The sequence below is a fragment of the Bacillus sp. FG16 genome, assembly GCF_057809515.1.
In genome coordinates this window covers 1-43,492 of sequence record NZ_JBMDKC010000046.1, presented here as the reverse complement: position 1 = coordinate 43,492, position 43,492 = coordinate 1, and the positions used below count along the sequence as shown (strand labels likewise).

Below are 43,492 nucleotides of genomic sequence, written 5' to 3'. Positions count from 1 at the left end.
TTCAAAGGTTAGGAACTGAACAATTGTTAAAATATTAAACGTAACTTATATAGCTTCTCCACTTACTTCTGGTAACCTCCCATTCCATTTCTGTACAAAATTCAAATTTCATTTAAACTTATTCGTAATCGTTGTTTGTGTATGAGACACTTTTCCCTTTACCCAATATAAGACTTGCTGTCCGTAACCGCTCTTTGGGGGTTCTTCAAAGTTGATTTTCCCATCCACCACAATATAGATGCCATTTGTTTTCATGTCTATTTCTCTTTTCATCTATGTTTGTTCTCCTTTGCATAGGCTTGTCCATTTTAGGAAATTCCTGCGCTCTCTTGATAAAAATACCCTTAGTCCAACTCCATAATTTCTTTCAATGTTCGATTAGACACATATACTTGAATGATTTGAATTCTCCCGTATGTTTCTTCTGCTTTTTCTTTTGCTTCAGCCTCTGCATTCACTTCAAACCAACGTAACTTCTGTTTTTCATCTCGGTCAAAAAATTCTACTGCGTAAGTTGGTGTAACCAAATGATTGGAAAGGAATTGTTCAGACGTACTGCATGCGGCATACTCCATGGCTCCTACAACATCTTCAAAGGTTAGCTGTTTCATGCCCCTAACCCCAACGCCCTTTTTCCAATCGCACCTTTTCTTGCTAAATCCATAATCAGTAGCGCAACTTCATCTGGATCACGTTGCATTTTTTCGCCAATTGCGAACACACTTTCATTGTTGTTCCATGCTTCTTTCACTTGCACTACTTCATCTTCATCCCACAGCATGTCTAGTTCTTCTAAAGCAATGTACAAGTTACGTCGCTCATTCTTCATGTACTTTCGTTGCTGAGCTAAAATTGTATAGTTTTCTAACTGTAAATCCGTCATAAGCCTACACTCCTCTTCTATTGGCATATATTAAGAACTCTCTCCAAAACGCTGTAATCTTTGTTTAGCAATCTCTCTTCGATAGCTTGTTGCTTTATTTTCAATTGTCAAACTCGTTTCCACCATACGATCATAAGATCGCTTCCCCACTTGTTGTAACATTTCTTTCGGCTTTAAATTACTTGTATACAAAGTAGGCATCTCTTTTCGATAACGTCCATCAATGATATTAAAAATCTTTTCTTCCACCCATTCCGTCGCTTTCTCAGCTCCGATATCATCAAGAATAAGTAAATCGCATTCTAATAGTGCTCTCATAATTTGCGCTTCATTCTCCTTGTTTTCACTGTTAAACGTACTACGGATACGTTGAAGCAATTCTGGGACACTTTGAAATACGACGATGTATCCTTGCTCTGTCAATGTTTTTGTAATGGCGGCTGCTAAATGTGTTTTCCCATTGCCAGGTTCTCCCCATAACCAAAGTGATTCTCCTTGCCATCCTGGAAAAACTTGCACATATTGTGTCGCTAACTGGCACGCCGTCTCTGAACCATTTCGCTCCAGAAATGCTGAGAATGTACTTTTATCAAAACGATTTCCCACGTTATGAATGCTAAATAGCTTTTCAATTTCCCTTTTCTTCGAGAAATTTTGATACTCTCTTATTTTCGCTTCTGCACGCTCTACTACACATTCGCACGTGGGAAATACTTTATTTTTTATTCGTAATGCTGGTACTTCTACTACGATTGCTTTAATAAAAGCGCTACAGTGTTCACAAGTATAACCTTCGTCGCCCTCTTTACAAGCCGATGTATTCAAAATCCTCGTCATCGCTCTTCCTACCGCTTCCATGATTTTTTGCCCCTTTTCTAGCATTCATTTGGATTGTTAGTTGATCAAACTTTTCACGTAGCTTTTTAGGAGATAAGATGTTTCCTTGCCAAAAAAAATCTACTTGGCACCAATCAATCACATCTTTTATCTCTTGTAATTCACGTTGATCCTTTTCACGCATTAATCTAAAATCATTAGACCAAGAATCAAAATTAGGTTCTTTTTGCTTCGGATTATTACTTTTAATTTTTTCAAACAAATATTTTGCTGCATTGACGTCGCAAGTTTCAAACTTGTGACAATACTTCTTTTTATTTGTAGTAATCTCTGTAGTATTCTTTGTATTTGTCCCACGTTTCAATGTGGGAGCCTCCTCCGTTTTAATGCGGGAGCCTCTCTTGTTATAATGTGGGAGGGTGTCACTTTCTGATGTGATAGGGTCTTGATATAAAATAGATATTTTTTCAATACTCTCCACGATTGGTTCTACATACATCACGTTGTTATGCCTCATTCCGTTAACTATGATCGTACGAAATTCAATTGCGATTAATTCTCTTTTCACTAAGTATTTGCACGCCTCTAATACTTGTCTTTTGGTAAAACCAAATGAATCAGCTAATTGTTGATAACTTTTTTGAAGTTTATCTGCTTTAAATTTTTGTTTATACTGGATTTCATTCGTTCTTTCATCCTTTATTTCAGTTGGTTTATACCAATAAAAAATCTCGCTAAGTATTGTAATTGCAACCATATAGGGCTTACCGTTTTCTAAAGTGATATACTTAAACCACCCCTGATCTAAGGTGTTACCTTGGAGGTTTATTCTTGCGACTTTCAGCACATTGATATTCATCCCCGTCACCCTTCTCTAACCAACAATTTTTCTAGATATTTTTACTCTCTAGTTATTTCATATTTCTCGACCAGATAGATTGAATATTCTTTCTTTTTAATCTTTTATTTTTTATTTCTTTCTGTTACAATCATGATTAAATCGTATTCTTTCACGAATTACCCTTTCTCTTGATCTGTGAAAACAGGTCTTTTTTGCATCTCTTATGCAACATGTGTTATGATGAACAACACATATGTTTTTATTAGATTACCAGCCCCAACTGGTGGTTTCTCTTTATCATCCTTTTCCCTGAAAAAAAGGATTTTTGTTTCATTGGCTTATAATTTGGATTCATTTTTAAAAATGCACGTGTCTTTTTCGTATGAACAGTAGATTTTTTCATCTCTAATTTCACAGCAATCTCCTGTTCGGTAAAACCATATCCAACATGCATCATAATTGTTTTTTCCTCTTCTTCCAATATACTTGTGACTTCCTGAATTCCTACTGATACCATTACTTCTTTTTCCACATTAATTGGTGATACGGCATAAAATCCATTTTCTGCTTCCTCCTCTCGATGCAAATCAATCGAATGAATATTCATTTTATTCCTGTCCTCATAACTCACTCGTCTGCTGATTTTAAAAGGCGTTCCTTTCAAGTGAATTTCATCACTCATTGCCCATTTCATGCCTTTCATCACGTATGCATTGAATGTATCTACTCTCTCTGGATCAGACTTCACACAATTCTCCCATAAATACATATGGCCAACTTGCATTAAATCATCCAACTCCATATTATTCATTTTTGCAATCTGCCTAGCTCTTGCGATACTTCTAAATTGTTGCTTTATTGCTGCAATTACTACATGTTGTTTTTCTTCAAATAATTCTTGTGCCGTCATTTCCTTTTACCATCCTTTCTTGTTTTTAGTTATCATAGTTTGCTATACTATAAGAGCATTCCGGTTACTTAACTCACTCCTGTTAGGTATACTGTTCTAGACTGATATTGCCGATGAGAAGACCTAATTCTAGGTCTTTTCGTCATTCTGGAAGCATTTACATGAAGATAATTCAGAATATATCTGATATACTAACTGTGATGAAGGTCAATGCAATTCAAGTAGTATGACTTATGTACAGAAAGAGTCCTATTTTATAGGACTTTTTCACATGTAACTGATTTCCTACAAAGCGTACTAAAATGTGTTCTCTCCACAACTGAAGCATCAATCCCTCTACTTCTTAAATGTGCTACAATCCCTTTTATATGCGTACGTTCCTCATCATACTTTTCTTTTGCACGATAGAGTGCCGCCAATTCCCTTCGAGCTAATCGAGCTTCTTTGATCCAGATGCAAAACTGATAGGGATTATTCTTTTTTAGCGCTTCGACTTGCTTCTTTTCACAGTGCTGTAAGAATTCATCGAGTATTTGTTTCTTTTGTAAGTCTTTTGTTAGAACTGGTTTAGTCATGATGGTTTCTCCTCTTCTTTACATACAATAGCACACATTAATTGGACACTTTTACCAGTTTCTTTTTAAAAGAATTCATGATAATTTAAAAATAAATAGAATACTTTGACACTCATTTAACTTGTATTCTATTGCATAGATACCATATTCTCATTAACCGCCCATTAGATGGTATCGGAAAGCCCTTTATAGGGCTTTTTCTTATGATTCATGCATAATTGCATATTATTTATCTATGTAGGTTTAGAAAAGTTATGCTATAATACATTCGTGTAGAATACTCACATTCCATGTTGACGGCTCTAGCATTCCGCTAGAGTCCTTTTTCTTTTTCACAAACCCTACGCACTTGGAATAACTCGTCTTGAGTTCGTATGACGATGCACCAAATGTAGTCGTCCATCTGCTTTCTTATAGATCAACCAATTTTCTGGATTTAACTTATACGAGTTAATATGTATCTTCTCTCGCTTCGTTGGTCGTTTACCGTTTTTCACTTGTTTCCTCTCCCTCTATTTCTCAAACAGCTCATCCACTGTTGTTTTGAAGTATTTTGCTAGTTTTTGAGCCTCTTTTAGGGTGAAATCACTTTTACCGTGTTCTTTAGCAAAATAGGTTCTCGGTGCAATGTGAATCAAATTCGCTGCTTTTTCTTGTGTCATGCGTTGTTCTTTTCTAGCGATGTATAGGTTTTTATGCATGGGGATCGCTCCTTTTAAAAATAATTTCTAGATTCTACAGTTTAGGTTACCTCTGTTAACTATAAAATTAAAAAAAATCAATAAACAACTCATCTATAGAAACCTTAAAGATACTTGAAATCCCCAATAACTTCGCAGTTGTGGGTTGCAATTTACCATTTTCCATCAGGTTAACTAAAGAATGACTGCAATCTAATAACTCTCCTAATTCTCTCTGTGAAAAACCTTTATTTTTCCTTAATAAATAAAGCTTCTTACCATTAAATTTTTTCATCTTCATCCCCCTAAGTTACTTCTGTTAACATCATATGACAAAATACTTTCTTCTGCAAACCTTTTTTATGTACTTTAATGATTTTACTAAAAAAGCATTGCTTCATTTACTTATTTTAGTTATTATAATCATAGAAATGTTTAATTCAGTTAACCGGAGGGTGTTAGTAATGGTAACATTAGGAGACCGTATCAAAGCGATTCGTACTAAAAAAAATATCTCACAACAAGAGTTAGCAGACGCTTTACATGTTAATCGTTCTGCAATATCCTTATACGAAACTAATAGAAAAAGCCCTTCGAGAGAAAATACCTATAAAATAGCTACCGTATTAGGTGTATCGATAGATTATTTATTAGGTTTACAAACCGAGCCTTCTTTTCAAACTGAAAAAATTAATTCTGAAACTGCCCAACTTATGAAGCGTCTTGATAATATGCCATCCGAAACAAAGCAAACGATTATAAATTTAATTGATGACTTACTTAAAATACACGAAAAATAAACCATGATTATTGAGTATTAATCATGGTTTTAATTTTATTGACCATATGTATAAACTCTTCATCCTCACTAAAAATTTGTTCCAGTACTAACATCGTTTTAATTTTTTCATCTACATTTTTCCATTCCTGTTGAATTTTTTCCCCGTTTACTTTATTCATATTATCTAATCTCCTCTATAAACGATTATCTCAACACCTACTGTAAATTAGCCCCTTTTCTATAATTTTATTACTAGTTCCGATAAAAATCTTCAGATTAACCAAAAAACAAATTGTTTTTTTTCAGCAAAATATATTGACAAATAAAAAACCACTTAATGAGATTCATTAAGTGGTTCCCTATAATTCAACCGCCTGGCCGAACATCCATATAATTAACAGATTTACCTAAATTTCTTTCTTCTAATCCCTTATTAGAGACAAATGGTATCAGTATTAAAGTCAACATCGCTGAAAATATCAATATTTGCTTCTTCAAACTCATTCCCTCCAACCTCTTGTTTATAATCCATCATCCACTTAATTATAGCAGAATCTTCCCCACGCTTATATAATTCTCTTGCGCTTAAACTGGAAAAAAGGTAATTACCTTGAGTAAAGAATTGCTGAAGACATTTATGTAAGCTTTCATTTGATCCATCTTTCATTGCCCTAAATAAAACAATGAAATCTTCATTGTCTTTCTGATAAAAAACTTGAGCATATTTATCAACGTCAGCCAATACACTAGCCATTCCTTCTGTTTCCGCAGCATAATACATTTCTACCATTTTCATATTATAAAATGCTTCATTCTCGTAGCCTTGATCACCAATCCCTTTAGATAAATCATAACCTTCCTTTAGCATTGATAAACATTTCTGCTTATCTTCAAGTAAATAAGACATGCCAATTATATATGATGCATCTGAACTAGCCTTGAGGCCAACGTTTGCATTTTTAATAATATAAGCATATTTTCTCGCCATATCCCTATTATTTGAGCGCAGATGTACAGGCGCTAAAACCTCATATACCTTATAAAAATAGCAATGTTGGATAAAATCTTTGCGCCCACCGCTTAACTGTTTCAGCCCCTGCTCTACTTCTTTACCAAGTCCAATCATCATTGAGAACTCTTTAGAAAAATAGTAACCATAACATTTCATAATACTAATTAATATTCTCAAACAACAATCCGTAGGTTGGCGTAGGCTATTTATTTCTTTAATCAGTGATTCCCCATCAATCTCTCTTAACATATATCGATACAGTATTTCATAAACGTCCACAAATTCCTGAATACTCCCTTTATCTTTTCGATATTTTCCTATCAAACGCTTTAACAATTCCATATCCCTGATAATCGAAGCATACTCGAAGCTTTGTTTGATTAATTCAGTGGTATCAACTTTCAAGCAAAAATCACGCATGGTAGTTTTGTAGTTTTCATCAGGCAACGTTAATACTTGCGACAATTTCAAGAGACCGCAAAAACTAATGGTCCCACTTTTTTTGAACTTAGACATATATTGAGGACTTACTCCAATAGCCTCAGCAACACTCGCATATGTTAACTCAGGTCTACTGTCAATTAATTCACAAACTTCAACATGTAACGACTTCAAAGTAATCTTTCCTCCATTCAGTATAACATAAAAGCCCTCAGCTTTAATTTTCTCAATACAGGACACATTCTAAATTTACTAGGTGTGTGTTACACTGACGAGGAACTCGTATGATGCAAATGTTTGTCCTAAAGTAGCTAGGATGAACGGTGTGAGAAGTTTTGTAGGATGCACCTCTTACACACGCTCTGCGAGTTTTTATGTTTGAATTTATTTTGTTTTTTATGATTATTCTGTCTAATTGACTAACAGAAACCCCTATACTGTATACAAGATTAATGTTATCACGAACCTACATTCTCTTCCAACCCCTTACAACTTGATAAATATATGTCTCGAGAAATTTGTTCTATTTCCATAAAAATATCTTGGAAAATTTTCCATTTTTAATGAATATTGGTTCATTTTTATTATATTCTACCGAAATTAAATCCAGAAGCCAGCCAATTTCGATTCTAATTACAATATTGCAATGAACAAATTCGTATTTTTCTCAATATGTGTCAACCTATTTTTATGGTATTATGATTTTATCCTTACTTGTATCATCCTGATTGGTGTCCCTCACCAATCTCCCCACTAATCCTAGTGGGGAATTTTATTTTTTGAGTATTTTCGGATTTAAATATGCTATACTGTTTTAAACGGCAATTTTATTTTCATGTAGGTAATATGTTATTAAAATTAAAGTGGTTAAAGTCAAAGAGAGGCTCTCAATTTATTTTGGGAGCCTTTTCTTTTGGTAACAAACAAGTTATAATCTACTCAATAATTGAATCATCAATCTTTATACATACAGGAGGGATTCCTATGGTGATCTACAAAGATAAAGAACGTGGAACATATTTCTTCGTTGTCAGAGTCCGTCAGTTTGATGGTACTCAAAAGCAAGTAAAGCGTCGTGGGTTTAAAACAAAAAAGGAAGCACGTGAAGCGGAAGCTACAATGTTAGTTGAAAAAGAAACGAACTCTAGTTTAACTTTTGCTCAAGTTGCGGATAGTTATTTTGATTGGTATTGTCAGAGGAGGAAACAGTCTTCAATTAACACCATTAAAGCCATCCTGGAAAATCATTTACTAGAAAAATTCGGGAAATCAAAAATTAACAATATAACTGCTAAACATATCATGGTCTACCAAAACGAAATTATTCATAAGTATTCAGCTGTTTATTTAAAAAAGATTCATACCGTGCTGTCCTCAATTTTTAATTTCGCAATAAAATTTTATGGTCTCACAAGTAATCCTGCGAGAATTGCTGGCAACTTTGAAAAAGAATCGAATAAACGATTAAACTTTTGGGAATTTGATGAATTTAAACAATTCATTCATGTAGTAGATGATTTACTGTATCAAGCTTTTTTTACGACTCTTTATTATAGCGGGGCAAGAACTGGCGAATTGCTAGCCTTAACATGGGCAGATATTGATTTTGAAGAAAAATCGATTGATATTAATAAAACCAACTATAACAGACAAATTACAAAACCCAAAACCAAAGCATCAAATCGCATTATTATGCTACCGTCTCTTGTCATAGACTTATTAAAAACATTAAAAGAACATGCTACATTAAGGGCAACGATAAAAAATGATTACATTGTATTTGGTGAATTTTACACAAGTATAGCGACAGCTACCCTTCATAAACGTTTTGCCAAATATATTGTTGCTTCTGGAATACCCAAAATTCTACTTCATGAATTTCGACATTCCCATGCATCATATTTAATAAATATAGGGGTAAGTCCACTGGTGGTAGCCCAACGCCTAGGACATTCGGATGTTTCAACAACGTTAAATACATATAGTCATTTATATCCGTCAAAACAAGCGGAAGTGGTTGCATTTATGGAACAAGATTTATCATTTTCGTTACCAATTTGTGACCTAATCTCTTTAAAGAGTTGATAACGTGCGCTTCACAATGATCAGAGTAATCATTATACGTATATTTTTGGAACCACGATGTAACAGTCCATTGTGGAGATTTCGGCTGTAACACCTTATTCGCTATATACGATGGGTTCGCATGGTCTTTGCTTGCAATAATATAATCTAAATATTCGGCAGGGCTATCAGGGAAATTATATTTTGCAATACTGTTTGTCGTTGCATCCCAAGTCGCTGTATGTCCAGTATAAGATGGTACAGAAGCGTTCAATGTTTTAAACATAGATGCATACTCTGAATCATTATTGTTCTCTGCATTTATTTTATTTACGTTCATATCACCACCAATTAACACATACTCATTATTTGGTATATTTTTATTTTTAATAAAATCTTGAATTTCTTTTAATTGGTTCGTACGTACAGATGCTGGTGAAGTTTTTCCGCACATACTATCTTCAGCCTGCAAATGCGTCCCAATCACGTGAACGAAACGATCATTTTTCTTAATTTTCGTGTATACAAATCCTTTATTCGATAAATTATCTGGCCCGCATCCTTTTGCAAATACATATTGAATCTTTTCAGCGATTGGCCATTTGCTCACAATCGCAACGCCACCATCTTCAGGAGTTGAAGATGAATAGTTTCCTAACGTTTTATCCCATTCGCTTCCACTACTACGACCTAATACTGCTGTTTGATTTGGATATTCTTTCTTCAAATTCCCTAATAAACGATCTGAAGCACTATTATCAAACACTTCATTTAATATAACAACATCTTGATTCTTTATATAATCTGCCGCCCCGATTAAATCAGCACGCTCATTTTGTCCCCAGTTCGGATATAAGTTTGTTGATAGCATATATACATTATGCGTCATCACTTTTAATGTATCATTTTGATTTGTAGATGCTTCTGCTTGAGCTGACGTTCCGCTATATAAAGCTCCTAAACCAACCCCTAAGCTAAGTACACCTTTTAGCAATTTACCTTTCACGTTTCATACCTCCATGTATTGTATAGTGATAAAAAGGCCAAATACTCTATTCTGAGATTTGACCTTTTTCAAATACTTAACGATTTCCGTACGTATCAAACCAAAGCTGAATGTATCCAGCAGTAACACGTTGTGCATCCATTAAACGCTTACCTGTCATTGGTGTAACTTCAGCGCGCCATTTATCTGCATATTCTTGTGATACAGCAGCTCTCACGAACCAATCTTTCGTATTATCATTTACAATGCCAGCGTAATCTTGTTTCGCAACTACTGCCGCTCCATGAATCCAATCTTCTGGATTCGTACCTTTCCAGTTCCAATATCCATTTCCATCCGTTACTTTATAATTATCTTTTATCGTATCTACAAAGTTTTCATATTTAGAATGGAATCCTTGTGGATACGAAAGGTTCGTAAAGTTTGCCGCATGCATCGGTTGGTTTACATCCCCTAAATAATGAAGAGATAATCCTAAATAGAAGAATGCTTGTTTCATATCTTTATTTTTGTAAGACTCACCAGCTAATTTAAAATATTTAGCTCCAGTTTCCTTTGCCTGCTTTGCATACGGAATATAAGTTTTCCCATTGTCAGGATCATAGAAATGTGAAGCAAATGTGCTATTATCATAATAAGGATTTTCATAGTCAGCAGCATAAATACCGTTCTCTAACTCAGTACGCCATTCATTTAATAGTGCAACTCGCTCTTGTTTTACAAGTGTTGTATTACGAGACATAATATCAACTGCACGGTTTACAATCCATAAATGAGAATTCACGCCTTCTTTATGTTTATCTTCAGCAGACCAGCGCGGAATAACTCCAAATCTCTGTCCCCCATCATTTTCATGAGCAAATGCAACACTTTGTAATGGAGCAACTAATGTAATAGCTGCCGCTAAAGCAAGTACTTTCTTTTTCATATAAAATCCTCCATTTTATAATTGAATTATTGTAAACATTTTGTTAGGATCCTATGATGTCGTCCGGTTAACCTATGACTAGAATATCCCACCTTTCACGAAATTTCTATCACTAAATTAAAATATGCAAATGTTCATATCATTATAACTTTATACACAGTGAATATAATGAATGAATACACTTTCATTTTAATAAACTATTATTAAGGCTTGTCTAAACTAATGTAAAAAAAGAGTAAAGCACCCACATGCTTTACTCTTTTTTTCTATTCGATAATATACTTGGCAATTGTACATTAACTGCTAACTTATGAATAAATCCAAACACTAATCCAATCCCAATAAATATGTATAAGATTGTAAATATCTTTCCGAAATCAGTTTGCGGACTAAAATTCCCATCACCGACAGTCGTCAACGTGACCACACTAAAATATAAAGCGTCAATAGGACGTAACCCTTCAACTGTACTATAAAAAATCGTACCCGATATTAAAGTCAAAATTGTTAATATGAATAATACTTGAAATTCTTTATCTTTCCACGCTCGTAAACAAGCTCTTAACATTCGCTTTAAAGTTAACAAAAATGAAAGCATTAGATTCTCCCTTCCAAACAAAAATACATTTAGTCAAAGGAAAGTCTATCACCTTTCAGTATAGAAAAAAAGTAGCCCTCTTCTATTTCTAGAAAAGGGCTACTCTTTTCGATTCTATCTTATTTAGGTGAAACAAGAATTTTCACTTGTGTTTTATCTTTTACAAGTGCTTCAAATCCTTCTTCAACAACTTGATCCACTGTAATTTTTTTCGTAATTAATTTCTCTGCTTGAATTTGACCAGAGCTAATCAATTTAATAACAGCTGGGAAAATGTGACGGTATCCTAAAATACCAATAACTTCTTTTTCTTTTAATACTAAGTTATTTGGAGTAATTGTTGCGTCTTTTTCCCATACACTAACAATTACAGTTTGTCCTTCGAAGCTTGTACTTTCAATCGCTTGACGTAGTACAACTTCAACACCTGTTACTTCAAAGCTAACATTTACACCTAAACCATTTGTTAAGTTACGAATCTCAGCTAACACATCTTGAGTTGCTGGATTTAATACATAATCCGCACCTGCTAATTTCGCTAACTCTTGACGTTCTTTAGAAAGTTCAACTGCAATAACAGGAGTTGCTCCTGCTGCTTTAGCTGCTTGGATAACAAGAAGTCCAATTGGACCGCAACCAAATACCGCTACAGCTTCCCCTTCTTTTAATTTACTTTGACGTACTGCATGAACTGCTACTGCTGCTGGTTCTACAAGCGCACCTTGTTCATACGTCATTTCATCAGGAATGTGATGAACCATATCTTCTGGTACTACTGTATATTCAGAGAAACCGCCGCCTTCTCCGCCAAGACCGTGGAAAACAAGTTGTTCACAAACATTGTAATGTCCATGTTTACAAGCTTCACATTTACCACAAGAATAAATTGGTTCTACAACAACGCGGTCTCCCACTTTATGAGATGTAACTCCTTCACCAATCTCTATTACCTCACCACTAAACTCATGACCTAAAATAACAGGTGCTTTCACATGTGTTAATGGATGTTCTTCTGTTGGAATAAAAATAGGCCCTGCTAAATATTCATGCAAGTCTGTCCCACAAATACCACACCATTTAACTTTGATTTTCACTGTTCCTGGTTTTACTGTTGGTTCTGGTACTTCTTCTACTCGTACATCACGTTGATTATGCCAAAGTAGTGCTTTCATTTTATACATCCCTCTCTATGTATATACTTAACCTGGTGAAGTTTACGATTCTATTATAATACTTCTATCCATATATTTCAAAAAAACAATCGCATTTTCACTAATTTTTTACAAATAACGTTCAATATTTTGTCACTTTGTACTTTTTTCCACATCTGTTAATTCAATTTCATTGCAGGTGAAATTAGCATTGTGCCATAATAGCATAGGAGAGGTGAATATCGCTTGAAATATTTTATTTACTTTATCGTTATCGTGGCATTTTTAGATACATTTTCACAATTACCTATTATGAGTACTTTCGCTCAAAGCCTTGGAGGAACTCCTCTTATTATCGGGCTAGTTGTCGGTATGTACTCATTCGCTAATATGATCGGTAATATTATTGCTGGAGCCGCTGTCGATAAATTTGGTGCAAAAAAAATCCTTTATATAAGCATGGGAATTACGAGTTTCATAGTCTTGTTATACACCGTTGTTCAAAGTGGTGAACAACTATTAGTTGTTCGCTTTATGCATGGATTTAGTGATGGCTTTTTAATTCCTGCTGCCTTTACATTTTTATCAAAACAAACAAATGCAAAAAAACAAGGAAAAGCAATGGCTCTATCTGGTGCTGCTGTTGGAACAGCGGCAATCGTCGGACCTGCTTTCAGCGGTATTATGAAAGCAACAGCTGGCGTAGAATGGGTCTTCATTACTATTTCTATTTTAATGGCTCTTGGTACAATCGTATCTCTATTCTTCTTACCAAATAACGTATCAAGAAAAGATACATCAAGAACGCAAATGATGAACAAAGAAGATATGGTTGAACTTTTAAAATCAGAACCGTTATTACAAGCATATATTGGTGCTTTCACATTAATGTTTTCACAAGGAATTGTCACTTATATGTTACCAGTAAAAGTTGAGGCATTAGCGCTTAAAGCATCTACAACAGGCATGATGTTAAGTGTATTCGGTATAACTGCTATCCTCTTCTTCTTGCTTCCAACAAATCGTATTTACGATCGATTTAATCGTTCGAAACTAATGCTAATCGGAATTGCAGTTATGGCATTCGCATTATCTTTACTCGGATTATTTGCTACAAAAGGTATGCTCTTTATCGTAATGATGATTTATGGAATTGGATTCGCGATCCTCTTCCCGTCTATTAACGCTTTACTCGTTGAAAATACTACAGACGATAATCGCGGAAAGGCATTCGGATTATTTTATGCCTTCTTCTCATTAGGAGTTGTTGCTGGCTCCTTTACAGTCGGCGCAATCGGAGCATCACCTAGCGCTAGCTTCATTATCGGGACAGCATTTTTATTAACATTTGCTGGGATGATTTATGTAAGAAGCAAAGTAAAAAAGACAATGATGGGATAATCCATCGTTGTCTTTTTTAAAATGCATATTGATATAATCCATAATATAATGGAAGCGTTGGAATAATGCCAATTAATTTAAATATAAAAGGTAATGGCTCATCTCGCTCTTCATATAAACGAAAAACAAAAACTGCAGTTAAAGTCCAAATGACGCTAAACAAGAAGATACATTTCCAAACAATCGAGGTTAATATTTGTATATCAAATACAAAACCAAAGAGCCCTATCCACGTAATAATAGAAACTACAAAGTCAAACTTTTGAATTGGCGTTTGAAACATGCCCCTTACTAACGAAATAATAGCTAACATTGCTACAATAACTAAATATATTTTCCAAAGCATAATAATAATCTCCTATTCAATTCAACTTTTAACTTTCAATAAGCCGTATTTAATAAACAATATAGCATTATATTTTTCATAGAAATAATACAATGGATAACAAAATAAAAAGAAAATAAGTACAGTTGGTACATTGTCTACAATAGAAAAATATTTTACTAGTAATTCCTTAATACTCTCTCCAATAATAATAAACAATGGAATTATACAAATCATCGCTAATATTAAACATGGCGTTACCCTGATTTCTTTCAACTTCACCTTACAATGTGGACACCTTAATGAAAAAGGATGCGGGAGATCAATAATATGCTGTACAGTAATATCCCCTTCACACTGTGGACATTCAATAACTTCTTTCATTTATCGCTTACTCCTTTCTATCTATAAAAAGAGCCCTATTGAATAGAACTCTTTTTTGCCCAATATATTACTTTTGTGTATAACCAAATAACAATGTAAATAAATTGAGCCGTAAAGGCAATAATACATCGCTTCTTTTAAAAAGAAAGTTTATAAATACCGACGATACTTCGACAATTTCCTCGGAAATATTTCCTTTCCCCACATAATTTGATACACTACACATGAATAAACACTTGTATTACATAAACTAAAATAATAACTTACTGTACAAATTAAAAAGCACACTCTTCATATGAAGAATGTGCTTTTATGTTATTAACGTTTAATCCAAACAGCGCCTGCCGATTTATCTTCTGCCTGTCCAACAACTTGGAATTTAAGTCCAAGGTTTGGAACTTTTCTTCCTGCATCTGCAATTTGCTTGTTACTATATACTTTTGAATCATCAAAAGTTGTAACACCTTGTAATCCAGAATAGTTAAACTGACCACGTGTTAATGAATTTACACTCCATGCTGGTGTTTTATCAAATGAAAATGCAGCATCTGCAATTTGCATGCCCGTATTACCGTATGCTGGTTTTCCGTTTAAATTACCAACTAGCGCTTCTGGATGAGAATCTACAACACCAAGGAATCCTTCACCTGGATGCACCCCAACCCAGTTATCTTTGAAACTATCATCTGCATACCAAACGACAAGACCTGTATTATACACTGGACCTTTTCCTGCTTTTAAACCATTATCTGATCCCGCATAGTTTCTCCACTCTAAGTAGTAATAATGAGCTTTCTTCTCTGTCCCATCAGAAACAACAAAACCATTTAAATTCATTTTAGACTGTCCTTCTGCATCATCAGAAAATACAACTTGTCCATCAACAGTTACATTTACATTGTCCATCGCAAAACCTTTATATGTTACAGCTGGATCTGTAATATAGTCTAATTGTAGTTTCACTTTTTTGCCTTTAAATTGACTTAAATCATATGATTTATCAATCCATTTCCCATCTGTTGTATCTTTATCTCCTTGGACTACTTTTTCTCCAAGTCTATCAATTAATGTTTTCGTTCCATCTTCTGTTACTGCATGTACTTCGACGAAATCGCACTCTGCTTCTAACTCATAATTTGCTTTATAATCGAATTTTGCATTTGTTCCTTTTGTTAAATCAAAGAATGGTGTCTCTAACGTTGTATGCATATCATCGCCTCTTGTACTATAATATGCATGCTTTCCAAACTCCGGTTTAATCGTTTCAACACTTTTACCTGGTAAGTTAACACGTACAACGCCTGGACGATTTGATTTCGTAACACTTTGATCAATATAGGTAGGAACTCCCACACCACTCTTAATTTTATCGTAATCTACTTCTAATATTTTTGCCCAGTTGCCACCCATATTCTTTTGTAAGAAATCTTTATTTTGTGGTGAAAAACTTGTCGGCTCCGTTCCTGCGATTTTTCCTGTCCAACTACCTCCACTCATTAATGACCAAGCTTCGACAGGTGAACCATTTCCAGTATATTTCGTGTCATATTCATCTGGTAATCCAAGATCATGTCCAAATTCATGCGCAAACACACCTACAGCTCCATCTTCTGGTTCAATTGTGTAATCATGTGCTGCTACTTTTCCACCAAAGTAATCTACTTTTGATTTTGTACCTTCAATCGCTACTGGATCTACTGCTAATTTTGAACGATGTGACCAGATCGCATCATCACCTAATTTACCACCACCTGCTTCTTGACCAACACCAGCATGGATTACCATTAAATGATCAATTACACCGTCAGGTTCATTTTGATTCCCATCCCCGTTTGTATCATACCTATCAAACTGATCAAACTGAGATAAATCTAGTCCTTTCTCAGCAGCTGCATGCAAAGCTTCTTTCACTAAATCACGTGCACCTTTCGGACCTTTATTATCATGACCACTGCTACCATCAGCTCCATAATCAGATGCTTTTCCTGGAACTGTTAGCCACTCCGTTACATATCCGTCTGTCGTATAACTACCACCAGACTGCTCTTCATAGTATTGTTTAAACGTTTTTACTTTTGAACCATCAAATAATGTATAAGGCTCCTTACCGAACAACATCTTTTGATAATGTTCTCTACTAAAGTCTTTCGAATACATATAACCTGGTGTTTGATCAATATTATTATGTTTATAATCACTAAATTCAACGAGTAGCACTAATACTTTATCCGATCGAACAGATCCTTTATATGGAGCTTGCTTTGCTTTTGAAGTTGGAACTTGCCCATTTAATTGCTTTTTATTTGGTTCTGGCTTTTGCTCAAGATTAATATTTTTTTCAGTCTTTTTTACATTTTCCTTTTCTTCCATCTTTTTCTCTTTTACTTTTTTTGTGAAATCAGACGTTTCTTGTGAGTGAGCATCTGGAAGAATTTCTTTGTTCGCCTGATCTCCTTGTTTCTTTTCAATATATTGCTCGACAGCCTTTTTCGTCTCTTCTTTAGAAGATGCTGGATTAATTGTTCCTCTTTCTTTCAAAGCTTCCGCTAAACGATCTTCTTGAATTAAATTGTAATCAATTGGCGTTGTAGACACATTCTCTTTCTCTTTTGCTGGCGTTTCTGCATATGCTAACGGCGCACTCATTACAGATGTGCATCCGATAATTGCTGCAATTGCTAATGATGACAACACTTTAAATGGGGCTTTTCTTCTCATTCCATTTCTCTCCTTTTATAAAACTTAAAATTCAGATAAATCGGTGCGTTTTTGTCGAAATCTCTGTTTACTACCCTCCCTATATAAAAAGACATAAATCTATAAACATTAAACTTTCTGTTATAGAATCATGCCCTCCAGTTTTCTGGTCAGACCCTCTATCTGTTTATCCCTTGGTTCAACTAATAATCAGTGTGCTGATGAACAAAGCCCCCACTGATTAAAGTTTCACTTTATATCGAAATATGAAAAATAAAGAGTTATGTGATATATATTAAATATCTTATATAAAAAATTTAAAAGACAATATGCAAAATTGCATGAAAATTCTTTTAAATAAAAAAAGAATCCTAGTCAATTAAACTAGGATTCTTGATTTTCTATTATTTCTCTTTTGTTTTTTCCCAATCAGCTAAGAATTTCTCAATTCCTTGATCTGTTAATGGGTGCTTCACTAATGAAGCAATTACGTTTGCTGGGATTGTTGCAATATGTGCACCGTTTAATGCTGCATCAGTTACGTGAACGCTGTGACGTACAGATGCTGCAATGATTTCTGTTTCGATGCCATGAATTGCAAAGATTTCTGCGATTTGACGAATTAAATCCATACCGTTATGACCGATATCATCTAAACGACCTAAGAATGGTGAAACATATGTTGCACCAGCGCGAGCTGCAAGTAATGCTTGAACTGCTGAGAATACTAATGTAACGTTTGTACGAATTCCTAAATCTGAGAATGCTTTTACTGCTTTTAAACCTTCTGTTGTCATTGGAACTTTTACAACAACGTTTGGAGCAATCTTCGCTAATTCTTTTCCTTCTTCAATCATTTTATCAGCTTCTAAGCTAATTACTTCTGCACTTACAGGTCCTTCTATAAAGCTGCAAATTTCACGAATACGCTCATGGAAATCTACGCCTTCTTTTGCTACAAGTGATGGGTTTGTCGTTACTCCAGCTACTACGCCTAATGCATTTGCCTCTTTAATTTCGTTAATGTTTGCTGTATCAATAAAGAATTTCATTTGTTATTCTTCCTTCCTAATTTTCATTTTATATTTATTTATTTTTCTTAATAAGCTCTAATTCAATCGGAATAGATTTGTCCACTTTTTTACCTTGTGTTATCTCTTTTGCTGTTTGCATCGCCTTCTCTCCGATTAATTCCGGTTTTTGAGCGACTGTTGCAGCCATACGCCCATCGTTAACCGCTTTCACAGCATCTTCTGTTGCATCAAATCCAACAACTACCACATCTGTTTTTCCAGCAGACTTCAATGCTTCAAGTGCACCTAATGCCATCTCGTCGTTATGCGCAAACACGGCTTTAATATCACCATTTGCTTGCAAAATGTTTTCCATAACAGATAATCCTTTCGCTCTATCAAAATCAGCCGCTTGTTTTGCAACTACTTTTAAAGACTTATCGGCTACGTTATGGAATCCTTTCCCACGTTCACGAGCAGCAGACGATCCAGGGATTCCTTCTAACTCAGCAACGTTTGCTCCTTCGCCGACTAATTCACGAATGTAATCACTAGCCATTTGACCACCTTCGATATTATTAGATGCAATGTGAGAAACAACCTTACCTGAATTCGCAACGCGGTCTACTGTAATAACAGGAACATTTGCTGCATTTGCCGCACTTACCGCTGAAGCAACAGCATCTGAATCGGTCGGATTAATAACAACTACATCGACACCCTTTTGAATTAAATCTTCAACATCGTTCGTTTGCTTCGCTGCATCATTTTGCGCATCAACAGCAATCAATTCGATGCCGCTATCTTTCGCTTTCTTTTCTGCACCCTTTTTCAAAGTTACAAAGAAGGGATTATTTAAAGTTGAAACAGAGAATCCAACTTTAATAGTTTTATTTCGACCTTTATCGCTAGAATCCTTTGCCCATTCTGGTGGTTCCATTGAACAACCAGCAGTAATGACCATAATACATGCAACGAGTATAAGTAACCATTTCTTCATGAACTGTCCCTCCATTACGCTTCTTTTCGGCGATCAATTAATACAGCTAGTAAGATTACAAGTCCTTTTACAACTTGTTGGAAGAAAGAAGATACACCTAATAAATTTAAACCGTTATTTAGTACACCGATAATTAGTACACCGATGAATGTACCAACAATCCATCCTCTTCCCCCAGAAAGACTTGTTCCACCTAATACAACTGCTGCAATTGCATCTAATTCGTAAGAAGTACCTGCAGTCGGCTGTGCAGAATCTAGTCGTGATGTTAAGACAATACCTGCAAGCGCTGCCAAAATTCCGGAAAGACCGTAAATCATTACTTTAATTCTCGTAACATTAATACCTGATAGTGCTGCTGCTTCTTCATTTCCACCAATTGCAAATGTACGACGGCCAAATGTCGTTTTCTTCAAAATGAAGTACAGTACTGCGAAAGCGATCATCATTGTAACAGCTGGTACCGGAATACCAAGAAAATAACCGCGGCCAAACATTTGGAACATTAAATGATCACCAAGACCAGTGATCGGACGTCCGTCCATATAAACAAGCGTCAACCCACGAAAAATAGTCATTGTTGCTAAAGTTGCAATAAATGGAGCTACTTTTCCTTTCGCAATGATGATACCGTTTACAATTCCCATTACAAGACCTGCTAATAGTCCAACTGCCATTGCAAGGAACGGATCCATGCCACTTGCCATCATTCCAGCAACAAGTGCACTTGATAATGCTAAAATAGAACCTACCGATAAGTCAATACCCCCTGTTAAAATTACAAAGGTCATTCCGAATGCAATAAGCGCATTAATCGATACTTGACGCAGTATATTAAATAAATTTGGAATTTCAATGAACGCTGGATTTAAAGCTGTAATTACGACGATAATTAATACTAAACCGATTAAAGAACCGAGTTGTTGTAATACATTCCCCTTCTTAGCCATCCTTACTCTCCCCCTGTAGCTAGTGCCATAATAGACTCTTGTGATGCCTCATCTTTCCCTAAAATGCCGCCGACTTTTCCTTCATGAATAACAAGAACTCGATCACTCATCCCTAAAACTTCCGGAAGCTCAGATGATACCATAATAACGGCATCGCCTTGCTCTGTAAGCTTATTCATGATAGAGTAAATTTCTTTTTTCGCTCCAACATCTACACCTCTTGTTGGCTCATCTAAAATGAGTAATTGCGGATGAATGCCTAGCCATTTTGCGATTACAATCTTTTGCTGATTTCCACCAGAAAGAGATTTCACTGCCTGCTCTCCGCTAGATGCTTTCACATTAAGAAGCTTCATCATATCTTCTGTAAACTGTTGTTCTAGCTCGTTGCTCAGAACACTTCCCTTTGAAAGACTTTCTAAATTCGGTAACGATAAGTTTTCTCGAATTGAGAAATCTAACACTAACCCTTCAGATTTTCTATCTTCTGTAATGAAAGCAATTCTTTGTCTAATTGCATCTATCGGACTATCAATCTTTACTTCTTGTCCATTTATAAAAATTTGTCCAGAATCTAAAGGTTCATAACCAAATATCGCTTTCATAATATCAGTGCGACCAGCCCCCATCAAACCAGCTACACCAAGGATTTCACCTTTCCTCACTTGAAACGAAACATTTTCAAATTTCCCTTTCTTCGTTCCGTTACGCATTTCAAAAATGACATCACCAATTTGACTATTTCGCTCTGGGTAACGTTCACCAATGCTGCGCCCCACCATCATACTCACTACTTCATCAAATGATGTTTCTGGAATTAATCTCTTTCCAACGTATTCTCCATCACGCAAAATTGTAATGGCATCACATATTGAGAAAATCTCTTCCATACGATGCGAAATGTACACGAATGAAACACCTTCTTTACGTAACTTATTGATTACTGTAAAGAGCGTTTCGATTTCACGATCCGTCAGTGCCGCAGTAGGTTCATCCATAATAATAACGCTCGCGTTTGTCATTAACGCTTTCGCAATTTCGATAATTTGCTGTTGTCCAACCGATAGTTCCTCTGCTAACATAGCACCTCTTACATGCAATCCTAGCTCTGCTAGTTGCTGCTGCGCAATCGCGTTCATTTGTCGAGTGCGTAAAATACCTGTTTTCCCATACATTAACTCTTTACCAAGAAACATATTTTCAGCTACTGTTAAATTCGGCAATATGTTTAGTTCTTGATGTATAAATGCGATGCCGTACTCTTCAGCTTCTTTCGCATTTTTAAAGGTGCGCTCTTGCCCATCAATCGTGATTGTCCCATCATCTTTTTTGTATACACCTGTTAAAATCTTCATGAGCGTTGATTTACCCGCTCCATTTTCCCCCATCAATGCATGGACTTCTCCTGTTTCAATCATAAACTGTGCATTCTTCAAAACAGGATTGCCATTGAACGCCTTTGAAATGTTTTTCATTTCAATATGCATTCCCATCACTTCCCTTTATTAAAAAATCACGCCTGCATGTAAAATTACATTTGCATAAGGCGTAGCCTCGCCTGTACGAATAATCGCCTTCGCTTTCTTTGTATGCTCTTTAAATTGTTCATGAGATACATACTCAAATGCTGGTTCTATTAATTTTTGCTCGATCTCTTTATTTACTTCCGCATTATTTATAATGACTTCTTCTGCTAACGTCACTTTTTCGATTGCCATATCATCAGCTACAACTTGTAACACCTCTAAAAAACTCGGTTTTCCAATCTCAACAGCTAAATCAATTCGTTTTACTCCATCCGGAATCGGTAACCCGCAATCAGCAATTACAACCGTATCTGTATGCCCAAGTGAAGCAAGGACTGCCGCGATTTCACTGTTTAATACACCATGCTTTTTCATCCAACAATCACCTGCACTTCACGTACTCGATTTCTCGTTGGCATACCGCCCTGTGCTCCAAGTTTCGTTACAGAAAGACCACCGGCAATATTCGCGAAACGAATTGCTTTTTGAAGTGTCTCTCCTTCAGAAAGTGCAACTGCTAACGCACCATTAAATGTATCACCAGCTCCAGTTGTATCCACTACATCAACAGCAATGCTAGGAACATGTACAATCTCCGTGCCATTATGGAAACGAACACCGTTAGAACCTTCTGTCATCAATAATTTATTTGGATACTTCGCCAATAAATCTTCAATTGGTGATGTAAAATCATCTAATACAATGCGGCACTCATGTTCATTTGGCGTAATATAAGTTGCTTTTTCTAAAATTTCTTCTGATAAAACTTGTGCTGGCGCTGGATTCAACATAACAGGAATATTATGTTCCTCACAAATAGCCAATACATATTTTACTGTTTCAAGTGGAATTTCTAGTTGAAGAACAACCATATCCGCTTTTACAAGAAGGTCTTTGGAGCGATCTACAACTGACTTATTTACAAGAGCATTTGCCCCTTGTACGACAACAATACTGTTATCTTCTTCTGCTAAAACGATATGAGCAATTCCTGTCGTTCTATCTGTAACCGGTACCACATAATCGATAAAAATGCGTTCGTTCTCTAAATTTTTTCTAACTACTGTTCCATAATCATCATTTCCTACCGCTCCAACCATTGCTACATTTGCTCCTAACCTAGCTGCAGCAACTGCTTGGTTTGCCCCTTTCCCTCCTGGGATTGTATGAAACGCTTCACCAATTACTGTTTCTCCTGCTTTCGGCCGTTTTTTTGAAACAGCCACTAAGTCCATTGAAATGCTTCCTACTACTGCAATATTTGGCATCTGTTTCATCTCCTTACTTCGTTGTATTTCGTTCTATAATTTCAATCGGCAAACGATAGTGTTTCTCTTCTAATGTATTTCCTTCCATTTGCTCTAACAACAACTCTGTTGCAATTTTCCCCATTTCATATATCGGTTGTGCAACTGTTGTAATAGATGGATACATCATTTCTGTTAAAGAAATTCCATCAAATCCGATAATTTGTAAATCATCTGGAATGGCAATCCCCTTTTGAAGTACAGCCTTTACAATACCAATCGCAATTAAATCATTCCCAGCAACAATACCATCAATATGCGGGTATTCTTCTAATAATTCCATCGCTACACGCTCACTATTTGCTGGCTCAAACGTACTCTCCGCAATCATATACGAAAGGTTATTTTGCGTAATAACGTCTACAAAACCTTCAAAACGTTCATTTGCAGTACTCACATCACGTGGACCGCGAATATGTGCAATATGTTTACATCCTTTATCTAGTAACAACTTTGTCGCAGCCTGACTTCCTGCATAGTTATCTGCATATACAGTAGGAATACGCTCATTAAACATACGGTCAATCGCAACAACCGGGACAGATAAATTCATGTAATTAACACTATTTTGTGGATTTGTTGCTACAATAAATCCATCTACATTATTTTGTCTAAGTACATCAATGTATTGTTTCTCTTTTTCTAAACTTTCATCAGAGTTACAAAGGACAACTGTGTAACCTTGTTTATGTGCTACATCTTCTACGGCACGTGCAACTTCTGGAAAGAACGGATTCACGATATTTGGAACAACTAAGCCAATTAAACGAGACTTTTTATTATACAGTGAACGCGCTACTGTACTAGGCTTATAATCTAACATCTCAATTGCACGCTCTACCTTTTTTAATGTATCTTCGTGAACATATCCATTTTTATTTAAAACTCTGGAAACGGTCGCAACAGATACTCCCGCTAATTTCGCAACGTCTTTAATCGTACTCATTCTCTTTTCTCCTCATTTCATGTAACCGTTTACAGAAAATAATATAACGTATTTCTAAAAATACGTCAATCATTTCTCACTAAAAAGCTTTTAAGGTTATACTCAAAAAAGCACCGCCATAAGGCGATGCTTCTTCATTACGAGTATGATACAGTTTTTTCTTTTTCTTCTACAGCAGGCTCTTCAGCATCTTTTTTACGATCTGATAGTTTAATTTTTTGTAAGAAAATCGTAAAAATGGCACCTACTACGATAAATACTAATCCTGTTAAGAATACAGTATGAAGCGAGTCTACTAAAGAGTTTTTCAAAATAGGTACAATGCTGTTAGCAAACGCTTCTGGCATTTGTTTTAATGCCTCTGGGCTAAATAGCATCGAATATAAACCTTGTGAATCTGTGTGAATCATATCTTTAAATTTCGTTACCATTTGTCCCGCTTCTTTCGGGAATGTATCTAATACAGGTACTAATTTATTTGTTAACGTTGTACCTGAAGTGTTATTCATAATTGATCCTAAAATTGTAATACCAAATGTTCCACCAATTTGACGGAAGAACTGACTTGATGACGTTACGACACCAAGGTCTTTTTTCGGGAAGCTTTCTTGTAACGCTAATGTTAATGTCGGCATTACAAGACCCATTCCTAAACCGATAACCATCATATAAGAAGTAGCTGTAAGCTTCGTTGTGTGCATATCCATCGTTGTTAATAACCAGAAACCACCGGCCATAATAAGCATACCTGCGATAATTTGTGGTTTTACACCAACTTTTAATACAAGTTGCCCACCGATAATACTCATTACAATCATTGTAATCATCATTGGAGTCATAATTGTTCCTGATTCAGCAGCACTTACTCCTACAATACCTTGCATGAAGAATGGTACGAACATAATCGCGCCGAACATTCCAATACTCATAAAGAATCCAATCGCATTCAGTATTGTAAATGTGCGATTTTTAAAGAAATGCATTGGTAAAATCGGCTCTTCAGCTTTCGTTTCAACAATAACAAAGCTAACGATACCAATTACAGCTAGTGCGAATAAACCGATAATTTGCCAAGAATCCCATGCATAATCTTTTCCGCCAAACGTTAGCGCAAGTAATAAACTTACAACACCTAGAATCATCGTAAAGATTCCAGCGATATCAATTTTAATTGGTCCTGTTTGTTTATGTGATTTTAATCCCATTGCAATAAAGATTGTTGCTAAAATACCAACCGGTAAGTTAATGTAGAATACCCATCTCCAGTTCACTGCATCTACAATCCAACCACCAACTTGTGGTCCAATTACAGAAGCAAGACCGTATAACGCACCAAAAATACCTTGCCATTTCGCACGTTCTTTTCCCGTGAACATATCTCCAATAATAATCATAGCCATTGGCATCATAATACCGCCACCAAGACCTTGAATACCACGGAAAATAATTAATTCTGTCATACCATTCGCCATACCACATAACGCCGAACCAATCATGAAAATAACTAGCCCTGTTATATATACGTTACGACGACCAAGTAAATCCGCTAATTTACCTGCAATTGGTACAACTGTCGTTGATGTTAACATATAAGCTGTCGTTAACCATGTCATTAAACTTAATCCGCCTAGGTCACCGACGATACGTGGCATTGCTGTACCAACAATTGTTCCATCTAATGCAGCAAATAGCATCGCGATTACTAAACCGATTAACAACAACTTTCTATTTTGATTTTCTTGTTGCTCCATGTAATCTCCTCAATTCCTCTTAGTTATTCTCTTTTTTCTCTTGTGTCCCGCAAATAATTGTTTCTAACTTCTCAAAGAGACGTAATAAATCTTCTCTTTCTTGCAACTCTAAATGTGAAAAGTATTTTGCAATATGCTCGTTGCGAGCTGTCATTGCCTCTTCTACTCTAGCTTTCCCCTTTTTCGTTAACTCGATGATGACAACACGACGATCATCTTTGTCGTGATAGCGTTCTACAAGTTCTTGATCGATTAGACGATCAATCATCACTGTAATCGCGCTAGGCTTCACATACATCTTTTTTGCTAATGTTGTCGCTCTTGAAACCCCATAATGATCTAAAATCTTTAAAATATAAAACTGCGGTGGTGTAAGTCCTGTTGCTTGCATTTGTTCTAATAACTCCGTCTGCATTTTCTTTCCAATCGAAAAGGCAAGAGCTTGAATTTTATCGATATGCTTCATATCATTTGGCATGTTATCCACCTCTTATTTAAACAATAAAATATTTAACGTATTTAAATATTAATCCCACGAATAAAATCCGTCAATACTTTTATTCATAAAAACGTTTACATTTTTGTCACAAAGTTGTATAATTTTCGACGAAGTTAATATTGACAGTCACGGAGAAACGGAGTACACGGCTATGAATCATAAAAAAGGAAACTTTTTTATATTTCATGGCCTTTTTATATTCTCTGTCTTAAAACGCTTCGAATTAATTAGGGGAGGATTTTCATTTTATGTTTTTCACACAATTATTTAAACCTGCGCCCCACGCGGAACGCTTACCAGCTGATCGCGTTGATAGCGAATACCGTAAATTACGTTTACAAGTATTCTTAGGTATCTTCATCGGTTATGCAGGTTACTACTTTGTTCGAAAAAACTTTTCACTAGCAATGCCATACTTAATCGAACAAGGCTTTAGTAAAGGGGAACTTGGGGTTATCCTTTCAGCAGTATCTATCGCTTACGGATTAAGTAAATTCTTGATGGGTATCGTATCCGATCGTTGTAATCCTCGCTACTTTTTAGCAGCTGGGCTATTTTTATCAGGTATCATTAATATTATTTTCGGCTCATTTTCTTTCATTACAACGAGCATTATACTTATGTTTGTACTTCAGTTTTTAAATGGATGGGTACAAGGTATGGGATGGCCTCCTTGTGGTCGTACGATGGTTCACTGGTTCTCTATTAGCGAACGTGGTACAAAAATGTCTATTTGGAATGTCGCTCATAATGTCGGCGGCGCGCTTATGCCTTCTCTTGTAACATTAGGCTTATACTTCTTCGCAGATGACTGGAAAAGTATTTTTTACTTCCCAGGTATTCTTTCAATTTTAGTTGGTATTTATGTATTAATTACGATGAAAGATACGCCTCAATCTTGTGGACTACCTTCTATTGAAGAGCATACTGGAGAATACCCACCAGATGAGAAAATAAAAGATCGCGAACGCGAACTTTCGGCAAAAGAAATTTTATTTAAATACGTACTAAACAATAAGTTTTTATGGTACATCGCTATTGCGAACGTTTTCGTATATTTCGTACGTTACGGCGTTGTAGACTGGGCTCCTACTTATTTAGTAGAAGAAAAAAGCTTTACTCATAGTAGCTCACGTACTGCTTACGCTCTATATGAATGGGCTGGTATTCCAGGTACACTTCTTTGCGGATGGATGAGTGATAAACTATTTAAAGGACGTCGTGCACCTGCTGGTATTTTATTTATGGTTGGTGTATTTATCGCAGTTCTTGTTTACTGGTTAAACCCTCCTGGTAATCCAATGGTTGATAGTATCGCACTTGTCGCAATTGGATTTTTAATTTACGGACCGGTTATGCTAATTGGTCTACACGCTCTAGATTTAGCACCAAAGAAAGCTGCTGGAACTGCAGCAGGCTTAACTGGATTCTTCGGTTACTTAGGCGGAGCTGCTTTCGCTAGTGCCGCTATGGGCTTTATCGTAGATGCATTCGGATGGGATGGCGGATTCATCTTATTACTTGCATCTTGCATACTTGCAATGTTCTTCCTTGCCCTTACTTTAAATACAGGGTCAACAAAACAAAAGCAAGCTTAAGTACAAATATTATACTTATCAAAAAAAGAGAGACCATTCTTTCCAGAATGCCTCTCTTTTTTCTACATATAAATCTTTTTTCTTACAAAAGATTTATTTTCCTCTCATATATATGTTAGCGCTTCCAAACAACTTCAACACCTAATACAACTGCATTCAAATTTTATATAAAAAGATTTTTGAATATTTTTTCAACTTACCCTTGTCAAACATTGTCAATTTATATTAAAATAACAACAACATACAAAATATTTAGTTTTTTCAGAAAAGATGGAGGGATAGCCATGAAGAATCCACTTCTTCGTATTGAAAACTTGCAAACTTCCTTTCGTATACAAGATCAGTATCATGCAGCAGTTGATGATGTATCCTTAACTGTTCATGAAAATGAAATTGTTGCTATCGTTGGTGAGTCAGGATGCGGAAAAAGTGCACTTGCCCTTTCCATTATGCGATTGCATAATGAAGCAAATACAAAATTACAAGGGCAGCTTTACTATAGAGATAAGGACTTACTGACTATGTCAGCCTCAGAGATGAATAAAGTGCGTGGATCAAATATGGGAATGATTTTCCAAGAACCCCTTACAGCACTCAACCCTCTTATGACGGTCGGCAAACAAATCGAAGAAAATTTAAATTACCACACAAACCTTTCAAAAACAGAAAAAAAAGAACGCACCATAGAACTACTCCATCAAGTTGGTATTCCAAAACCAGAACTTACATATAAACAATACCCACACGAATTATCTGGCGGAATGAGACAAAGAATTGTTATCGCAATTGCAATTGCTTGTAAGCCAGGGCTCATTATTGCAGATGAGCCAACAACTGCACTTGACGTAACAATTCAAGCACAAATTCTAGAACTACTAAAATCTATTCAAGAACAAACAAAAATGGGTGTCATTTTAATCACCCACGACCTAAGTGTTGTCGCTGAAACAGCCGATCGCGTTATCGTTATGTATGCAGGACAAATTGTAGAAACGGGTAAAGTAGAAGAGATTTTTAATAATCCTCTTCATCCATATACTCGTTCCCTATTAAACTCAATTCCATCCGCATATGCTGAAAAAGAAAAATTACATGTTATTCAAGGCGTTGTACCTACATTAGCTAAGTTACCGCGCACAGGTTGTCGCTTCCAAGCACGAATTCCATGGATTAGGCCCGATCAACATGAAGAGAACCCAATCCTACACGAAGCAAAACCAGACCATTGGGTACGTTGTACTTGCTACAAACACTTCAACTTCCAACATAAGAAAGGAGATGACGTAACTCATGGCACTGCTTAAAGTAGAAGATTTAAAGGTACACTTCCCAATTAAAGGTGGTTTCTTTGGACGTACGTTAGATTATGTACGAGCTGTTGATGGCGTAAGTTTCGAATTACAGCCTGGTGAAACGTACGGAATCGTTGGTGAATCAGGTAGTGGAAAGTCAACAACAGGTAAAGCAATTATGCATTTAACGAAAGCGACAAATGGTAGCATCCATTTCAATAATAGAGATTTAACAAAATTAAGTCGCTCTGAGCTACGTGAACAACGAAAAGATATTCAAATGATTTTCCAAGATCCCTATTCATCATTAAATCCGAAAAAACGTGTTCTCGATATTATTGCTGAACCTATTCGAAATTTTGAAAGGCTCTCACCTGATGAAGAACGTAGAGCTGTTCAAGATTATCTCGATAAAGTTGGCTTAAATCCGGAGTCTATTTATAAATACCCACATGAATTTTCCGGTGGACAAAGACAGCGGATTGGTATTGCACGCGCTCTTACTTTAAAGCCGAAGCTTATTATTGCGGATGAACCAGTATCTGCGCTTGACGTCTCTGTACAGGCACAAGTATTAAACTTTTTACAAGATTTACAAACTGAGCTCGGACTAACATACTTATTCATTAGTCATGATTTAGGTGTAATTCGTCATATGTGTGACCGTATCGGTGTTATGTACCGCGGACGCATCGTCGAAGAAGCAACTAGTACAGAAATTTATAATAATCCGCAACATATTTATACGAAACGCCTAATATCAGCAATTCCTGATATTCGTCCTGAGAATAGAGAGAGACAGCGTAAGCTCCGTCAACAAGTAAGCTCTGAATACGAGAAATCATACGAAAATTATTTCAATGAAAACGGTCGGGCTTATGATTTAAAGCCAATCTCGCCAACGCACCGGGTGGCATTACCATAAGGGAGTGATAAAACATGTGGAAATTTATACTACGTCGATTATTAGTTATGATACCGCAATTATTCGTATTAAGTATTCTCGTCTTCGCACTTGCGAAAGCGATGCCTGGTGATGCTTTAACCGGTAGAGCGATGGATCCAAGTGCCGACCCAAAAGTAATTGAAGAGCAAAGAGAAAGACTCGGATTAAATGATCCTATTACAACACAATATGTACGTTGGATTACAAACGTTGCTCAAGGGGATTTTGGTGTCTCTACTATACATAAAATTCAAGTAACAGATTTATTAGGTGAACGCCTTGGAAACACAATTACATTATCGCTTGCTATTTTAATTCTTACCTATTTAATTGCCATCCCACTAGGGGTTATTAGCGGTCGCTGGAATAACTCTTGGATGGATCGGATTATTACACTATATAACTATCTTGGTTATGCAACACCGCTATTTATTTTCGCACTAATTATGCTCTTTGTATTCGGATTTCAACTTGCTCTTTTCCCGACTGGAGGCAGTGTCGATCCTCAAGTAGTTGATGGTACCTTCGCTTATTATATGAGCAAATTAAATCACCTCCTGTTACCTGCAATATGTGGTGCACTTATTGGAACTGTTAGTACAGTCCAATATTTAAGAAGTGAAATTATTGATACAAAAATTAAAGATTTTGTACGTACAGCTAGAGCAAAAGGTGTACCAGAGTCACGAATTTATTCTAAACATATTTTACGTAACTCTTTCTTACCAATTGCAGCTTTCTTAGGTTATGAAATTACTGGTTTAATTGGTGGATCAATCTTCTTAGAAAGCATAAAGAGTTACCCTGGACTCGGTCAACTCTTTATGCAATCTATCACGCAGCGTGACTTTAGCGTTATTACTTCTTTAGTAATGCTTACTGGTTTTGCAACGTTACTTGGAACACTCCTTTCTGACATTATTCTAAGCATCGTTGACCCACGAATTCGAATTGATTAATAGAAAGGAGCAGACGTTATGTTGGCCAATCCAGAAAAACAAACAGAAATAATTCAATATGAGAAAAGCCCATCAGGTTTCTCTATTATGTGGAGAGAATTTCGTAAAGATAAATTAGCAATGTTTTCACTTGTCTTTCTTACTCTTCTACTACTAGGTGTTTATATAACCTCATTTATTATGAAACAAGAAGATATTGTACGAGTAGACTTATTTGCAATATATTCACCACCTTCTGCTGAACATTTGTTAGGTACAGACTATGGAGGACGCGATATTTTTGGACAACTTATAATCGGTACACGTAACTCATTTACAATTGGTTTAGTTATTACCGCTATCACTTGCTTTATCGGTATGACTATCGGCCTCATCGCAGGTTACTTTGGCGGAAAAATTGACAATATGATTATGCGTATTATTGACTTTATTATTGTTTTACCGTTCTTAATGATCGTAATTGTTTTCATCACAATTGTGCCAAAATTCAATGTCCTTACATTTATTTTGATTATGAGCATGTTTTTATGGACTGGGAAAGCACGTTTAATCCGCTCAAAAGTACTAGCGGAAAAAGAGTTAGATTATGTATCAGCTTCCAAAACATTAGGAACACCTAATTGGAAAATTATAACTTCACAAGTATTACCTAATTTAAGTTCTATTATTATCGTAAGTGTCACATTAAACCTTGCGGGGAATATCGGTATCGAATCTGGACTAACATTTTTAGGCTTTGGTCTCCCAGAAAGTACACCGAGTCTCGGGACACTTGTTAGTTATGCAACAAACCCAGATGTATTACAAGAGAAATGGTGGATTTGGTTACCTGCATCAATCATGATTTTAGTGTTGATGTTGAGTATAAATTTTATCGGCCAAGCGCTCCAACGTGCAGCTGATGCAAGACAAAGAAAAGGTTAAGGGGTGGAGAATTTATGAATAAACCAAAATTTATTAAAGTTCTAAGTACACTTGCAGTTTCAACATTATTACTCTCTGCATGCGGAGGAAACGGTAGCAGTGATAAGAAATCGAGTAGCCAGAAAAACGTTGAAACAAATAAATTTAGTTCACAAGTAAAAAATGATAAAAAAGAAGTGAAAGATGGATCTCTTACTTATGGACTTGTATCTGGTACACCATTTGCTGGTATTTTAAATCCTGTTGTGTATGAGAATGCTACTGACTGGGATATTATCACATTCTTTGATGACTCACTATTATGGACAGATAAGAACTATGAAATTACAAATAATGGCCCAGCTACTTTTGAGATTTCTGAAGATAAAAAAACAATTACAATAAAAATCAAAGATAATGTAAAATGGCACGATGGTAACCCAGTTACAGCTGAAGACTTAGAATATGCATACCTTGCAATCGGTCATCCAAAATACGAAGGTGCTCGCTATTCAAAACAAATGCCACTTATTGAAGGTATGGAAGATTATCACGCTGGCAAGGCTGACAAAATTTCTGGTGTAAAAGTAATTGACCAAAAAACTATTTCCATTACATATAAACAACCAAATCCATCAATGATTACTGGTGTTTGGACTTTACCACTTAATAAAAAATATTTAGGCGACGTACCAATTGAGAAACTAGCAGAATCTGATAAAGTTCGTAAAAATCCAATCGGTTTCGGTCCATTTAAAGTAAAAAAAATCGTTCCAGGTGAAGCAATTGAATTTGAACGCAATGATGATTACTGGGCTGGAAAACCTAAACTGAAAAATTTAACATTAAAAGTTGTTAATCCGTCTGTTGTAAACGCCTCATTAAAAAATGGTGATATTGATATCGCTGAAGTTAGCGCAGATCAATATCCAAATGTAAGTAAATTGAAAAATGCACAACTTATCGGAAAAACAGATTTATACTATAGCTACATCGGCTTTAAGTTTGGAACTTGGGATAAAGACAAAAAAGAAAATGTAACAAATGAGAATAATAAGTTTAAAGATGTACGCTTACGCCAAGCAATGGCTTATGCTATTGACCGTAAAGAAATCGGTGACAAATTATATCATGGACTACGCTATCCTGCTAATTCACCTGTTCCACCATCTTTACCGAAGTTCCATAATAATAATGTCGGGGCATATGATAAAGACGTTGAGAAGGCTAAAAAATTATTAGATGAAGCTGGATATAAAGATAAAAATAGTGACGGATTCCGTGAAGATCCAAACGGAAATGAATTTAAACTTAACCTTCTAGCAATGAGCGGAAGTGACACGAGTGAACCTCTTGCAAAATTATTTATCCAATCTTGGAAAGATATTGGTGTGAAAGTAGAGCTTGTTGATGGACGCTTACACGAACTAAACTCCTTCTATAAAATGGTTGAGGAGGACGATCCAAAAGTAGACTTATTCTCAGCTGCATGGGGCGTTGGTTCTGATCCAGATCCTTCTGGTGTTTGGGGTAAGAATGCTAAATTTAACAATGGTCGCTGGGTAAACGAACAGAATACTAAACTATTAGAAGATGGTATCTCTCCAGCGGCAATGGACGATAAATATCGTAAAGATGTATACGATAAATGGCAAAAACTTATCCACGATGAAGTACCATTAATTCCACTTCATTACAAGTTTGAATTAACAGGTGTAAATAACCGTGTTAAAGATTATGACGTTGCACCAGGTTCTAAATTAACATGGAAAGACGTTACTGTAACAAGCGAAAAAGCGGAAGTAGCTAAGTAAACAAAAATAGCTCTTAGCATTTACATACATGCTAAGAGCTATTTTTTATTTATAATCCTTTTCTTACCATTTATAACAACCAATTCCTTCCCTACTATAAAATCAAAAAATTTGATGAAACACCTTTATTAAAACAGCTAACGTAACAGATGCAGCAAATCCTCCTAGACAAATTAAGCTTACCCCTTGACTATATGACAAATTTTGAAATGATTTCATTGCTTCCATCCTCCCTCTCTCCCCTTTGATACTTTTATTTTACCAATGGGAAAAATTTCATAACATCGATTTCTCTAACAACTAACTTACAAATTTGTAAGTTAACATCTTTTCAACTTATATATCTAGTATTTCCACAAATGAGAGTTATTTATACATAAAAAAGACCTCAGTTATACTAAGGTCTTCAGTACATTCTATTTCATTTTATAATCATCACCGGACATTTCACTCGTTTTGCTATTTTATGACTGACACTACCAAGCACCATTTCTTGCAGTGTATTTAGCCCTCTGCTTCCAGCGATAACAAGATCTATATCTCCTGTATTTACATATTGAACAATTGTATCTCCAGGATCACCATGTAATATCGTAATTGTATAAGATATGTTCTCTTTCTTTAATAAAACTTCAATCTCTTTTAATTTATCTTTTCGACTAGCCGATATTGTTTCTAAATCTGTTTGACCTTGTATAATATCTGATTTTGCCGTTCTATTATCTACTACGTACACAACTTCAACATTTGTTTCTTCGCTACATTTCGCAATATATGTTGCATGTTCCGCTGCTCGAAGTGCATGTTCAGAACCGTCACACGCTAATATAATTTGTTTGTACATATGCTGAATCCCCTTTTCGTTATCCTACTCGTATTATATAATAAAGCCCCCTAAAAAGGAGGCTTTTAACTAGCAATTCTTTTATTATAAGTAGCCAAATTTGCAACAAGTTTTGAGCTACGTTCATTTAATCCTGTTATACTTACTTTCACACCACTTTGCTCATACTTCATGATAACTTTATCAATTGATGCCACTGCTGAATCATCCCATACGTGCGCATGAGTAAAATTCATTTCAATTTCTTTTACATCTTCATTAAATGAAAAATTATTTATGAAATCGGCTGTAGATACAAAGAAAAGTTGACCGTGAATTTCGTATATTTTCTTATTTTCAATATATAAATGTTTCACGTGAATCTTTGCCATATTGAATGCAAATAACACCGCACTAATTACTGTTCCGATAATTACACCTAATGCTAAATTATGTGTAATTAGGACAATCACAACTGTTACGATCATAACAAATGCGTTTCCTTTTGGTACTTTATGAATCATTGTTACAGAGTTCCAATCAAACGTTCCGATTGAAACCATAATCATAACCGCAACTAAAGCCGCCATTGGAATATGAACGACATAATCTCCTAAAACGAATAGTAATACGATTAAAAATCCACCCGCTACAAATGTTGATAGGCGACCTCGTCCACCTGATTTAATATTAATAACAGATTGTCCAATCATTGCACATCCTGCCATTCCTCCGAAGAAACCAGCGACGATGTTTGCAATCCCTTGACCGCGTGCTTCCTTATGTTTATTACTTTCCGTATGCGTCATATCATCTAAAACTGAAGCTGTTAATAATGACTCTAATAAACCGATAATTGCAAGCATAACTGCATAAGGTAAAATAATCCCTAATGTTTCTAATGTAAATGGCACATCAGGAATACTAAAGAACGGTAATTCTTTGGGCAGGCTTCCCATATCCCCTACTGTTTTCAACTGTAATCCGCTCATAAGTGCAATACTCGTCACAATAATAATTGAAATAAGCGTAGAAGGTACAACCGTTGTAATACGTGGAAATAAATATATAATTGCAAGTCCTAATACAACGAGTGCATACATTTGCCAAGTTGCATTTTTAAAATGCGGTAATTGCGCTGTAAAAACTAAAATTCCAAGTGAATTTAAAAAACCACTCATAACAGATTTCGGAACAAACTTCATAAATGAGCTCAGTTTGAACACGCCAAAAATAATTTGGACGATACCTGTTAATATTGTTGTAGCAAATAAATATTGCAAACCATGATCTTTAACAAGCGTTACCATTAATAATGCCATTGCACCTGTTGCAGCTGAAATCATTCCAGTTCTTCCGCCAACAAATGAAATGGTAACCGCAATACAAAAGGCTGCGTATAGTCCAACTGTCGGATCCACGCCTGCAATAACAGAGAAGGCTATCGCTTCAGGGATTAATGCTAAAGCAACGACAATTCCTGATAACACGTCCCCTCTCACATTAGAAAACCAGTCATTTTTTATCATTTGAAACAAAATACCACTCCTCTACTCCTTTATAATTTGATTTTCTCCATAAGAAAATCTAGCCGACTGCACGAAAGCTATTATATAACGAGTAGAAGATTTTTTGCTATGTAAAAGTTTCCTAAAGAAAAAGACGCTACCTTAGTAGCATCTTTTCTCATTTCATTAATGTCCACCGTGTCCTTGACCACTTTCCTGAACAATTTCTAACCTCTCATCTAGTATTCCTTGTGTTTCAAATGAAATATCACTCGTACTTCCTAATAAGAAGCCATGATTATATGGTCCAAGTGTTGGATCATCTTTAAACTTCGGCTGAATAGTAGCAAGGAAGTCATACACTGGTTGTGAATCTTTCCCTTCTTCTAACAAGACAACAGGTGCGTGTTTACCCATATGTGAAAAAGGTGCCCCAGCAACTGCTAAATCTGGTGTTTTGCTTGAAACAAATGATAAACCGTGACCAGGTTTTGTGAATCCCCAGCCAAATTTTGTTTTTTCATCTTTAAATTTAGCGAACGCAATCGAGTTTTCTGTAGGGGCCTCTCCACTAATACGCGTTACTTTCCCGTATTTGCTTAACTCTTTTTCTACTTCTTTTGAAACAATTTTTTCTGGCCCTAATACATATATATTTGCTTTATCTTTTCTCATTTTTAATGCCTCTATTGTCGCTTCTGGCACTTTATCCTTTTCTGTATAGAGTAGTGGTTCCGGCATATGAGAAATCCAGTTTACAGCGGGTGTTGTATATAAACGTCCTTCTTCTGCAGACGAACCGATAATAACACTATTTGGGTAGCTTCCTGTTATATCGGCATACTCCTTATCAACATGATTCGCAAATATAGCTGGGTCCGTTTCTTTTATTTGTTTTACTTTATAACCTTTCAATTGTTCAAGCGCGCTAGTACCTACATCTCCCATCACCATAATTTGTGTTCCATCTTTCGTTCCGATTGGATTTAATCGTTTTATTTCTTTTAACGTCATTTCCGGTATCTTTTCTTTTTCTATAAATAAAATCGGCCCGTTATTCGGATGATGAATAAGGTCTGCACTCGCAATACCTAATTGCCACTCGCTTGCTGGTACTAAAATAACAGCACCCGGCTGGTTCTCTTTATGGGTTGCTGGCCATATCGTTTGCGAAGTTAACACTGCCATTTGCAGGGGATCATTTGTATTTAACCTTGTTACATTTTTTAAACTTGTCGTTAATAAATCATTCGATGCCCCTTCGTTCATTTCTTTTGGCGCCGTTACCTCCTGATTCATTTTCATTTCCTTTTGCTCTGTTTTCTTCTCTTTTGTAGATTCATGGTTTTTATGGTCTGTATTCGTTTGTCCACATGCAGCAAGACCAACTGCTGTAATTATTGTTATCCCAAAAATTCGGGTCATTTTTTTCATTATACCGCCTCCGTATTAATCATTTTTGAGCCAATATGATTACCTAAAATGTAATTTCAACTCCACAATAACAAGCAATTCTGAAGAAATTATGCAGACACATCATAATCTGCACCATTTCTTCATGATTTTGCATTACACTTTAAGTAACGATTATAAATATGGAGGGCTCTCTATGATTGATATACTGCTCGTAGACGATGAACCGAGAATGCTTGAATTATTAACGCTTTATCTTACCCCAATTGGATATAACTGCGTATGTGCGACTTCAGGAGAAGAAGCTATTTTACATATAGAAAATCGAAACTTTAAATTTGTTTTACTCGATATTATGATGCCAAAGATGGACGGATGGGAAACGTGCAAAAAAATCCGATCTTTTAGTAACATTCCTATTATTATGGTTACAGCTCGTGATCAAACAGTAGATGTCGTTCAAGGATTAAAACTTGGAGCCGATGATTACGTAACGAAACCTTTCCATGAAGAAGAACTTTTCGCAAGAATTGAAGCCGTTTTAAGACGTACAAATGAACATAAACAAATCCAATATCACGGTATTGTATGGGATGAAACAAAACACTTCGTTTCTGTCCATAATGAAGAACTCCTTCTCACACCAATTGAATTTTCTTTACTCGGATTATTTTTACGCCATGTGAACTACGTATTAAGCCGTGATCAGCTCATCGAACGAATTTGGGGGTTAAACACAAATACAGAAGATCGCACAGTCGATTCACATATTCGTAATTTACGTGATAAATTGCGAAAAGCAAATTTCCCTATTGATCACCATTTAAAAACTGTTTACGGAGTCGGATATCGATGGGTTGATACTCTAGATTAAGGAGCAAAGCAATGAAGCGAATTTCTATTCAGCTCGGATTTTATTTTTTGATTGTTACACTTTTAATCGAAAGTGTTCTATTTGTCTCGCTTTATTATAGCCTTGTCAACAATAGAGTAAATGAAGAAATGACAGCTTTATTAAAGCGCGGAAATAGTCACAGAGATGTCCTTGAAAAGTATTTTGATAAGCAAACAATCTCCCATGTTGCACTAATGGAATCCGAAGCCGAAACTACTGTTGTTATTACAAATGCAAATAAGGAGGTACTAGCTAAATCCAATGAAATAAATACTACTATAAAAAAGCATATTGAAAAGATGCAAACACGGACAGATCATGACGGAGCAATTATAGAGAATCATTGGAAAACATCTAATTATATATGTACAGTTAGCCCCATTGTAGTGGCTGGAAAAACGGAAGGCTACGTATATATGTTTCTCGGGACGGAATCAATCGAGGAAATGGTTAACGGGCTAACAAGACAATTCATTATTGCCGGAGTCATTACGTTTCTACTAACAGCCATCACCATCTTTCTATTATCACGTTTGTTAACAAAACCATTGTTACACATGAAACATGCAACTGAAAAAATGAGTAAAGGCGATTTGTCCGTTTCGTTAACGACTACTCGAAATGATGAAATTGGTGAACTAGCATCATCTATTCAAACGCTCGCAAATGATTTACATTATATGAAAACAGAGCGAAGTGAATTTCTAGCAAGTGTTGCTCACGAATTACGAACACCATTAACATACGTAAGAGGTTATGCTGACATTGCTTTAAAAGAAAGCACCCCTCCTAAGCAACGTTTGCGATATTTATCAATTATAAAAGATGAGTCTGATTACATTACAAACTTAGTTCAAGATTTATTTTCACTTGCACAAATGGAACAACATAACTTTTCTATTCAAGTAAAGGAAGTGCATTTACACACCTTCCTTACTCGCATAGCTGAAAAAGTAAACGCCATGTATAAAGAAAGATACATTAAAGTTTCTTTCTCTTGTCCTCCTACACTGCTAGGAAACTTAGATGAGCAGCGATTTGAACAAGTTATAGTAAACATGTTAAATAACGCTTATAGACACTCAAAGGAGCATTCTTATATCAATATTTCTGTAATAGAGGAACATAAACGTGTTTCCATTAAAATTGAGGACGAAGGCGAAGGTATCCCGCCTGAAGACCTCCCTCACATTTTTGACCGCTTTTACCGTGTCGATAAAGCAAGAACACGATCTACAGGCGGAACTGGTTTAGGACTCTCTATCGTGAAGGAAATTGTAGAACTACACGGCGGGAATATTACAGTAACGAGTGAAGTCAATCACGGGTCTTGCTTTATAATTTCATTACCATCTATAAAGAAACACGACTATCATCAGTAGTCGTGTTTCTTTATCCCGCATTAACGGGCAGTAAGACCCCTACATCAAAATTCAGCGGAAGCAAAGAAGTTAGGTGGGGGATTAACTGCCCGTAAAAGCCCGATTGGTTCAACTAATAATCAGTGGGAGATGAACAAAACCCCCACTGATTAAAGTTTCACTTTATCATTTTACTTTATAATATAAATTTACAAATTGCCCAAAACGTTTCGTATCCGTTAAAGTTAAATTAATTTCTGGATTCTTTTCTTTAAATAATGGGACACCTGAGCCTAATATATGCGGTGTAATCGTAACAATATATTCATCAATTAGATTATTTTTAAAGAATTCTCTCAGTAGCTCTCCTCCACCAACCATCCATATTTTAGATCCTTCTTGTGCTTTTAACCTTTTTGTAAACTCCACTACATCTTCATTTACAAATTCCACGTTTCCGTCTGAACCTTTTTCTGAACGAGAAAAAACATAACATGCTTTATCTAAGTACGGGAATGTTTCCGTATGCTCTACTACATAATCGTACGTTTTCTTTCCCATAATTATTGTATCAATCGTTTCGTACATTTCTGTATAACCGTTATCTCCCTCTCCTTCCGTTTCCATTAACCACTCTAAATCATCATTTTCTTTCGCAATATACCCATCTAAGCTCGCCGCTATAAATAAAACTATTTCACGTGACATATCTTTTCCTCCTTGCATCTCATCTTGATAACATATGATGTAAACAATATACTAACAATAAAACACGACAATTTATGTCATGTTAAAAAGAAAAAAGGTGATACATTTGTCAAAAGCTAAACGCTTATTAGATATTCTTATATTTGCTTCTGCAAAAAAAGCATTTACAGCGCAAGAAATAGCTGATGAATTTAATATCTCCGTTCGTACGGTTCATAGATACATTTTAGATTTAAGTGAAATGGGATTGCCCATTTACGCTGAACAAGGTCGTAATGGAGGATATAAAGTATTAACGAATAAAGTCATTCCCCCTATTTTATTTACCGAAGAAGAAGCAGTATCCATCTTTTTTGCTTTTCAGTCTTTAAGCTACTACAGGGACTTGCCTTTTAACACAGAAATCAACTCCGTTACGCATAAACTGTATAACTCTCTACAACATGATGCACAAGCGAAAGTTGATAAAATACGTTCTTATATCGCTTTTTGGAATCCGAAGAGAACAATTGATACCCCTCTATTAAACAAAGTGTTAACCGCGGCTATCGAAAATAAAAATTTACACTTTCAATACGAATCTAAATCAGGGATAAAAACAAAACATGTTCATCCGATTGGTGTATATGCTCATGACGGGCTATGGTACTTACCGTCCTATGACTATGGCAGGAAAAAAGTATTACTATATCGCATCGATCGTATTCTTTCTATATTATCAACGGAAGAAAATGAGGATACATTCATGAATTTAGAAGAGTGGTTTGCCTCTAACTCTAACGTAGTACACAGTCCTACTCAGTTACATGTTTTACTGACAACAGAAGGCGTACGCCAATGTAAAAGCGTTCCTTACCTTGAGGAATTCGTTATAGTAAACGAGGATGGGACAGGATATATAAATTCAACAATTGATAAAGGTGAGATTAACTTTATTACTCCTTTATTTTATAGACTTGGAAAAGATGCAAAAGTGCTAGAACCGAAAGAATTGATAGATGGTTTACGTATACGTGCAAAAGAAGTTTTACATATGTATGAAGACGAAAAAAGCTGCTAAATATAAGCAGCTTTTTGTGTATTTGTTCCTATTGTTTTGACTGTTGACGAATATCAAACCACCAACGATGTTTCGCATTCATATTTTCAGTGTCGCCAGTCCCTCTGTAATTGAAAGCATCCAAAAAGATTGAATCTAGTTTATCCTCATCTACAAAATAACCTAGATTAACCTTTACAGTTTGTCCTGGTGTGATACTGCCAATATTGTAAAAGCTTTTTCCATCTCCGTGAGGTTCTAAGTAATCAACTTCGCCCGTCATAATATTTTTCTCGGCAATTCCATCTTCTTTAGCATAGTTCCATGCATTACCTTCAGATTTAAGCAGCTTTATAGATGGATGCATATAGATTTCTTCTGTCGCCTGTTTACCTATATTTTTCACTGTTGTTGTTAGGTAGACAAATTTAGGATGAATTAATTTTGATTCTACTAATTGATCAATTGAATCTTTACCATTTCCAATTTTATATTTGTCCCGTCTATATGGTATTAATTGTCCCCCTTGATCCAAAGCCTGATTCCTGCTTAGTATTCCTAAGCCAAGTTCATAAAAGTTCTCTTGTTTAAAATCTTTGATTGAATCAAATACTTCAACTTTTTCTATCACATATTCAACTTGGCTATCATCCATCGTTATCGTTACTGGAACCTTTTGCCCTACATGAAATAGTCGTTTACTATCTTTTTTCAAAGGAATAACCTTAGTTTTTTTAGGTTCCTCTGCTTTGCTAAAACGATTTTCATCATAATCTACTATATGTGATGCCTTTTCTTTTGACGTGGGCTCAAGTGAAATGTTCCCTAACACATCCATCATTTGTTCTTCGTTTATATCGGATCCAATATAACTTTCTAACATAATCCCTTCTTTCTCAAAAAAGAGAAATACCTTTCTATCGAACATTACATTGTTGTTTCCTGTTTCTTTATGGACAATTACTGCTTTCCTACCATTTATCTCTTTTTCTTCGTAACTTTTCGAATACAGAGTTTGAAAATCTGTATTTTCCCCTACCCTCCGAAGAGCGAATGAAAATCCTCCCATTGCGTAGTTATCTTTAAATGAATATTTCATAGCACTATCATCAATTGCTTCCATATTTTCTGGCAATTTACCAATCTTCAACTTATACCACTTATTACTCTTTTTCGAGTCCTTGTTTGTTACCGAAACATTTACTTCATAATTTTGTTTTTTAACAATCATATTATAAACTTTTACTGCACCAAAAACAGTTGTCGGCATACCAATTAATAAACAGGCAGCAGCGATTAACATACGATATCTTTTACGCTTTTTCTGAGGTTGTCCATCTTTCAACTTCATTTCCTCCATAAACAATTTCTTTTTGCGCGTATATGTATGTGAAAATTCATGTTGTTCTTCGGATTTATCAAAATCATCTAAAGCAATTTTTTCAGCAAGTTCATATATTTCTTTGGAGTTCTTTGAATTCGTCATGTTGTATACCTCCTATCATATTTTGGACTCGTTTTCGAGCGCGTTCAAACTGCTTGCGGACATTAGCCTCCGTAATCCCCATTACACTTGAAATTTCTTGATACGTTAAGTTATAGAAGACTTTGTACTTAAACACCTGTCTGTTAGATTCATTTAACTCTTTTAGCAATGTATCAATTTGAACCTGGGTGTTTTTGCCCATCCCCCCGAAAAGGGGGAATAAGGACAACAATACTTTATT

The 43,492-nt window shown here is 35.6% G+C and carries 47 protein-coding genes; 12 read left to right on the top strand and 35 right to left on the bottom strand.

Annotation, left to right across the window (positions count from 1 at the left end; all coding sequences use genetic code 11):
* Positions 1–108 precede the first annotated feature (108 nt).
* The 10 genes from ACODS7_RS17625 to ACODS7_RS17580 all read right to left on the bottom strand — a co-directional run bounded on the left by ACODS7_RS17625 (position 109) and on the right by ACODS7_RS17580 (position 5,021).
* A complete protein-coding gene (locus ACODS7_RS17625) occupies positions 109–273 on the bottom strand; it encodes a DUF3954 domain-containing protein (RefSeq protein ID WP_016098383.1) in 165 nt (54 codons plus the stop codon).
* Between the two features lie 71 nt (positions 274–344).
* Complete coding sequence (locus tag ACODS7_RS17620; RefSeq protein ID WP_243168484.1) at positions 345–611, bottom strand: hypothetical protein; 267 nt, start codon at positions 609–611, stop codon at positions 345–347.
* Complete coding sequence (locus ACODS7_RS17615) at positions 608–883, bottom strand: helix-turn-helix domain-containing protein (protein WP_232482522.1); 276 nt, start codon at positions 881–883, stop codon at positions 608–610. Before ACODS7_RS17615 ends, ACODS7_RS17620 begins: the two co-directional genes overlap by 4 nt.
* A gap of 30 nt (positions 884–913) precedes the next feature.
* Positions 914–1,741, bottom strand: a complete 828-nt coding sequence (locus tag ACODS7_RS17610; protein ID WP_243168483.1) for an ATP-binding protein — start codon at positions 1,739–1,741, stop codon at positions 914–916.
* Complete coding sequence (locus ACODS7_RS17605) at positions 1,689–2,579, bottom strand: DNA replication protein DnaD (protein WP_243168482.1); 891 nt, start codon at positions 2,577–2,579, stop codon at positions 1,689–1,691. The genes ACODS7_RS17610 and ACODS7_RS17605 overlap by 53 nt, the downstream gene beginning before the upstream one ends.
* Positions 2,580–2,823: 244 nt before the next feature.
* A complete protein-coding gene (locus ACODS7_RS17600) occupies positions 2,824–3,471 on the bottom strand; it encodes a sigma-70 RNA polymerase sigma factor region 4 domain-containing protein (RefSeq protein WP_243168481.1) in 648 nt (215 codons plus the stop codon).
* A 254-nt stretch (positions 3,472–3,725) separates the two neighbouring features.
* On the bottom strand, positions 3,726–4,046 hold the full coding sequence (locus ACODS7_RS17595; RefSeq protein WP_197235193.1) for a hypothetical protein: 321 nt from the start codon (positions 4,044–4,046) through the stop codon (positions 3,726–3,728).
* 341 nt (positions 4,047–4,387) lie between these two features.
* A complete protein-coding gene (locus ACODS7_RS17590) occupies positions 4,388–4,543 on the bottom strand; it encodes a DUF6906 family protein (protein ID WP_197235195.1) in 156 nt (51 codons plus the stop codon).
* Positions 4,544–4,558: 15 nt separating this feature from the next.
* Positions 4,559–4,747: a helix-turn-helix transcriptional regulator gene (locus ACODS7_RS17585; RefSeq protein WP_023523419.1), complete on the bottom strand. Its 189-nt coding sequence runs from the start codon at positions 4,745–4,747 to the stop codon at positions 4,559–4,561.
* A 67-nt stretch (positions 4,748–4,814) separates the two neighbouring features.
* Positions 4,815–5,021 carry a helix-turn-helix domain-containing protein gene (locus ACODS7_RS17580; protein ID WP_098679599.1) on the bottom strand — a complete coding sequence of 69 codons (207 nt, stop codon included), beginning with the start codon at positions 5,019–5,021 and terminating at the stop codon, positions 4,815–4,817.
* Positions 5,022–5,190: 169 nt separating this feature from the next.
* Between ACODS7_RS17580 and ACODS7_RS17575 the strand changes: the two genes are divergently transcribed.
* Positions 5,191–5,526 (top strand): helix-turn-helix domain-containing protein, encoded by a 336-nt coding sequence (locus ACODS7_RS17575; protein WP_065485279.1) that lies wholly within the window; start codon positions 5,191–5,193, stop codon positions 5,524–5,526.
* Between the two features lie 7 nt (positions 5,527–5,533).
* Here the strand turns inward: ACODS7_RS17575 and ACODS7_RS17570 are convergent, their stop codons facing one another.
* Both ACODS7_RS17570 and ACODS7_RS17565 read right to left on the bottom strand, forming a co-directional pair.
* Entirely contained in the window at positions 5,534–5,686 is a 153-nt protein-coding gene (locus ACODS7_RS17570; RefSeq protein WP_243168480.1) for a hypothetical protein, read from the bottom strand.
* Positions 5,687–5,940: 254 nt separating this feature from the next.
* Positions 5,941–7,134 carry an AimR family lysis-lysogeny pheromone receptor gene (locus ACODS7_RS17565; RefSeq protein ID WP_065485281.1) on the bottom strand — a complete coding sequence of 398 codons (1,194 nt, stop codon included), beginning with the start codon at positions 7,132–7,134 and terminating at the stop codon, positions 5,941–5,943.
* Positions 7,135–7,944: 810 nt separating this feature from the next.
* Between ACODS7_RS17565 and ACODS7_RS17560 the strand changes: the two genes are divergently transcribed.
* The gene (locus tag ACODS7_RS17560; RefSeq protein ID WP_243168479.1) at positions 7,945–9,045 is read left to right on the top strand and encodes a tyrosine-type recombinase/integrase; all 1,101 of its coding nucleotides are present in this window, start codon (positions 7,945–7,947) and stop codon (positions 9,043–9,045) included.
* Here ACODS7_RS17560 and sph read toward each other — a convergent pair.
* The 4 genes from sph to bdhA form a co-directional block, all read right to left on the bottom strand.
* Positions 8,984–10,030, bottom strand: a complete 1,047-nt coding sequence (sph, locus tag ACODS7_RS17555; protein WP_243168478.1) for a sphingomyelinase C — start codon at positions 10,028–10,030, stop codon at positions 8,984–8,986. The genes ACODS7_RS17560 and sph overlap by 62 nt on opposite strands.
* Positions 10,031–10,106: 76 nt before the next feature.
* The gene (gene cerA / locus ACODS7_RS17550; protein ID WP_043935143.1) at positions 10,107–10,958 is read right to left on the bottom strand and encodes a phospholipase CerA; all 852 of its coding nucleotides are present in this window, start codon (positions 10,956–10,958) and stop codon (positions 10,107–10,109) included.
* Between the two features lie 253 nt (positions 10,959–11,211).
* Complete coding sequence (locus ACODS7_RS17545) at positions 11,212–11,556, bottom strand: potassium channel family protein (RefSeq protein ID WP_000948207.1); 345 nt, start codon at positions 11,554–11,556, stop codon at positions 11,212–11,214.
* A gap of 119 nt (positions 11,557–11,675) precedes the next feature.
* Positions 11,676–12,728: a (R,R)-butanediol dehydrogenase gene (bdhA, locus tag ACODS7_RS17540; RefSeq protein ID WP_000645827.1), complete on the bottom strand. Its 1,053-nt coding sequence runs from the start codon at positions 12,726–12,728 to the stop codon at positions 11,676–11,678.
* Between the two features lie 225 nt (positions 12,729–12,953).
* Here bdhA and ACODS7_RS17535 point away from each other — a divergent pair, with 225 nt between their 5' ends.
* A complete protein-coding gene (locus ACODS7_RS17535) occupies positions 12,954–14,108 on the top strand; it encodes an MFS transporter (protein WP_043935145.1) in 1,155 nt (384 codons plus the stop codon).
* A gap of 16 nt (positions 14,109–14,124) precedes the next feature.
* On the opposite strand, the gene ACODS7_RS17530 is transcribed toward ACODS7_RS17535, so the two are convergent.
* The 12 genes from ACODS7_RS17530 to ACODS7_RS17475 all read right to left on the bottom strand — a co-directional run bounded on the left by ACODS7_RS17530 (position 14,125) and on the right by ACODS7_RS17475 (position 26,485).
* The gene (locus tag ACODS7_RS17530) at positions 14,125–14,454 is read right to left on the bottom strand and encodes a hypothetical protein (protein ID WP_000964465.1); all 330 of its coding nucleotides are present in this window, start codon (positions 14,452–14,454) and stop codon (positions 14,125–14,127) included.
* Between the two features lie 21 nt (positions 14,455–14,475).
* Positions 14,476–14,817, bottom strand: a complete 342-nt coding sequence (locus ACODS7_RS17525; RefSeq protein WP_000665754.1) for a hypothetical protein — start codon at positions 14,815–14,817, stop codon at positions 14,476–14,478.
* A gap of 318 nt (positions 14,818–15,135) precedes the next feature.
* The gene (gene inhA2, locus ACODS7_RS17520; RefSeq protein WP_001252976.1) at positions 15,136–17,535 is read right to left on the bottom strand and encodes a M6 family metalloprotease immune inhibitor InhA2; all 2,400 of its coding nucleotides are present in this window, start codon (positions 17,533–17,535) and stop codon (positions 15,136–15,138) included.
* A gap of 383 nt (positions 17,536–17,918) precedes the next feature.
* The gene (gene fsa / locus ACODS7_RS17515) at positions 17,919–18,566 is read right to left on the bottom strand and encodes a fructose-6-phosphate aldolase (RefSeq protein WP_098629129.1); all 648 of its coding nucleotides are present in this window, start codon (positions 18,564–18,566) and stop codon (positions 17,919–17,921) included.
* Between the two features lie 34 nt (positions 18,567–18,600).
* Positions 18,601–19,527: a ribose ABC transporter substrate-binding protein RbsB gene (gene rbsB / locus ACODS7_RS17510; protein WP_000758975.1), complete on the bottom strand. Its 927-nt coding sequence runs from the start codon at positions 19,525–19,527 to the stop codon at positions 18,601–18,603.
* Between the two features lie 14 nt (positions 19,528–19,541).
* On the bottom strand, positions 19,542–20,477 hold the full coding sequence (locus ACODS7_RS17505; RefSeq protein WP_001074641.1) for an ABC transporter permease subunit: 936 nt from the start codon (positions 20,475–20,477) through the stop codon (positions 19,542–19,544).
* A gap of 2 nt (positions 20,478–20,479) precedes the next feature.
* On the bottom strand, positions 20,480–21,964 hold the full coding sequence (gene rbsA, locus ACODS7_RS17500; RefSeq protein ID WP_064532095.1) for a ribose ABC transporter ATP-binding protein RbsA: 1,485 nt from the start codon (positions 21,962–21,964) through the stop codon (positions 20,480–20,482).
* Positions 21,965–21,982: 18 nt separating this feature from the next.
* Positions 21,983–22,378, bottom strand: a complete 396-nt coding sequence (rbsD, locus tag ACODS7_RS17495; RefSeq protein WP_000716151.1) for a D-ribose pyranase — start codon at positions 22,376–22,378, stop codon at positions 21,983–21,985.
* A complete protein-coding gene (rbsK, locus tag ACODS7_RS17490) occupies positions 22,375–23,271 on the bottom strand; it encodes a ribokinase (RefSeq protein ID WP_224981531.1) in 897 nt (298 codons plus the stop codon). The genes rbsD and rbsK overlap by 4 nt, the downstream gene beginning before the upstream one ends.
* A 13-nt stretch (positions 23,272–23,284) precedes the next feature.
* Positions 23,285–24,256 carry a ribose operon transcriptional repressor RbsR gene (gene rbsR, locus ACODS7_RS17485; protein WP_243168477.1) on the bottom strand — a complete coding sequence of 324 codons (972 nt, stop codon included), beginning with the start codon at positions 24,254–24,256 and terminating at the stop codon, positions 23,285–23,287.
* A 137-nt stretch (positions 24,257–24,393) separates the two neighbouring features.
* Entirely contained in the window at positions 24,394–26,007 is a 1,614-nt protein-coding gene (locus tag ACODS7_RS17480; protein WP_243168476.1) for an MDR family MFS transporter, read from the bottom strand.
* A gap of 19 nt (positions 26,008–26,026) precedes the next feature.
* Entirely contained in the window at positions 26,027–26,485 is a 459-nt protein-coding gene (locus ACODS7_RS17475; protein WP_243168475.1) for a MarR family winged helix-turn-helix transcriptional regulator, read from the bottom strand.
* 269 nt (positions 26,486–26,754) lie between these two features.
* On the opposite strand from ACODS7_RS17475, the gene glpT reads away from it, so the two are divergent.
* From glpT to opp4A, 6 genes are all read left to right on the top strand, one after another.
* On the top strand, positions 26,755–28,104 hold the full coding sequence (gene glpT / locus ACODS7_RS17470; protein ID WP_000466382.1) for a glycerol-3-phosphate transporter: 1,350 nt from the start codon (positions 26,755–26,757) through the stop codon (positions 28,102–28,104).
* Positions 28,105–28,388: 284 nt separating this feature from the next.
* Complete coding sequence (locus ACODS7_RS17465; RefSeq protein ID WP_050842583.1) at positions 28,389–29,408, top strand: ABC transporter ATP-binding protein; 1,020 nt, start codon at positions 28,389–28,391, stop codon at positions 29,406–29,408.
* A complete protein-coding gene (locus ACODS7_RS17460) occupies positions 29,395–30,321 on the top strand; it encodes an ABC transporter ATP-binding protein (RefSeq protein WP_224981534.1) in 927 nt (308 codons plus the stop codon). Before ACODS7_RS17465 ends, ACODS7_RS17460 begins: the two co-directional genes overlap by 14 nt.
* A gap of 14 nt (positions 30,322–30,335) precedes the next feature.
* Positions 30,336–31,301, top strand: a complete 966-nt coding sequence (gene opp4B, locus ACODS7_RS17455; RefSeq protein WP_243168474.1) for an oligopeptide ABC transporter permease — start codon at positions 30,336–30,338, stop codon at positions 31,299–31,301.
* Positions 31,302–31,319: 18 nt separating this feature from the next.
* On the top strand, positions 31,320–32,225 hold the full coding sequence (locus tag ACODS7_RS17450; RefSeq protein WP_000880727.1) for an ABC transporter permease: 906 nt from the start codon (positions 31,320–31,322) through the stop codon (positions 32,223–32,225).
* Between the two features lie 14 nt (positions 32,226–32,239).
* Positions 32,240–34,018: an oligopeptide ABC transporter substrate-binding protein gene (opp4A, locus tag ACODS7_RS17445; RefSeq protein ID WP_050842579.1), complete on the top strand. Its 1,779-nt coding sequence runs from the start codon at positions 32,240–32,242 to the stop codon at positions 34,016–34,018.
* A gap of 102 nt (positions 34,019–34,120) precedes the next feature.
* Here the strand turns inward: opp4A and ACODS7_RS17440 are convergent, their stop codons facing one another.
* From ACODS7_RS17440 to ACODS7_RS17425, 4 genes are all read right to left on the bottom strand, one after another.
* On the bottom strand, positions 34,121–34,237 hold the full coding sequence (locus tag ACODS7_RS17440; RefSeq protein ID WP_000834733.1) for a DUF4027 family protein: 117 nt from the start codon (positions 34,235–34,237) through the stop codon (positions 34,121–34,123).
* Positions 34,238–34,439: 202 nt separating this feature from the next.
* The gene (locus tag ACODS7_RS17435) at positions 34,440–34,862 is read right to left on the bottom strand and encodes a universal stress protein (protein ID WP_000278001.1); all 423 of its coding nucleotides are present in this window, start codon (positions 34,860–34,862) and stop codon (positions 34,440–34,442) included.
* A gap of 65 nt (positions 34,863–34,927) precedes the next feature.
* A complete protein-coding gene (locus ACODS7_RS17430) occupies positions 34,928–36,379 on the bottom strand; it encodes a SulP family inorganic anion transporter (RefSeq protein ID WP_224981536.1) in 1,452 nt (483 codons plus the stop codon).
* A 156-nt stretch (positions 36,380–36,535) separates the two neighbouring features.
* Complete coding sequence (locus tag ACODS7_RS17425) at positions 36,536–37,783, bottom strand: cell wall-binding repeat-containing protein (RefSeq protein ID WP_224981538.1); 1,248 nt, start codon at positions 37,781–37,783, stop codon at positions 36,536–36,538.
* Positions 37,784–37,958: 175 nt separating this feature from the next.
* Between ACODS7_RS17425 and ACODS7_RS17420 the strand changes: the two genes are divergently transcribed.
* Both ACODS7_RS17420 and ACODS7_RS17415 read left to right on the top strand, forming a co-directional pair.
* Positions 37,959–38,636 (top strand): response regulator transcription factor, encoded by a 678-nt coding sequence (locus ACODS7_RS17420; RefSeq protein ID WP_043935151.1) that lies wholly within the window; start codon positions 37,959–37,961, stop codon positions 38,634–38,636.
* Positions 38,637–38,647: 11 nt separating this feature from the next.
* Positions 38,648–40,039 carry a sensor histidine kinase gene (locus tag ACODS7_RS17415; protein ID WP_224981547.1) on the top strand — a complete coding sequence of 464 codons (1,392 nt, stop codon included), beginning with the start codon at positions 38,648–38,650 and terminating at the stop codon, positions 40,037–40,039.
* Positions 40,040–40,204: 165 nt separating this feature from the next.
* Here the strand turns inward: ACODS7_RS17415 and ACODS7_RS17410 are convergent, their stop codons facing one another.
* The gene (locus tag ACODS7_RS17410) at positions 40,205–40,726 is read right to left on the bottom strand and encodes a dihydrofolate reductase family protein (RefSeq protein WP_000085779.1); all 522 of its coding nucleotides are present in this window, start codon (positions 40,724–40,726) and stop codon (positions 40,205–40,207) included.
* Between the two features lie 79 nt (positions 40,727–40,805).
* On the opposite strand from ACODS7_RS17410, the gene ACODS7_RS17405 reads away from it, so the two are divergent.
* Entirely contained in the window at positions 40,806–41,786 is a 981-nt protein-coding gene (locus tag ACODS7_RS17405) for a helix-turn-helix transcriptional regulator (RefSeq protein ID WP_224981549.1), read from the top strand.
* Between the two features lie 28 nt (positions 41,787–41,814).
* Here ACODS7_RS17405 and ACODS7_RS17400 read toward each other — a convergent pair whose 3' ends face one another.
* Both ACODS7_RS17400 and ACODS7_RS17395 read right to left on the bottom strand, forming a co-directional pair.
* Positions 41,815–43,251: a DUF4367 domain-containing protein gene (locus ACODS7_RS17400; protein ID WP_098629119.1), complete on the bottom strand. Its 1,437-nt coding sequence runs from the start codon at positions 43,249–43,251 to the stop codon at positions 41,815–41,817.
* Positions 43,217–43,492: sigma-70 family RNA polymerase sigma factor (locus tag ACODS7_RS17395; protein WP_488827173.1), on the bottom strand; the 276-nt coding region annotated here is incomplete at its 5' end. The genes ACODS7_RS17400 and ACODS7_RS17395, both read right to left, overlap by 35 nt.

Coding starts and splice junctions, on each gene's coding strand:
- ACODS7_RS17625 (WP_016098383.1), bottom strand. CDS start 273: ATGAAAAGAGAAATAGACATGAAAACAAATGGCATCTATATTGTGGTG.
- ACODS7_RS17620 (WP_243168484.1), bottom strand. CDS start 611: ATGAAACAGCTAACCTTTGAAGATGTTGTAGGAGCCATGGAGTATGCC.
- ACODS7_RS17615 (WP_232482522.1), bottom strand. CDS start 883: ATGACGGATTTACAGTTAGAAAACTATACAATTTTAGCTCAGCAACGA.
- ACODS7_RS17610 (WP_243168483.1), bottom strand. CDS start 1,741: ATGGAAGCGGTAGGAAGAGCGATGACGAGGATTTTGAATACATCGGCT.
- ACODS7_RS17605 (WP_243168482.1), bottom strand. CDS start 2,579: ATGAATATCAATGTGCTGAAAGTCGCAAGAATAAACCTCCAAGGTAAC.
- ACODS7_RS17600 (WP_243168481.1), bottom strand. CDS start 3,471: ATGACGGCACAAGAATTATTTGAAGAAAAACAACATGTAGTAATTGCA.
- ACODS7_RS17595 (WP_197235193.1), bottom strand. CDS start 4,046: ATGACTAAACCAGTTCTAACAAAAGACTTACAAAAGAAACAAATACTC.
- ACODS7_RS17585 (WP_023523419.1), bottom strand. CDS start 4,747: ATGCATAAAAACCTATACATCGCTAGAAAAGAACAACGCATGACACAA.
- ACODS7_RS17580 (WP_098679599.1), bottom strand. CDS start 5,021: ATGAAAAAATTTAATGGTAAGAAGCTTTATTTATTAAGGAAAAATAAA.
- ACODS7_RS17575 (WP_065485279.1), top strand. CDS start 5,191: ATGGTAACATTAGGAGACCGTATCAAAGCGATTCGTACTAAAAAAAAT.
- ACODS7_RS17570 (WP_243168480.1), bottom strand. CDS start 5,686: ATGAATAAAGTAAACGGGGAAAAAATTCAACAGGAATGGAAAAATGTA.
- ACODS7_RS17560 (WP_243168479.1), top strand. CDS start 7,945: ATGGTGATCTACAAAGATAAAGAACGTGGAACATATTTCTTCGTTGTC.
- cerA (WP_043935143.1), bottom strand. CDS start 10,958: ATGAAAAAGAAAGTACTTGCTTTAGCGGCAGCTATTACATTAGTTGCT.
- ACODS7_RS17545 (WP_000948207.1), bottom strand. CDS start 11,556: ATGCTTTCATTTTTGTTAACTTTAAAGCGAATGTTAAGAGCTTGTTTA.
- bdhA (WP_000645827.1), bottom strand. CDS start 12,728: ATGAAAGCACTACTTTGGCATAATCAACGTGATGTACGAGTAGAAGAA.
- ACODS7_RS17530 (WP_000964465.1), bottom strand. CDS start 14,454: ATGCTTTGGAAAATATATTTAGTTATTGTAGCAATGTTAGCTATTATT.
- ACODS7_RS17525 (WP_000665754.1), bottom strand. CDS start 14,817: ATGAAAGAAGTTATTGAATGTCCACAGTGTGAAGGGGATATTACTGTA.
- inhA2 (WP_001252976.1), bottom strand. CDS start 17,535: ATGAGAAGAAAAGCCCCATTTAAAGTGTTGTCATCATTAGCAATTGCA.
- fsa (WP_098629129.1), bottom strand. CDS start 18,566: ATGAAATTCTTTATTGATACAGCAAACATTAACGAAATTAAAGAGGCA.
- rbsB (WP_000758975.1), bottom strand. CDS start 19,527: ATGAAGAAATGGTTACTTATACTCGTTGCATGTATTATGGTCATTACT.
- ACODS7_RS17505 (WP_001074641.1), bottom strand. CDS start 20,477: ATGGCTAAGAAGGGGAATGTATTACAACAACTCGGTTCTTTAATCGGT.
- rbsA (WP_064532095.1), bottom strand. CDS start 21,964: ATGCATATTGAAATGAAAAACATTTCAAAGGCGTTCAATGGCAATCCT.
- rbsD (WP_000716151.1), bottom strand. CDS start 22,378: ATGAAAAAGCATGGTGTATTAAACAGTGAAATCGCGGCAGTCCTTGCT.
- rbsK (WP_224981531.1), bottom strand. CDS start 23,271: ATGCCAAATATTGCAGTAGTAGGAAGCATTTCAATGGACTTAGTGGCT.
- rbsR (WP_243168477.1), bottom strand. CDS start 24,256: ATGAGTACGATTAAAGACGTTGCGAAATTAGCGGGAGTATCTGTTGCG.
- ACODS7_RS17480 (WP_243168476.1), bottom strand. CDS start 26,007: ATGGAGCAACAAGAAAATCAAAATAGAAAGTTGTTGTTAATCGGTTTA.
- ACODS7_RS17475 (WP_243168475.1), bottom strand. CDS start 26,485: ATGCCAAATGATATGAAGCATATCGATAAAATTCAAGCTCTTGCCTTT.
- glpT (WP_000466382.1), top strand. CDS start 26,755: ATGTTTTTCACACAATTATTTAAACCTGCGCCCCACGCGGAACGCTTA.
- ACODS7_RS17465 (WP_050842583.1), top strand. CDS start 28,389: ATGAAGAATCCACTTCTTCGTATTGAAAACTTGCAAACTTCCTTTCGT.
- ACODS7_RS17460 (WP_224981534.1), top strand. CDS start 29,395: ATGGCACTGCTTAAAGTAGAAGATTTAAAGGTACACTTCCCAATTAAA.
- opp4B (WP_243168474.1), top strand. CDS start 30,336: ATGTGGAAATTTATACTACGTCGATTATTAGTTATGATACCGCAATTA.
- ACODS7_RS17450 (WP_000880727.1), top strand. CDS start 31,320: ATGTTGGCCAATCCAGAAAAACAAACAGAAATAATTCAATATGAGAAA.
- opp4A (WP_050842579.1), top strand. CDS start 32,240: ATGAATAAACCAAAATTTATTAAAGTTCTAAGTACACTTGCAGTTTCA.
- ACODS7_RS17440 (WP_000834733.1), bottom strand. CDS start 34,237: ATGAAATCATTTCAAAATTTGTCATATAGTCAAGGGGTAAGCTTAATT.
- ACODS7_RS17435 (WP_000278001.1), bottom strand. CDS start 34,862: ATGTACAAACAAATTATATTAGCGTGTGACGGTTCTGAACATGCACTT.
- ACODS7_RS17425 (WP_224981538.1), bottom strand. CDS start 37,783: ATGAAAAAAATGACCCGAATTTTTGGGATAACAATAATTACAGCAGTT.
- ACODS7_RS17420 (WP_043935151.1), top strand. CDS start 37,959: ATGATTGATATACTGCTCGTAGACGATGAACCGAGAATGCTTGAATTA.
- ACODS7_RS17415 (WP_224981547.1), top strand. CDS start 38,648: ATGAAGCGAATTTCTATTCAGCTCGGATTTTATTTTTTGATTGTTACA.
- ACODS7_RS17410 (WP_000085779.1), bottom strand. CDS start 40,726: ATGTCACGTGAAATAGTTTTATTTATAGCGGCGAGCTTAGATGGGTAT.
- ACODS7_RS17405 (WP_224981549.1), top strand. CDS start 40,806: ATGTTAAAAAGAAAAAAGGTGATACATTTGTCAAAAGCTAAACGCTTA.
- ACODS7_RS17400 (WP_098629119.1), bottom strand. CDS start 43,251: ATGACGAATTCAAAGAACTCCAAAGAAATATATGAACTTGCTGAAAAA.